Below are 57,671 nucleotides of genomic sequence, written 5' to 3' on the forward strand. Positions count from 1 at the left end.
AGCCATAACACGCTATATCCGTACCAGTGGTAACCAAGCCTACACGAATAGTTCAATTGGCTCTCTGACCTCATCCAGTGCGGCACAGACCCGGTCAGCACCGCAAGCCGCCAAACCTGAACCGATTCCGTACTTCACCGTGCCCGAGAATGCAACGCTGGTCGGCGCGGTTTCGATGACTAGCCTCATCGGTCGAGTGCCCATCGATGGTCGCGTCACGGACCCCATGCAATTCAAAGCAATTGTTGGGCGCGACAACCTGGCGGCCAATGGCTTTGAGTTACCGGCCGACATTGAAGGGATGATCGTGACGGGTGTGGCAATTGGCGATATGGCGCTGTCGTGCTCAGAAGGGAAAGTGCGCTCCGTCACCTTTGTCTTTAATGACGGCACGGTTCGCACCATCTCTGAACGCTCCAAAGGCGGGGGGAATGCCAACGTCAATGGCGGCGGCAGCACCCAGGACCTGGGCTACATCTCTGACGTACACGGCAACCCCTGCATTCCCGGCAAGTTCGTCACCAATGCCCCGGCCTATCTGGCCGACCTAGCCATGCTCAAGGGCCTGGATGTTGCCGCACAGGCCTACTCCGATGCCCAGCGCACCGTCTCCAACAATTTGGGCACAGGCAATACCACCTCTCAAATCACCGGCTCACGCAGTGGCTACGCCATGGGGCAAGCGGCCTCTGGCGCAACCAATGAGATCGTCGCCTGGATGACCTCCCGCCTCAAGAATAGTTTCGACGCCGTTGTAACCCCGGCTGGCAAGCAAATAGTCATTCACCTTGATAAAGAACTGCAAATTGACAAGATGCCCAACGCCCGCAAGCTGGTGTACCGCCAGCAAGGGACGCAGCAGCTTTCTCGTGGAGCACATTATGGTCTGGAATAACACTGCCCAACGCCTGGCGCTGGCTCTAATCACCACCGCCATGTTCAGCGGTTGCACCGTCATGATGGATCGCGAATCCCCGCTCAATGAGGTCACCAAGGACTCGCCAACGGTGCTGGACGTCTACCGAGGTACTGATTATCGAAACGAAGCGACTCGTCAGTCGCGTATTACCCCCCAGGAGCGGATGCGCGAGCGCACGCAAGCCAGACCGATCAATGCGGGCGATGAGTTGACACAGCGATATTGGTCAGCCATTGAACCCATGAATCAACGCTTTGCTCGTTTGCCCAACCCTGACCTGGTAATGGTGGTGTTCCCCCACCTAGCCAAGGGCCAGTATCCGGTTCCAGGTTACGTAACTGTCTTCCCGATGTACGACCAGACGCAGTATGCGCTACCTGGTGAAGTCACCCAAGATTTGCTGCAGTGGCGAAGTGACTACTTTGAAGCTAAATCCAGCGCCAAGAAAAAGGGAGGCGCAGATGATCGCTAATGTGGCCAGCTTGTTCGGATTCACGCGTCAACATGCAGCGCAACAAGGCAGCAAACGCACGCCTCGATCTCCTCAAGTCACTGCAAAGGCATCGTCTCCTGGCCAGACCGTCGCAGACCGTCGACGTATGGCCCTGCGGCCACCTTCGTTTACCGACATGCTGCCCTATATCAGCTATGCCCCTGATGAACGCATTTTCGTGTTGCGTGATGGCAATACGCTCGGTGCACTGTTTGAGCTCTCTCCGATTGCGACCGAGGCCATGCCTATCGAAATTCTGAATGAGCACGCCCAGAAGATTCAGGAGGCCTTGCAAGCCATGCCATCGGTCAACGGCGCACCGTGGATCGCACAGTTTTTTGTCAATGATGACCGTAACCTGGATCATCTTAATGACACCTTTACCGACTATATCCTGGAGCAACATAAGGACGATGGCCTGGGCCAGGAGATCCTGAACTCGCCGTTTACCCAGGCAGTATTGGATGAGGTGCGCTCGCACCTGTCGAATGTCTCGCAACCCAATGGCCTATTCACCGATACGCTTGTCACTGGTCAAGTCTGGCGCGGGCAAATCCGCCGTGTTCGTTGTTGCCTGTATCGTCGATTTGGCGGCGCAGCCGATGATCCACAAACGCCGGTGCAGCAAATCGAGTCTGTGGCCAACACCATCATGGCCACATTTTCCGAGGCCGGTGTGGCTGTTCGCCGCTGTACCGGCAAAGACCTCTATGAGTGGCTACTGCCGTTTTTTAACCGTGATCTGCCTTGGGCGCCAGGCACGCAAATGATGCGTGAATTACCCTACCCCGGCGACACCCCGTTGACCAACGACGAGGATACGCCCATTTTTGGATGGGACTTGTCAGAGCTATTGAGCATCAATGAGCCCCGTTCGGACCTGGAACAGGGATTGTTTGAGTTTGATGGCGTACCCGTCAAGGCGTTGACCCTGCAAAATATGCGCAAGCAGCCTGAGATTGGTCATTTCACGGCGGAGCTGGCCAACGGTAAAGAGCGATTTGCACGGTTTGACCGTCTACCTCCTGGCTCGATGCTCTCGGTCTCCATCACGATTGCACCGCAGCACATCGTCGAGTCACAGATTGAGCGGATCCGGGATGCCTCACGCGCTAAGACGGCGCAGGCCATTGAAACCTACCGGGAGTGCTCCAACGTTTTGAATGAGATAGTTCGGGGCAACCACCTATTTCCAATGATGGTGACCCTGTACGCGACCGCCACCAGCACGGATGAACTCGATAGCAACATCAACACAATTAATGCGCTGTTGATCCCATCGGGCCTGAAGTTCATCAGTAATCAGCATGACCTGGTCCCGCTGGACACCTTCATGCGGGCGCTGCCTTTTAACTATGACCCCGCCTTCGATAACCAGGTACTTCGTCGATCCCGCCTGACCTTCGCCTCCCATATTGCGCGTCTGTTGCCACTTTATGGCCGTGCCCGTGGCACACCTCACCCTGGCATGTGGTTCTGGAATCGCGGCGGGGAACCCTTATTTGTGGATCCGCTCAACAAACGAGACCGTAAAAAGAACGCCCATATGTTGGTGCTGGGGCCGACCGGGGCCGGTAAATCGGCCACCTTGAACTACATCGCCATGATGACGATGGCCATTCATCGGCCACGGCTGGTGATTGTCGATGCCGGAAACTCCTTCGGCCTTTTGGTGGATTTTTTTAAAGACAGAGGGCTGTCGACCTACAAAGTAGAACTGAACAGTAGTGCAAAAGTGTCCTTGCCACCGTTCGTCCATGCGTACCAGCTACTTGATGATAGTGAGGTCATGGAGAGTTTTGTGGCGGCCGAGCAGCAGGCACGAAGCAACGCAGGCCTGCCCGATGACGAGCTACTCAATGCCCTGCTTGGCCAAGATGATGAGCCATCGACTGACGGTGTGTCCTTTCATGAAGCGTTCCAGGCTAGGGAAGAGGACGAAGAGCAGGACGACGAACTGGATAAAAGGGACTTACTTGGCGAGATGCTGATTGCCGCGATCCTGATGATCACAGGCGGCGAAGCGGACGAAGTCGCACAGATGAGTCGAGCCGACCGGTACTTGGTATCACGCGCCATCATCATGGCCGCGATCAGTTGCAAAGAACGGGGAGCCAAGCACCCGTTGACACAAGATGTGGCCCTGCAACTGATGCACATGAATAAGGACCAGACCATGTCACCGGCGCGGCGTGCACGCGCCGAAGAAATGGGTCAGTCCATGATGACCTTCACCCAGGCGCTGCGAGGCAAATTATTCAATCGTGAGGGACAGGATTGGCCAGATGCAGACGTCACGCTGGTCGAGATGGGTACGCTCACTCAAGACGGCTATGAAGATGCCTTGGCAGTTGCGTATACAAGCCTCATCGACTCAGTACAGTCCCGTGCCGAGCTGAACCAACACTCTGGTCGCCCGATGGTCTTCCTCACTGACGAGGGCCACTTGATCACAACCAATGAGCTGCTTGGCCCCAAGATAGCCAAGGGCACAAAGATGTGGCGCAAATTCAATACTTGGTTCTGGCTCGCCACACAAAACCTGAAAGATTTCCCCGACTCTATGGAGCGCGTACTCTCGATGTGTGAGTACTGGATGCTGCTGACCATGGACAAAGCAGAGATTGAGGAAGTAACGCGGTTTCGTTCGCTCACCAACGAGCAACGAGCCATGATGGAATCAGCTCAAAAAGAACCACCGAAATACACGGAAGGGGTATTGATCTCAGCGACCGGACAGGTGCTCTTTCGAAACGTCCCCCCTGCTCTTCCCATTGCGCTGGCCATGACTGAGGGTCATGAGAAAGCACACCGCCGTCGCCTGATGGAAAAACATGGGATCAACGAAATGGGGGCTGCTCAAATGGTGGCACAAGAGCTGGCGGGGAGCCGCTCATGACTAAGACACGCTCATTTTTCATCGCCGCCTCTCGTCTTAGCACTCGCATGGTGTTGCTGTCTGCGCTTTGCGCCGTTGTCACACCCTCGTTCGCGCAACAGCCTAGCCAGGATCTGTATGCCGGCGTCATGACTGTGGAGGTGTTTGCGAACACTGCCATGCCGGTTACCCCGACTACGTCTCCTTACTATGCTCTGTCTATCTATCGCTTGGACGCGATGAGCAATCTCGAAGCTCAGATGAATGAAGGAATGCCACAAGACGAAGCAGAAGCGCGTCTATGGGTGGCAAACAATGAGGCGCGGTTACGGCAAATGATCCAGCCCATGGTGGCCAGTGCCGTTAACGGCCTGGCACGCGCACAGCGTTATCAGATTGACCGCTTACCGGCCGTGGTTATCAACCAGCGCTATGTGGTCTTTGGCTATATCGACGTTGACCAGGCGCTTATGGCCTGGCGTGACAGCCAGAATTAAGGGGCGCTCATGTCAATCACTACTTTGCGCTTTAGGCACATGCTGGCGATTAGTTTGCTGGTGCTGACCACCGCGCTGCGGCCTGTTCCAGCAACAGCCGCCACAACTACGGCGGGCGTCGTCACCAACACGGTCGCCGCACTACCCAGTTGCACGTCCTATCAGGTCAAAGGTATATGCGTCTGGCTGGTCTGCATTCCGCTCATTGGCTGCTTCATCCGAACTTCGGTTCGGGTTGCCCATTACGTGCCCGATGTCGTGATCAGCACTTATAACGATCCGCTGGCGCATCCATGGGCCGAGGTGGGTAAGCCGCTGGCCACAACGCTCTCTTCAGCGGGATCAGCCGTAGTCGGCGCCCCAATCGATGCCTCAGCAGGAACACAGCGTGAAGGCACCGAGGTGACGACCTATAAAAGTGCGGACGCCATCGGCAACCCGGCAGGCTTGATTGCCAGCATCGCCAGCGGCTACATCCCCAGTTTTGGCAGCTCATTCCAGTTTCCGGGCTATAGCGAATTATTGGCCTTCACTCGCACAGAGCTGCCTCGTATCGCGCAGTCCTGGAGGCAAGTGCCTCAGCAACTGGGCAACGAGTTTATCGAAGCAGCCCGTGCCATGGCCAATGCACCAGCAGACATCATTTCCTCCGTCTCTGCATTTCCGGCAAAACTGGGTGAGTTGAGCTCATCGATTGGCAATTTAGGCAATGTCTTTGGTGGAAGCGTCAGCACCCAAGCCATTGGCCTGCACGGCGTCGATATGATGGGTGCCGATCTTGGGCCAATCAGGGACATGGTGCAAATAGCTCAGAGCCTGGGAGCCTCAGGGGGGCTATCGAGTATGTTCTGCCCTGGATCAGCGTCGGTGTTCAATCTGCATTTTCAGTCTGACATGGATGCCATGAGCTGGCGCGGGTTCTGGCCACTGGAGATGCTCTACCCCCAATCATGGGTGCCTGGTACAGGAGAAGTAAGCACCTCGCCACTTTCCACCACCTGGGGTCCTATCTACCCACGCAATGGCGAGCTGGTGCAGTCACACCCAGTCAAGGCGTCCGCCGTCTTGGCTACACGCGTGGGCAGCATCATCTCGCAATCAGCGCAGCCCCACATTTACAAGCGTCTGCAACCAGGTAGGGGCTACAAGTACTTCCCCACCTCCAAGCCCACTACCTGGCAAATGATTTATCCGAGCGCCCAACGCTCCTGCATGACATTTGGGGCCGATGACTCACTGAGCCTGGCCAGCTTTGGTGATTACAAGACCGATGGTGCCGACGGCTACATGTGGAACATGTGGAACCACTATGACTGCTGCCGCATCCGTGGTGAGTTTCTGTACAGCATTCCTTAAGTGAAGGACGAGAATATCTATGCAACAACCACAACGCCCCTTCTCACTGCGCTTAAAACCAGCCGCCATGATGCTGGCTCTTGCGTTGACCTCCATGAGCGTGATGCCCGACGCCTACGCACAGCCTGTACGAGGCTCTTCGCTGTATTACCGAATGGGAGGTGGATCGCCAGGAGGCTCCGCCAACTATCGCGGTCAAGTCGCACACAATCTAGGCTTTGGTGCCAATGCCAGGCTGAATTATTCATGTGGCAAGTTTGATATCGGCCTATCTTGGGCCAACATCATGAACAACCTCAATAACCTGGGCCAGACGGTGACTGGGGCGATTCAATCTGGTATCGCTGCCCTCCCCTTGTACGTCCTGCAACGCGCACAGCCAGGCCTGTATCAGATTTTCCAAAACTACTCGCAGAAAGTGGACCTCCTGCTCGGAGCCAGCCTTAAATCCTGCGAAGAGATGGAGGCCATGGTCAAGGCGGGGCAAAACCCTTATGAAGATTGGATCAAAATGGCCAAAGGCGACGGCTGGAAAGTCAAAGCTTCTACCCAAGGGGATATCTATCAGGCCAAGATAGACATCGAAAAAAATGAAGAAGCCAACCGTGCGGGTGTGCCCTGGGTATTTGGCCAGCGGGCGGGGGGAGTCGGTGGCCGACCGATAGAGCCCGTCCGGGATCTGTCTATTGCAGGGTACAACGCCACGCTCAACAAACCGATCAGCGCATCCGAAACCACGGACTACAGCAATTCAACCGCCGAGAAAAACTCGCGTTTAGTACGCGCCTTCAAGTCGCCTGCCAACCTGGCCACTTGGACAACGGAAGTGCTAGGCGACCAGAAAGTCTACACCTGCGGTCAAAACCACTGCCCAGCCCCCACCACCGTCGTGACCGCAAGCGGTCTCGGGCCAAAATATGAGGCTGAGGTCGATATCGTTCGTCCCAAGCTAGAGGCGATGGCCTCCCCATCGAACTCGGCCACTTATGCCGACCTGGCCGAAATTTCAGCTCCTGGCTTTGCCGTCTCCCCGCAATTGCTCGACTCATTACGCGCCATGCCGCCTGACACCCGTAGCATTGCCGTGAACCGCATTGCTCAGGAAATGGCCATGCACCGGGTAATCAATAAAGCTTTGGTGGCCCGTAGCGTGTTGATGACAGGTCTGACCTTACCGGAGGTGACGGCCGCAGGTGACGCCATCCAAAACACCCAGGCTTCGGTTGACCGGTTGACGGGCTACATTGATGACTTGATGTACGAGGCTCGGATCCGCAAAGAGCTGACGTCCCAAACTGCTCTGTCGATCATCGATACGCAGTCGGCTATCGACACACAGTCCTTGAACGTGCCTCGTGGAAACCCAACAGATCCAGCCCCAGTTGTTGGTGGATGGGTGGCCGGACAATGACACAAGTCACCCTGACCAAAAAACGCAGCTGGCTGTGGCGAGCCTTGGTATGGCTCGCCATCGGTATGGCCGGATTTCTGCTGCTCATCGGACTGCTCGGCGCACTAGCACAGTCATTTATCGGCCAGGAACATAAACTCCTGAGCCTTCTTGAGGGGACATCGTCAGTACGAGATATCGGTGCGATCGCCCAATGTGGGGCTGCACTACTCATTATTTGGCGCTGGCCAGCCGTCGTGCGCTGGCTTCAAGTCAGACATATCGTTCAAGAATTCGAATATGACGCCGTGCTGGCCAGCCGCCGCAAGGTGGCCGCATTTATCACACTGTACTTAATCTTGATCCCGATTGGCCTCGACCGTATCTGGCGCTGGGTAACAGCGCTCATTACGGCTTAGGCGGGGGAATAAGCCATGCAACTAGACAGTTATCTTGAACTCTTTACCACTTTCTACGGGTGGGCTTTTGCCAATATCTTCGGCGAGATCGTGACCGGCACCGGCTTGGTCGTCATCCCCTTTCTGGTGGTCATCCTCAATGCCTGGCGCGAAGCTGGCCAGCGGGGAATGCAAGACATAGGCGTGATGGGGGTCATCAAAAGCGTACAGACGCAGCTCATCGTCATGCTGTTTGTGATGTCTGTTTGCTTTTTCACATCGCCCATCACAAGCCTAACGTATGCGCGTTTGTCGTACATGCCTCCTCCTTCGATTGACAACCCTAACCCTGTAGAGGCAACGCCTGGAGCCAGTGGCAGCACCTACGATACGGCATTACGCGATGCTATTGATGGAAGCATGAGCCAGGCCAGCGGGCTGAGTAACGTGCCCTTATGGTGGTATTCCATCATGTCCATCAGCTCTGGGATCAACAATGCCTTTCGAAATGGCATGAATAATTCCGGGTCTGATATGCGTGTTTTGGAAGACATGGCCAAAAATGCCACAATCGAAGACCCCGCCTTGCTCGGCGATGTGCAACGGTTTTACAGCGAATGCTTTATCCCGGCACGCAGTCAGTATTTGCGCAGCGATCGCAGCAGAATGAGTGCATCAGGTGCCTCGATCCTGGCAGAGTCCAATACTGACTATGGGCCTACTGATGTGGATTGGATGGGCAGCCAGTTTTTCAGAACTGAGCCTGGGTATTACGCCTCCATGCGCAGCCGTGCTCCGGTCACTGGTTTTGCGATCGATTACTCTCGTGATACAGAGTACTACGACCCATCGAGCGACGTGGACCCACAAGTCACCGGCGCAGTAAACCCTGAGTTCGGACGCCCGACCTGCAAGCAGTGGTGGGAAAATCAGCTACGAGACAAACTGATTGATGGAAGTCCTGGAGTACGGGCATTCGCATCACGAGCGGCAGACATCCTGACATTTACTTCGTGGGACAAACAAAAGGATGAAGTGGCTCGACTGGCGTCAACCGCAGCCAATCCAGTCTTTGTCGATTTTGATCAAATGATGGGCACCCCTTATGATGCTGCCACAATCGCGGGTCGAACGATAACGGGCGCTGGGAGTACGCTCGGTGTTGGAGGAGCAGCATTTATGGCCAGTATGGCCTGGATGCCATTGGTGACCTCATTACCCATGATTCAGGCTTTAGTCCTCATGGGTATCTACGCTTTTCTACCCTTGGCCACCTTGGTCAGCGGTTTCAGTCTCCGGGTATTGTTCTTAGGTGCCATGGCCATTCTTACTATCAAGATGTGGGCGTCGATGTGGTACATCGCCACTTGGATCGATGGCCACCTCATCAATGCCATGTACCCTGGCGCCCTAGGGAGTGCTTTTGTGCAAGAGGCCATGCAGATAGCGAAGGGCGCTATTCCAGCTGGCTACAAACGAATGGTTCTAAATACGATACTGCTGTCGCTGTATGTCGGCTTACCGATCATTTGGTCGTCGATGATGGCTTGGGCTGGGATTCGTATCACAGACGGTCTAGATCGTTTCGTAGGGGGAGAAGCAAATCAAGCTGCAAACTCTGGTAAAAGCAGCACCAAAATCGCAAGATTTGGGAAAAAATAAAACCTAATTATCGCCATCATAAAAATGATGGCGATAATCTTGATAACCATCGGGGTCATATTGGTAACGCTCAGTTCGAGTCATGTTCCAAGGACCGGGGCGATCATCACCGTGAATGTCATGTGATTCGTAATTCTGCTTACCACTTGAGCTTATTAACATCATGAAAAAATCAAGCGCGAGTGTTGCCCCTATCCACACCACTCTCGCAAGAAAAATACTGCCATGTCGGGCTAGTTTTAGAGCATATTTCATATGCCTCCTTACGCAGGTGATTAGCTATACTCGTTCTTTGTAAAAGCTCCAAATCAACGCAGCTACCCAGCCCAAAAACGTCCATCCGAGAAATATATTAAGCAAGAGGATCGGCACTTTATTATTATGATTTTTCTTATATGCAATATATGAGGGAATAAAGTAAATAACAAAGAAAACAATAATAACAAGCCAATGAAATATTGAAACACTACCCATTTCAAATTCCCTCACCAAGCAGAAGAATAGATACTACTCCACAATCCCCAAAACCACAGCCAGGGGACATGCAAGTTTCACCAGTGTACCAAAGGCCAAGCTATGAATCGGCCCTAATTAATACCTAGCGGTCGCGTTAGAAGGTCCTTTCCCTACAATATCCAAAACCGAAGATTGCGACAAGGATACTCCATTTTGTGTACTACGCAGCCCATCCAAACTAATGGAGCTGGGCGACTATCTACCATAAGCTGGGAAACTTAAGTGTAGTCCTGTTTCAGATAACCAATAATCGAGTGTTAGCCACCCAAAAGTCCAAAATAAAGCAAGCGTAGTAGGTCAACCATGATCACTTCTTTTGTTGGTACTCACACATTCGCCTTTTAGCTCACGTGTAGGCGAAATATCTTCATTCCATTCTAGGTCAGTCAGAGCCTTATTCATAAAATGCTCTGTATCCACATCGACCTTATCTGCCCTAGCGACCCGCTGCGCCTGACGATGGCATTCCGCCACAAAATCAGTTCGGTGTACCGTAGGCACCCAAAGCTGCACCGGGCGCAATCCTGCTTTCCGGAACGAATCACAGTACTTCTGAACTATTGCCTTTTCTTTTGCCATCACGACCTCCTTAACTATCCACTCGTAGTGGGGCGACCATGCATTAGATACAGCAGTTAGTTAGAGAAACTTATAGACACTCGTGTCAACTTGATCGTTTTGCAAATCTCTATGGCATCCGCTGTGCCACGTGTTTTAGACGTAATATTTCTACGACCCCTGCCAATTCACGCACACGGTAGAAAGCAATATAGTTCCGATGAATAACCAGCTCCCTCACATATCCGGGAAGACCTGGTCGCCCTACCCTCCCCATCTCTGGATATTTCGACAAAGAGTTGACTTTGTCTCGCAGCTCATGACCAAAGGTCTCCGCACGTACTGGGCTATCCAAAGCGATGTAGTCAATGATCTTAACCAGATCTTCCTCAGCCTTTGGCCTCCAAACTATTTGGTAGAAACTTGTCGCCTGAATCATTTATCACGCACTGCTGCCGTTTTAATCTGCTGAATCCGGGACTCCATTCTGGCCATCACCTCACCGTGTGGCACACTTGGTCGCTCATCCTCCAAAGAGTCGGCAATTTCAGCAGCAAGCCAACTGTTATAAGCGGCCGCTTCGTGCGCATCACGTAAGGCCTCCGCCCGACTTTGTCGGCTACGTGTCATATCCTTTTGCGAAGGATCCCAATTCGTCACGTCTAGCTTAGCTATAGCGAGCCCTAAATCACGCAGCATTACTAAAGCAGATGTCGGATTGCCAAAACGTCGTGGCTCCTTGCTTCTTGCCTTAGTCAATACAGCGTCCTGGCCGCTTCGAGTGGCAATCTCAACGAAGAAACCACCACCTTGGCCTTTAAGTGTTACGCCAGTTACGCCTCCCGCATCTGCGGTGGCTCGTAGCTGTTCAAGTGTGATAAAACGCATAGTAGGCCCTCCTATCAGTTAGAGCCTATTTTACATCAATCCTGAACGCATTTGATAGAATCCATGCGCATCCCCCTTCCCGTCCACAAAGGAACTTAAGGAATCGGTGTATGAGTCGAACTTTTTCCCTGGAGGATCTCATCCCTTCGCCTCCTCCTCCCCGTCGCGAATATGAAAGCTATCATCCCATTTCGGAACATGAGTCGTTACTGGCACTCACCATCGACATGAGTCTTCTCGCCGATGCACTGACTGGGGACAGGAGTTGGTGCACAAATCGGGTAGACCGACGACCAGGAGAATCCTATAAACCTTTCAAGTACGACCAGGCTGTCTCCTCCATCTCAAATAAAGAAACAATCTATATGCCTTGGTTGTATTTCGACGAAGGCCGCACAAGAATCATGGATGGTCGCCATCGACTTTACGCCCTGCTGGATGCTGGCTACACCCATGTGACCGTCCAGGTAAGGCCTGCTTGTGTCCCTATGATCTCCACTCTCATAAAGAAAAAAAACCTATATTCAGATTGATAAATTTATCCCAGACCTCCACAGTGCATCTGTGGATTCAGAGTATCTAAGACTCGCTAATCACAAAATAAATGGAGCTGATCAGGCTATGCCTGCATACGTGCATATAAATCTTCGAGTAATTGATTCTTCTAAGCAGGCGGCGCTTGCACCTCGCTTCCAGCAGGCTCTCCAAGAGGCGGGCGGTCGAATTCTGCACTTTGGACCCGTTGCGCAAGTTTTAGAAGGCGATGCCCCCCAATACCCATTAGCTGGCGTATTTGAGTTTCCAACCCTGGCCCAGGCATTGGAGTTTTACAACTCTGAGAAATATGCACCGATTAAAGCTGAACGAAGAGAGGCTCAACAAGCCCAAATGTTCATTGTGGAAACTGCATAAATCCAATTGCTTGCTCTCAACAAAGCGCACCACCTCTCACTGACTTCGTTGTGATGCTCTAACGCCACAACGAAGTCACAGCCTAGCAAAGTAATTTTAGTGTATTGTGCAATACAAATCTTTCTATTAAAGCTGCTATGAGCATCAGAAAAGTACCGACTCATCAAACTTATGCCGAGCTGCAACAGGCTTACGATCACTTCAATAGCGCCCTGTTCGACGGAAAGTTGCCTAACTGTCTGATTACCTTGCAACGCGAGAAACGCTCAATGGGCTATTTCTCAAGCCAGCGATTTGTGGATGCTCAAGGCACCTATACAGACGAAATAGCGATGAACCCGGCTTACTTTGCCGTCGTGCCTTTGATCGAAACCATGCAGACTTTGGTACATGAAATGTGCCATCTCTGGCAATTCCATTTCGGCAAGCCTGGCCGTGGCAGGTATCACAATGAAGAGTGGGCCTCGAAAATGGAGGCGATTGGACTGATGCCCTCTTCGACCGGCCAACCTGGTGGCGCACGCACCGGCCAACTCATGGCTGATTATGCGATTGAGGATGGGAAATTTGTGAAAGCGTGCGCCGATCTGCTCACCCAGTCATTCTGTCTGACCTGGTACGATCGCTTCTCCCACGCGGATGCACCACGAAGTGCCGGAGAGCGACTAGACAGCTCAGTGGGTGGCGGAGCACCGCCAATCATCGCACTACCAGCACTGACCCAAGCCTTGGCACCTAGACTTTCTTCAACAATCAGCACGACCCAAGGTGAAGTAGCGGTACCAGTAAAGCCCACAGGCAATTCAAACCGATGGAAGTACGTCTGCCCATGCGGCACCAGTGTCTGGGGCAAACCAAAGCTGAAGATTATTTGCGGCTCTTGTGAAGGGGTATTCACGTCAACGGATGCCGCTCGATTGAACAGCAGCGACGATATGTCCTAGAGTTGAATTCAATGTCTGTCAAGTCGAAACCCTAGGTTATGTGCCCCTGGGTTTGAACAGACACACTCAACACGGGGGCATACAGTGGCCCCATGGACCCAATTGACACCCTTCCCCAAGCCGCTGCTAGCCATGGACAGGCTCATGCATCTACGCGTGAGACCAAACTAATTTGGGCTGACACAGAAGGCCAGCTCGCCAATACGGGTTGGTTTATTGTCGCCATCCTATTCTGCTGGACAGTCATTCCTGTCCTATGGGCGATATATCGATATCTGAAGGTTGCCAACCATCGATATGAGCTGACAAACCAACGCTTACTGGAATACAGCGGAATTATCGTCAAGCATGTCGAAACCCTAGAGTTATATCGGGTCAAGGACATTGCCGTTTCAGGAACCCTCTTTCAAGCCCTATTTGGCCATGGCCGTGTCATTTTGCAAACCACTGACGCCTCTACGCCAACCGTGCACATCAGCGCGATCGCCAGCCCTCAACATGTCTCACAACTTATTCGTGACGCGGTCGAACACTGCCGTGTAGCCCGTGACGTGCGCGCCTTTGATTACTGAAAACCAGGAACCAGCCAAACAATGATTACCCCAACCTCTCCTTCTCCTCTGCTGAGACGCCTAGCAGCTAGCGCAAGCCTTAGTCTGGGACTGGCCACAGCATCGTGGGCTCAGAGCGTACCGCCTGACGTGAAAGCCGCCATCGAGCAGCACACGCAAGGGTCTGTACCGATCGATAGCATCTCCACCACACCTATTGCCGGCATGTACCAAGTCGTTAGTGGCAACGAGATTTTTTATAGCGATTCGACAGGACGGTACGCATTTGTCGGGGGTGCCCTCATGGATATGAAAGACCGCCGCGATGTAACCGCACCAGCCCTGGAAAAGCTCAACACAATTCCATGGGAATCACTACCGCTAAGCCAAGCTATCGTGCAAGTTCATGGCAACGGACAACGCAAGATGGCTGTTTTTGAAGACCCGCTCTGCCCCATCTGCCGCGTGTTCACAAAATTCGTCGATCAACTGGAAAACGTGACGGTCTACCGTTTTATCTTTCCCGTTATTGACCCGCAATCAGCCCCCATCGCCCGCAAAGCCTGGTGCTCTCCAGATCGAAACACTGCTTGGAACATGGTCATGAATGGACGAAACATAGACGGCCGTGAAGATTGCGACATTACTGGGCTTGTGGAAATTCTAAAGTTTGGAGAAGCAAACAATATTGCTAACACACCTACAGTTATATTGGGCAACGGAAAGCGGCTAGTTGGAGCAACACCTCCAGAGCAATTTATTGCAGAATTACATGCTTCTTCAAAATCACGCTAAGGGAATAGGAAATGAAAATAAGTACCGCGTCAGTCCTAGCAATTGCAATCACGTTGGCCAGTACAAATTCAACACTGGCTCAAACTAGCATGAACCTTAAAGATGAAACAACAGCACATCTGCAATGGCGGCCCATGGCTATAGCTTCATTTAATTACGGCAGAATAAATGTTCCTGATGTATCGCGTGCAGATATGAACCTAGCAAGAACCGTATGGAATAAAGAAATCAACTCTGCCCCCCTAGACGATGACGGAACAAAATTGCCTTCTTTCATCTTAGTTAGCTCAGTTACGAATCAAGGTGTGCAGTACACATTTTCAATCTTTAGTTCAGCTGGGACACCAGGATGCGTTGAACCTGGCAATGGCAGTGGGATTGAAGATATGTACGAGACATGCCCATTGCGAGTGACAGAATTTCAAGGTTCTCAGTCGCACACTCAAGAGTTTCAAAACTATTGTCATCTCTACCCCTTTCCACCTGACCACCCTGGTGATGTCAATCAAACAGAATTTGCATTTGACAAAAAAAATATGACGGCACATTTCCGAGTAATCCAGCACGGAAAACATGTACCGGCATGCGATCGAAAGTTAGCATTACGGTAGAAAACCATGACAAGAAAATTTAACCGCTTTAAAAATCTATTATGGTTTTTTCTTGGTTTTACCTTCTCAACCGTAACTATTGCCGCATTCCTTGTCACTGCTGAACAAGTTGCACAAGCGATAAAGAACTCTCCACATGCCAGTCCGTGGCTAAAAGCTAATGCAGATGCCGTTGGACGTTTGGCTATGTTCGAATCAGGTGGCGGACAACTAGATGTTTACAATGGCTCATGCTGCTCAGGAATTTTGCAAATGAATAAAACCAATATTCAAAAATATGCCAAGGTATCCCCCGAGGAGTTCAGGACATGGGGGTTACAGGAACAAGTAGACGCCTGGTCAAAACTCACCACTAAAGCCATGCAAGCACAAGCACCGAAGACACTTGCGGGGCTGGGAACGTTCGATAGCCGAGAAGTCGATGGTGATATGGTTCTAGCGTGCGTGCAACTCGGGATCGGAAACTGCCAGAAAATGATCAACTCAGGCAGTTGCAACGGCTTTGCGGATATCAATGGGACAACCATTTGCAAAATGGCTGACCGAATACGTAATGGTCCGCCTACGGGCAATAACGGCGATCAAGTTGACGACATCATTCGACCAAACCCTGATCAAGGTGGCACCTACCGGCCACCCGTCGATCCGTGTATCCGTGAAGGCGAAGGCTGCCTGCCTTTAACCGAAAGCCTGGAGCAAGGATTTGCCTCTGGATCTGGCGTCAGCATGGGCAATTTAAGAGCGATCATTTTTGCGATATCAACAGCTTTTGTTACCCTTATCTTGATGTCGTTTATTACGGCGCTTTTTCGCAACTACTCAACTGGTTCAATCGAAAAAGTCGAGCTTGTAAGTGGCGTACAGAAAACAATCATGATCGGAATGTCATTCATTGTTGTGATGTCGTTGTTCTAACCCAAGCAAACATAGATTAGCCAGTCCATTGGTACTTAGCCAATATCCTTATTAGAAAGGCCAACTCTCAGCTTCGCCGGTTGAGAGATAATCAAGAGGAATGCATGAGAAAAGAATTTAACTCCATCACCGAAATACAAAATGAAATTGCCCGACTACAACGTGATGCCGATAAATTGAAACAGAAAACAAGATCTAAAGTAATCAGCGATATTCTTCGCTCGATGAAGGAGCACGACCTGACGCCTGAAGATATTGCCCAGGCGTTTCACAAAAGCCCGTTAAAGACGAAAGCAGTATCGAAAATCAGGTATCAGCACCCAGATGGTCATACGTGGACTGGTAGAGGACGCACGCCGACATGGATCAAGCAAATTGAATCGGAAGGCCGTTCCCGTGAAGACTTTGCTGTTAGCAATAATTGAACTCAAACTACGGAGGCTGGCAACATGCTCAGCTCAAACCCACAAATAGCAGAAATCCAAGCTCTGGATGGACGCATCGCTTCAACGCTGTCCCCTATGGAGACGGCTGTACTGAACTTCTACCACGCCCGAGGCCGAAAGTACGGTGTATCCGTGACTGTCACCAATCGAGCCGCCCCGATAAAGGTGGCTAAGGATAATTTGGAAATAAGCTGACTAGAAATTCCTCGGGATCAAGCAGATGCTTACCTCGGGCATCACTGGGTAAAAAGCACAGAATTTTAAATTTGGAAAGTCAGTTTTTTGGCTCCGAAGGGAGTTGGCCATAAAAGTGGTTCATTTAAGTAGCCAAAAACCGCCTGGCTCAATAGGATCGGGAAGCAGTATTTTTGGCTACCCTTCCCCAGGGTGGACAAAATGGGTATACCCAAAATGACCATTAAAAAAAGTGACGGCGTGAATATGCAGAGAAGTATTACGGTGTTTATGGCATTGCTCTGTTTTGGCGGTGGCGTTGCCAACGCAGTATCGGCCATCCATCTTTTTATGGCTCGCACGGACTTCCAGCAATTTCTATGGCATGCAGCGACCGCATTGCTAGCGTTTGGCTTTGCGGTTGTTGCTCTGCTTACTAGGCAAAATACAAATAATGAGTGCGAGTGAACCCCATCTGGCACCGAGCGCTACCCTCAAGGTGGCATGCATCTACATGCGCGTGAGCACGAAAGGCCAAGACCTAAACCGGCAGGATCCTGGCGGTAAGAGCACAATTTTCGTTGTCTAGAGGGACCACGAAGACACAAGCCTGTTTTATAGTTAACCTTAAAAATCATAAGGTTATGTTCATCTCACCTCGAATCGGCTCATTTGAGCGCATGCATGAGTGGCCCCAAATCCGTACCACGGTACGTTTTTAGGTACAAGCGACTGCGAGGACGAAAAAATGGCTTCACATATCTTGACTGACCGACAGGTTGCCACAGCAAAACCACGCGCAATGGAATACTCCATCAACGACGGCGGTGGCCTTTATCTGCGGGTCATGCCCTCAGGCAACAAGACATGGTGCTACCGTTATACCGACCTTGCAGGCAAGCCAGCAAAACACTCCCTGGGCGCCTACCCTGTCCGCACACTGGCGAATGCACGGGAACAAGCTATCAAGTGCAATCGATCTTTGTTGGATGGTATTGGTCCTCGCTCCGAGCCGCGTGACAACCCCATGTACGATGCTCGGATGTTGGCCATACTTCAGCATCACGCAGGCGTTGCTTTGGATATCCGGGACTGCTTGAGCTTTAGCAGTATCCACGCTGCCAGCCATGAAGGCCCGCAGCGCCCCTCTCCTGATGATCCCTATGCCTCGCTGAGTTTCGATCCAGCCAGTGGGTGCCAGCATGAACCGCCGGGCGTGCTCTTCGTCTTCGACGATATGCTTACCTCGGTGCGCACTATGTCGCCGTAACCCGCAAACTCGCTGAGGCCTATCCTGGTGCGCAAATGGTGGGACATTCTTGCGCGATGGATCATCCCCAACCAATTTCCCCCCCCCCAGTGCCATCTAAACAGATTTCTTTTCCTTGAAAATCGATGCAAAAACACTACATATAGTGCCTCTAAATCAAATAAAGCGCTATATATAGTAGCATTCCCTTGTGCGCTCAGCTCCAGGGGCGTCACATTCCTTAACTGCTGGGGCATTAGGATCACCGATGGCTGTCAACAAAAAGCAAACGTCCCCCAGCGTCGCTTCGACCGCTGGAAAAGCACTGGGAAGCTCATCATCCAGCGCTCTCCAAAAATCATTGGCCGGATCTGCGTTACGCCAAGCTGGTACTCGTGCTCAAACGGGTGCGGGCACCGAAGCCAAGGCCAGTAAAGCTTTGGAGAATCCCCGCTCTGCTGGCCTCACACGAACCTTGGCTGGTTCCGTAGTATCGCAGTCGAACAAGAAACGCTAACCGCTGCAGCACTTAATCCCGTAAGGCGTCAGGACGCCTTACGGGATTCTTCATAATAAGGTTCTACATAAACCCGCTAACAAACACTGAAATAAGCCATAGTCCACGATCCAAAAAACCAGTGTCGTAAATTGCGTAACCGCCAATAGCTGCATTACGCACTCACCAAGGGCCGCTCAAATCTCACAGGGTGCCAAAGGCGATATCGAACGGCGCCTGACAGCAGCCTCAAAAGCGACTGGATGTCGTCATCTCGTTGACGCGCTTAAAAGGCGCTAAGCCAACACTCATGGTAACCGTTTGTGATGTACAGTTAAGTAGTCGTTACCCACAGGTGAAGGGGGAGAAGATCATGGCTTTGCGCTTTCGGCGATCCATCAAATTGGCGCCGGGCATACGCATGAATCTAAGCAAATCGGGTATGAGCTTGACGCTGGGTCCTCGCGGTGCGACGGTCGGCATTGGTAAGCGTGGCGCACGTCTCAACACCAGCTTCATGGGGTTCTCATCCAGCCAGAATCTGTATAAGCCTGCACCTCGTCAACGGCAAACAGCTACCCGACAGCCGGCATCAGCACCCCGCAACATTTCCCTCACTTGCGGCGTAACCGACGATGGCGTGCTGACCTTTCATGATGCAGATGGCAACCCGCTTGACGAATCCATGATTGAGCAGGCAAAGAAGCAGAATCGTGAAGCCATCCAGGGACTCATTCAGCGCAAATGCGATGAGATCAACGATGAACTGGACGCGCTGGCCAACATTCATCTGGATACCCCATCCCCACACGCGTCTCCTCGCTTCATACCGGAGCTGTACGCACCGTCAGCACCGACCTTACCAACGCAACCAACCCCACGTTGGTGGGAAAAGCTGTTCACAAAGAGGATGGCAAAACGGGAGGCAGCCCACCAGCAAGCCCTGGCGGAACATCAGCGTCAACTCAAAGCATGGGAGCAAGGTAAGGCCCTGTATGAACAAGAGCAAGAGCGCCTACGACATTTCATTGAACATGAAATTCATCATGACATTGGCGCCATGGAGCGTTGGCTGGAAGAAAACCTGCAAGACATCGCCTGGCCACGGGAGACGCTGGTTTCATTGGATATCTCAGAACGAGGACAACATGTTCGATTGGATGTTGACCTGCCCGAAATCGAAGATATGCCATCCAAGACCGCGGCCGTACCCGCCCGAGGCCTAAGACTCTCTATCAAGGAACTCCCAACCGTTCAAGTACGCAAACGCTATATGGCGCATGTTCATGGGGTGGCGTTCCGCATTATCGGTGAAACTTTTTCTGCACTGCCCTGCGCCCGTCGCGTGACGCTATCAGGATTCTCGCAGCGCAACGATCCTGCTACTGGGCAAGTTCGCGACGACTATCTGTATTCGGTCAGCGTGGAGCGCAGCGATTGGGAACGCATCAACTTTAAGCTGCTTGCCATGGTTGACGTCGGGGAGTCGCTTGCTCAATTCGAGCTGCGGCGGCAGATGACGAAAACGGGGATTTTCAAGCCGATAACACCACTCTAACTATGCATTGAAAGGTCTGCCACGACAGGAAAACGCTGTGACCTTCCTTTGCCCATAACAATGATTTCAGATGATTCGCGTAACGGCAAGCTACGTTAATAAACGCACAGCCCATGAGGAAATGACTGCGCCATCATCAAAAAGCAGCCTAACAAAACTATAGCAAGGAGGGGCAATGGCCCGAATTCGGCTGATTGAGATAAACCATTTTCGGTCTATCAAGTCTTTGAATTGGAGTCCGGAAAACGGAGTGAACTGTCTCATTGGACCGGGCGACAGTGGCAAATCGACAATCCTGGATGCGATAGACCTATGCCTTGGAGCACGCCGAGGACTTACCCTTTCAGACACTGATTTTTATGGTTTGGATGTTTCTCAGCCTATCGTCATCTCTCTGACTCTCGGAGATCTGTCTGACCGCCTCAAAAACCTTGAGTATTACGGCGATTGCCTTCGCGGATATCATGACCTTCTAGGCGAGGTCGAGGACGAACCGAGACAGAATTTAGAAACAGTTCTCACCGTTCGGCTGACAGTAACTGCAGATCTTGAGCCTGTCTGGAGTCTTTATTCGGACCGTACGGCGCTGTTCGATCCTCCTAAAATGCTGCAGTGGAAGGATCGGACCGCCATAGCCCCGGTACGCTTGGGCCACCATCCAAACTCCCATCTATCGTGGACTCGTGGCTCGGTCTTAAACCGTTTGAGTGAAAATCGCACCGAAATCGGATTGGCACTCGTCGATGCAGCCCGAGAGGCTCGTGTTGGATTTGGTGCCAAGGCCGCACCTCAACTCGCAGCTACCCTGACGAAGGTGACAGAGGAGGCTCATAACCTCGGAATTCCGGTGGGCTCTTCTGTGACCGCCCTTCTCGACGCCCATGCTGTTTCATTCGGGGATGGTGCTATCTCGTTGCACTCTGAGGCCGGGGTGCCACTGAGAAACCTGGGAACAGGCTCAACGCGTTTGCTGATTGCAGGCTTGCATCGTGTCGTAGCCGAGACCGCAAACATCGTACTGATCGACGAAGTGGAGCATGGACTAGAGCCGCATCGCATAAACCGGCTACTCGACTCGCTAGGTGCGAAGGACAAAACAGAGCCTTTACAGGTGTTTATGACGACACACTCGCCGGTTGTTCTTCGCGAGCTCAATGGAGATCAACTGCGTATCGTGCGCTCCGCGCCTGATAAGCATGACGCCCGCTGGGTAGGCACAACGAACGAAATACAAGCTGCGATTCGCATTTTTCCAGAGGCTTTTCTCGCCAAAACCGTACTGGTGTGCGAGGGCGCAAGTGAAATCGGACTTATTCGTGGGATAGACCGGTTCATGACAGCGAGCGGAAACCCATCACTCCAGGCCCATGGAGTGGCATATGTGGATGCTGCTGGCGGTGACGCTGACCGTGCTTTTATCCGTGCCAACGTTTTCCAGCGTTTGGGATATCGTGTGGCTGTGCTGCAAGACAATGACAAGACACCAAGTGCCGATATCGTGAAAAAATTCGTCGACGCGGGCGGATTCCACTTAGCATGGCGTAACGGTCGCGCCCTCGAAGATGAGTTATTCGCGAGCCTACCTGCGGTTGCTATTCTCGCTCTTCTCACCCGAGCTCAGGAGCTTACAGAAGAGGGTTTGGTAAACAGCCATATAGTGACCACCTCACAAGGTAAATCAAACTTGGCTTTAGTCCTTCAGGAGGGAGACACTGGCGATTACTCTGGTGAGACGAGAGAACTTTTAGGTCGTTCCTCCCGCATCCGAAAAGCCGGATGGTTCAAATCCATCAGCAAGATGGAGGCCGTCTCCCATGAAATCCTTTGTGCGCATTGGAACACGACGGACACGGACTTCACTGAGTCTATTAGACGACTCCTGCGGTGGTCTTATGGCCAAGCTTGAACTGGATCTGTTCGGTCCAACAAGGGCTTCTGTCATGGCACCTGCTGGCTGCGGCAAGACGCAACTTATCGCTGATACATTGAAGGTTTACGGTGGCCTGAAGCCGGTTCTGGTTCTCACACACACTAATGCAGGACGGGGTGCACTGGAAGCCCGATTGGAGCGCGCGGGTGTGACTAGAAGCAATTATCGCGTTTTCACTATCGACGGCTGGGCTGGCCAGCTTATATCAAAATTCCCAGTTCGCAGCAGGTGCAATCCGCAAATTCTGCGCCACGAGAATCCCAAAGTTGACTATCCCGCTATTCGGGTGGCCGCTTGGCAGCTCCTTGAGTCGGGCGATATCTTAGATGTGCTAGCCGCAACCTATAGCCGACTAATCGTTGACGAGTACCAAGACTGCTCGCTACCTCAGCACAACATCGTTAACGCAATTGCGCATACGTTGCCGACGTGCGTGCTTGGAGACCCGCTGCAGGCTATCTTTGGCTTCCGTGAGCCGACTGTCGATTGGGATACTCATGTTCGAGCGGCATTCCCTCAGCTAGGCGTCATGGGCACACCCTGGCGCTGGAAAAAGGTCGAGGCAGAGGCGCTAGGACGATGGCTTCTAGATATCCGACAGCCTTTGTTCGAAGGGCAGTCACTTGATCTTGGCAGCGCTCCAGCGGAGGTTCAGCATGTATTATTGGTGGGCACCCCGGCCATGATGCACCTGAAACGAATGGAGGCCGCCCGCACCAAAGCGCCCAACAAGGATGGGACGGTACTAGTAATCGGCGACAGCAAGAATCCGAAGAGCCAGCGCAAGATCGCCAGCGTAGTACACGGGGCATCAACAGTGGAAGCGCTGGATCTTAGAGATCTTACGGACTTCGCGCGCACATTCGACCCAGCCCTTACCGATTCGACGAGACACTTGGTGGAGTTCGCCGCTGAAATGATGACGAATCTTGGTGGGGCCGAACTTCAACGGCGTCTCATGTCTTTGCGCGGTGGTACAGCGAAGAAAGAGGCCAATGCTATCGAGACGGCTTGCTTGGTTTACGGTGGGGCACCTTCCTATAGCGCTGCTGTGACGCTTCTGGAAAAATTGGAAGCAAACCCTGAAGTACGCGTATACCGACATGAAGTTCTCCATGTACTCAAGTCTTCGCTGCGCATAGCAAGCAGGGGCAATTGCTCCTTCTATGAGGCGACAGTTCAGGCTCGAGAAATCAACCGCCACCTGAGTCGACGTACAGGAAGAGTTGCGGTTGGCAGCACGCTTTTACTGAAAGGGCTGGAGGCTGACGTTGCGGTCGTACTGGATCCTAGCGAGATGGATGCCAAGCATCTTTACGTCGCATTAACCAGAGGAGCACGGAAGCTTGTAGTGTGCTCGCCTACTTCCGTAATTACCCCCCGTGCCAAATCTTAGCGGGAACGGTTTGAAATCCTTCGATGGAAAATGACTTCTCATACCAGACTAGCCCGGAACAGCAGTGAGACTACCCGGCGATCTGGCCGAATTCCAACCAACGCAGAAGATGCCCCAGTTTGTGTACCATTAGCCCAGAAAAAGAAATAACTACCATATAAATCAAACAGTTAAATGCTTTGCAAATGCTATCGTAGTGAGCCCGAACGCGGCCGGGTTTTACAACGCCGGCATTTTCCGCGAGAAAGCCAGCGGCGCACGGGCCGATTGCGCCGAGCTACTGCGCCTGATTGTCAACCTGCAACCTGGTCAACTCGTAGTTGTGGAAAAGATCGACCGAATCAGCCACCTACCACTAGTTTTAGCACTCAGCATTGGCCTGACCGCCTCATCCATCGACATTATGGGCTCAGTTGACGCCAGTAAGGGCGGCGCAGCAGGCTCGCTGGAAGCAACTCGCTATAAGCTGAGCATAGGACTCGGGTTCACTCTCTTTTGTGGGTGCCCACACGAAACTTGGCTTGACACACTCTGTTGGCTCAAATCAAAACTCTTACACCTAAGAACAAGCCAGCACCTATATCAGATGCTGGCACAAGGAACTACTCGCTGAGTTGGTTCTGTTTATCTTTCAATCAATTTACGCAGATCAGCGATACTTGGATGGGTCCCGTCCCTAACCTGAGACCTGAACTCATTCAAGCGCGTGTTTCTTGTAATTGAATTTTGAATTCTGGCGGCGATACTCTGCCACCCATCCCAATAACCCTTACGTGACACTTCGGCCTCATCCCAAATATCTTCCCACCAGGGGCATTGATATTCCCCCTGCTTTTCAACAGATAAAGGATGAATTTCACCACCAATGATGGCTAAGAAATCATGATCTGGAATAACCCAGCTCTGGATGCTCACGTCTCCTCGGCCAAAAACCTTATAAAGCAGTTCCAGAGTGACAAAGAGCGCCCTAAGTTGCGCCTCACCTCCCGCACCAATTGAGTCGCTAACATTTGTTGGCGTGTTATAGGTGATGCAACGATGAGTCGCTCTCTGCTTAACGATAATCAATCCCCCCGTTGCGGCAGCAGATCGTACAAAAATTATCCTTTTCGAGTCCTCTTTGTACCGACTAAATCGCACGCTTGGCTGCTGCGGAAGCTCGGAAAAATCGAGTAACCAACGAGCAGCTTCGGCTGGATCTTCACTTAAGCGATGTGATTCAACTGGGAATGGATCTCCGTCCCCATGCAACAGCCAACTGCTATTTACGCCCAATATTTCTGCGATTTTTTCTAATTGACCAAAACTGGGCTCTTCGCGCCCCAAGAACCAATTTTCTGCTGGCTCAGCATAGGCCTCACCAATTGCTTTAGCCAGATGGGATGGACGAATTCCACTTCCACGAACGATTCCGTTCACCTCCGCAAGCGCGGTGGTCAACCGAATAGATAGCTGCTCGCGGCGCACACTTTGCTCTTTTTCGACGAACGCAGGCTGGACCCACGACCTCAAGGCATATCGAGCCTCGGCCTCCAAGGACCGCTCATTGCTTTTGGCCATCGCGTCCAACTGGGCTAGAACCTCAGGGGCAATGCCTCTAACCAAAATCTTCCCTAGCTTTTCACCGATCATATCAATTTGACCTCTTTATGCAATCATAATTAAGTTTTAGATTTCATATAGAAATAAAAAAGCAGAACGATTATCTTAAGATCAACCCGCTTTAAGTTCAACCCTTGATAACAGCTATGACTGTTCGCTTCTCGTCACCACCGCGAATCAATACGTCACAAACTGGCAGAAAAATGCCCCTCATGCGAGGGGCAAAGTAGGAGCTATGGCAAGGTTAAGCGTTGGCCAACAACTGCTTGGCCAACTGGACTTCAATGCTGTCACCAGCATCATTCAAAACATCCAAGCCACAATCAGGCATATCACCTGATGTTGACTGCGTAACAGCGATCTTCTTGGCCATCAGCCTTAAACACTCCACCTGGCTGGAACCTGAGTAGCCCAAGAACACGACCTTGACTGGATGCTTCTGGCCAATCCGCCATGACCGCCTGGCCGCCTGCATTAACGTATAGACGTTAAAACCAGACTGCATAAACACAATCGTAGGAAACTCCAGCAGATCCAGGCCAGTCTTGACCAGCTCAGGATTGGTGACAAGGACGTCAATACCCCGCTCCACCTGGTCAGCAACCCAGTCTTCGCGTCGAGCCGCATCGACCGAAGCGCGTAACACAGCCACCTTGAAGCCATTCATCTCAAGGTGGCTTTTGAGCCGAGCGGTGGTGTCACGTGTACCCGAGTAAATCGAGTACACCAGCACCTTTCTTCCTTGGGCCTTCTCCTGTTTGCACAGATCCAAGAGCTGTTGCTCTTTGGGGGTAAGCTCTGACTCCTGAAAAACAGGCACTTGTGAAAACAAGACTGCCTTACTTCGAGGGTGCCGGACGGTTTCTGGGCGAAAGCAGCACTCTGGCCAAGCCAGTAGCGTGTTCATCACGACCCCAAGCAAGCTATTGTCCTTTTGGGCCAACGCCTTCTTGAGCTCGTACACCAGGTGCTTTGCCATGCGCTGATAGGCTTCATCCTGCGCCTGGCTCATTGGTACATTAATGAAGTGCTCGTCATAGTCAGGCAAGACGTTCTGGCCAATGTCGCGCAACTTCAAGAAAACGGTGATCGGCACTACATACCGCATAATGCCAACCGGACCGAAGCCAGGAGCTTTACTGGTCCGTACCGTCATCTGCTTACCTTTAGCAGTGCGATGCGATGGGCCAGTGCTTTCCTTGTACACGTCTTTGAGCACGCCATGCTCACGCATGAACGCCATAGCTGCGCCTCCCATTGACCCATTACGAGCAGGTTTGAAACCATCTTGAATCATCTGTGTCGGATTTATTCTCCACAAAAGATGAAACAAGTCATCGGCATAGCCCCCCATCAGTGTCCCAGTGAGCAGCAGTGTTTTTTGACATTGGCTGGCCAGCACGCCCATGGCCTGGCCTTGGGCTGAGCCCTCATTTTTGTATTCATGGCCTTCATCTACAACCAAAAGACCGAAATACCCACGAGGCAAGTAGCGTTTGATGAACTCAGTGGCTTGATAGCCCCCCTCCCCTATACTGAACTCAAAGGACGCGAGGGATCGCTCCATACGCATGGCCTGCCGATCGGAGAAAACAAGCTCGCCAGACTCATCCATGAGGTTGAGAAACTCATAGACGTTATCGTCGAGCATTCCCCCAAGCAGATCCTCTCCAAAGGTCGAGAGCAATTTGCGAGCGGTTTTATCTCCGATCGTCGGCATTTGCTTTAAGGCACCCAACACCAGATCGTGCATGGAGTCGATACGCTTACCTGCACGAATCAACGTCCAAAGCGTGCTATCGCAGTGGCTGCATTTGCAGCGTCTGTCAGCAAGCATGAGTGCGGCCGCCTCAGCGGAGAGCGGCATCATTTCACCATCCGCATTCTCACGTTCGATGGGTTCCATGCAATCAGGGCAGCAAGCAAACCTAAACCGTTCACCATCTTGCAATACCTGGCGAGTCAAAAATGCCGGTTTCCAGTGAAACCCCATGCGCATACGCACACGCCCAAGCACAAAGAACTCTGGCTTGCTGGTTTTCAGACCCAGGGCATTTCGTAGCGCCAACAGTTTGCGTAGCGTATCTGGCCCATTCAGAATCCAAACCTTAGCACCAGGGACGGTGGCCAGGATCTCACGTCGCCACTTGTAGACTAGATGAGGCGGCGAAACGATCAGGGTACGTGGATGCGTACTCTGCATCAAAGCCGCAACACATATGGCCATCATGGTTTTGCCCGTGCCCATATCCGCATTGAGTACCGCTGCCGGTTCATTGTGATCCAACAACAGCTTCACAACGGCGTGTACAGCATGGGCCTGGGCTTCAAATGGCTTACGGGTCAGATTTTCCAGAACGTGTTGCCGCGCACACCAAACGGGAGTTTGAGTGTCCAGGTCCGGATCGTAAATAGGCGGGTTCTGGCGACGGACTTGCTCCAACAAGCCCTCACCAAACTGATCAATAAAATTGGCCAGAGGCATATGCAGATCATCGGCATCTTGCTCTGGGGTATCTAGCTGGGGATGTATAGCGCCCATACTGGCTCTCCAGAAAAGAAATACGGGGAGCCAGCGGGGCTGCTCCCCGCATGGGTTAGAAGAAAATGTAGAAAAGGCTGGATCCGGAAATCAGCCAATCAGCTTAGAAAATTACAACTGCAAACGTAGGCACCCTTTCCTGACCCCATCAGAGATGAAATCAAGAAAATGCTCACTTAGGCTCACCCGAACTGCCTTGACAGGGCCAAGCGTGGGATACAGATCGCTGCCCATTATCTGCACAGCTTGCTTATCACGGCACCACGCCAAAACCTCTGCACGCCAATGCTCTAGAAGAGCCACCGGCGACAAGCTTTTAATCAGTTGCCAGGCACGATCATCGAGATCATGCTCCTGAGCCTCGTTAAGGCTGGCCAGGTCGCTCTCTGCCGAGTAGTGAAGAGCCCAACCGATTCGATTGGCACGGTCTGGCTCCTGTAGATTCTTGTCAAATACCCACAGTTGCCCCAGAGGACCAAACAGGTTTTGTTTAGGCAGCCTGCCGGTGTGTTTGCCTAAGCGATCCACACCGCCGACCTCCGCCAAGTGGCGCTGGCCATCATCGCCGAGCAAGTGAAAGCGTTGTACACCGCCCTCCTTTCCACCCAACTGCATCGCAGCCATGAATTGCATCAGCGATCCATCACGCCCATACAGTGAAATGAATAAAAAGCGGCCGTCCGACTCTCGGATGCAGGCATCTGCCCAGACTTCGGGAAACTCCTCTACTTGGTACATCACCGAGCTCCATAGTTATGCGACTGGCCCCTTCCTCGCAAAAAGGAGGAAGAGGCCAGGCCGCGTCGTTTAGAGAGATGGTCAAGCCGAGCGCACGGCAAATGAGCCGTCAGCTTGATGGGTGATGTCTCGATTCCCCACGTTGTTCCAGGAGTCGCGTTGGACCTCAGTGAACATATTTGCTGGCACAGTGATTTTGAGCCGGTGCAACACCGCTTTAAAATGCTCCAGGCTCAAACCAAATGGGTTGGACTCATAAAGATTGCTATACAGATACTGATCATCGAACCCGGTCACATCCGGATCCACAAAATCCACCTGCTTTTCGATGACCAAAAAATAATGCCCCAAAGCCCTATCCCAACCTAACAGCACGGTAACGGGATGATCTTTATAGGTGGTTTCAAAGTAATGACGACTCATGACAAACTCCAGAAAATGAGTCGCAACGCCCCATAAGGGCCGCAGCGACCCCATGGGTACAGGTTAAAAACGCCCAAATGCGGGCTAAACAAACAAGAAATGACTCAAGTTACAGGTCGCCGTGCTCAGCGAACGAATAGCTAGTGGTATCGGCTGAAGGCCCGACGATCAAATGGTCCAGAACCCTTACATCGATCAGCTCCAATGCTTTTTTCAGCCGCTCAGTGACTTGGCGGTCTACCTGGCTAGGCTCTAACTTTCCGCTTGGATGGTTGTGAGCCAAAATGACTGCGCCAGCATTGCTCCTGAGCACCTCTTTAACGACCTCACGAGGATAGACAGCCGTTTGATTCAGGGTGCCTCGGAACAATTCCCGATACTGGATCAGGCGAAGCTGGTTGTCTAAAAAGAAGACAGCAAAAACCTCGTGTTCTAGGCCAGCCAAACGAGCGACGGCATAGCGTTCCGCAATGCTCGGCGTTGACATGGGAGTTCCCGAAGGCACTAAAGACACAATCGCCTCACGTGCGGCCTCCAATATCTGCCCTGGAGTCGCCAACACGTAGTGCCCATGCGCATCAGCAACATGCAGTTGCGCGGGTTCAGGCGCAGCCTGAGCGTATACAGGCGGCGCAATGGGTAAAATCGACATATCAAAAGAAGACATGGGTATCTCCAAAAAGTGGAGACAGCCGGCCCCTTGAGGACGGATGTCCCCAAGGGATAAGACGGGCTGCTGACATGCCATGCATGACTGCAGCAGATAAGAAAAACTACCCAGGCAGTAAAAGACCACCTTGATGCGTTTTCAGGGTTGAACGCACCTGCTTGAACCCCCTTTTAGGCTTGATGAGAAGGTTTCCCCAAATGGCCTGGACCAGGCTCCTTGAGGAACCCTTCTAATGAAGGGTGAATAGCGCCAACTATTGGCACCGAGGAATAAAGCATCAGCTGATCTTTACTATCTGACCAAGCCGATGATCGGCAGTAAATTCAATTGCATTGATCGTAGGCACAAACTTATCCAGCATCGTGATGGTCTCTGAAACATTCCCCTTCTCATCCACCTCCAGGTTCTGGATGCGTTCTTTCTTCTTAAAGGTATCCCCTTTAATCAGAAAAATTCGCCCGTCTTTGGATTCAATGCAGCCAGTCACCTGTCCGGCTGCCAGCGCAAGCGCCAGGTGCCATTGAGTCATCGTACGAAGCGGCCTTCTGTGACCGGTCCGCACCTGAGAGAAATGAACATCAAAGCCTTGCCACAACAGACTCGCCTTCCATGTATTGAGCTCGTCTTTCAATTGAGCGGCATCGATTCGCACCGCATGAAAGTCAAGCTCCGCATCAGCTGCTGGCACCTGGTAGGGCTCATCATCCCAGACCTCTGGCAATACTTGATCTACGAACTCTCCGGCCTGAGCCTGCGCAAGCCAATCAAGAACGCTTTTACGTGGATGTGTGCTTCGGATTTTGGTCCCGAAGATCACACATTGTTTGAATTGCTGCTCGGGGGCCATAAAGAACCGTAAATTGTCGAAATTACGGGCCAAAAATGTCCGAATCTCAACATCTAAGGCGTAATACGGAATGATGTAGATAAGCACCCCACCCTCAACCAGGAATGATGCCGTTTTCTTTAAGAACGTGCGCTCCAGACGCTCGGCTTTGTCAGAATCAGCGTTGGCCAGGTTCGCCGCATCACTGATCCCAAACCCGTAAGGAGGATTCAGAAACAGTAGGCCAATACTGCGAGCCTTAACCACGACGTCATGAAGGTCCGCGTGAATAACCCTATCTAAAAGGGTTTTCGCGTGCCAGGCCCGTTCCTTATCAAACTCAACACCCAGAGCCTCAATGCTTACTGAATCTTCACCAGCACGCTCCTGCAGGCCAAGACGAATGTCAGCCAGTGCTGCCCCTTCCCCGCAACATGGGTCAAGCAAGCGCATAGGTCTTGATGCTGGCATGAGGAAGTGTTGAATCCGCTGCAAAGTCTCATCATCGGTCGGGTAGTATCCAGCTTTGACGAAGTTACGTGCCAAGCGAGTGAACAAAAGAGCCATGTCACGCCTCCTGAGCATCAACGAGTGAGATTTCACGACCGAACACCAGACCTGCAGTTTCGGGCGATGGCTCACCATTTTGAGAAACCCACCAACTGGGTGGTTGAAGGGGGTATACAAGCAGCCCAAGGTACGGACCTTGTGAGGCAAAGCACACGACTTTGCATTGGCCAATGCTGTTGAACCTGACCATCACAGTGTCGCCAATGGCTGGAATAGGTTCCGGCCCGGTCCAAATCAGTCGATCATCGGTACGGTTTCTATCAGTGGTGTACAGCGGTAAGGTGAAATAGCGGACAACGATCATTGGATCTCCGAAAAAAGACGACGAGAGACCCAGACGGATCGTCCCGCCGGGAAAGTTGAAAGAGAAAAATGCAAACCCACCAGGATGGGTTTGCATGAATTAGAGGATCAGTACTCCGACGGCAATGTCAGCGTGGTGCTGGATCGATCCCATTCTGTAATGATCCAGATCTTGATCTGGTCATTGACGCGATACGACGACATCAGTCGCCCTCCACACGCTAGGGACCGTTGGTTAAATCGCCAATCTTCGTGGCACAGATCCCCCCAATCACCAACAGCATGACGGGCCAAGTATTCGCAAGCGTTGAGTGTGCCTGCTTGATCCAGCCGGGTAACGCCTTGCGTCGCCACAATCACGCCAAGAGGAAAGCGCGGCAACACGCCGGCAAGTTGTGAAAGGTCGAAAGATTCTCTGCCCAAAGGTTGAGTCTGCTCAGTCATAGTTGGCCTTATAGAGAATACGCAGGCCAAACCCATGCGGGCCTATGCCCGCATGGGTAGATAAAGATGAAAGGTGAAGTCAGAGCAGCATTCGCCGTTCTGTTGTGCTTTCAGAATTGAAAAGAAAAGCGAATGTCACCAGGCCTATGAAAGACCTGGCGTACATTCGCTAATTTGGAGGAGCGCACTCCTCATAAGGACACACCGAGGTGTGCGGAAATGACCGCGTGCTAACGCTAGTGCATGAACAGCTTCATGCCGCTTAAGATCAAACCGGCAAACCCAGCCAACATCAAGCCAAGACGGATGGTCATATCCCGCTTAGTCACCTCGATGTCTTTTCTGGTCACCTCAATGTCGTGCTTCAGCTCAGTGCGAAGCGCGGCAATGTCGTGTTCAACCTTGGCTGTCCACTTCTCCAGCACCTGATCAAGTGTGAGTGCCATAGCACCCTCCATTGCGATGGCCACCTTTTCGGCAACCTCTTGCTTCATACCGGCATCAACTAGGCCCTGCCGCAGCAGGAACAAGTCAGATGAGCTCATTGACATATAGTACCCCTTAAAAAATCAGGGGGGCTATCACCCTCAGAGGGTCAAAGCCCCCAAGGGTTCGTTAAAGAATCAAGCGGCTACTTCTGTAGCCCCAAATCGCAGCCAATGAAGTGCTTGCAGACGCTGCTTAAGATCACCTGGCAAGCGCTGGGCCAAATCTTGTCGAACAGAGCAACCTTGAACCAAGCGTACGAACGAGCACACCTGCGCGGGTGCCAACTCATGCCGAACCGCCAAAAACTGTTCAAAGCCCTCTTCATTCGCCTGGGAAAGCCAGTCATTAAAGATGGAATGCAGACTCTTACGCTGAGCCGTCGTGATAGGAAAAAAAATCAGTTGAGCCATGATCGTCTTCCAAAAAAGGGGACGACCAGGCCCCAAGGGACACGGTGTCCCCCATGGGGTAAGGTAAAAAATACTAACGGTTCAAAGCCAGAGAAGTCTCGCTTTCATCGTCAGTGCGCCAAGAGCAAAGCTCAGTACGGCTAATTGGAGAGCAGAGAACTTCCGACTTTTCTGAGCCAAAGAAAATCTACATTGTTCGACCATCAGATCGATCATCAGACGGGTATTAACAATTTTTAAATCGAGGATTTCTAACCTTAGGTTTCGATATACATGATGATAAACATCAGGCCTGGGCGATCGCGGAACGGCGGCCTCAGTGGTGGCGACTTGAACAGGGCTAGGAAGCTCTATGTCGGACATCCTCGAGACTGGTTGCGGCATAGGATTCATACTTACGGTCTCACATAAAAATATGCAGGCCAGCCCCATGTGGGCCTAGACCCGCACGGGTTACAAAAGTATTGGTAAAAATAATATCCAAGCGGCCATAACCGCTTTGGCACGTTTGCAGGATTGAACGTACCTCGAAACCTTTTTTGGTTTAGATCAAAAGGTTTCCCTAGTAGTCCGCATCTACGGCTCACCAGGGAACCCTTCTGGGCTCCATACGGGCTTTAATGACGTTTAAAAATGCTACCTCCTCGCCACCTCCTCTCGATCAAAGGTGCGCGTCACCGACATGGAGGTCCAGGTGACGAATGAAACGGCGCGCAAGGTACGTGGCTGATTTTGCTATCACCAGCTCCGGCTTAGCGCAAAAGCTGCGGGCGCATAAGGACGCCGCCTCCCAGATTCAACGATGCACCAATGCACAGTGCGGTCTGACTCATGGTCTCGATAGCATCAAGAGCATGAGTCAAACCGCCACCTTTGGGCGGTTTAAAAATGAAGGTTTACTGGGCAAACCAGAGTTGTTGTTTCGCATCGAAACGGTAGCCATGTCGTTGGCCAAGTTCAGCTGCTTGCCGTCGTAGCAGCGCACGTTCTACAGTCGCATCAAGTTTGATGGGGTCTCGGTTGGCAATGGTTCGGAGCATTTCTGCGTCAAGCAACCCATCGTGCTCTCCCTGCGTAGACTCTTGTGGTCCAGAACCCAAAGACCCTGACTGGGACTTCCCACCTTTATTAAAGTGGCTAAAGTCTTTTGCGGTAGATGGCGGGGGGACTGACTTTTTAGATGCTGCAACCCGTACAGGTCGTTGCTCGTCAATCGGGTCCGGTTCAGGTTGCTCCTGGGCAGTCGATAATTCGGCCTGGCTCTCAACTTGCAAATCGTGCAAACGCGCACGAATTTCCGTCACACCTTTACCAAACGCGATGTATTGCGCCAGATAGATTTCACTAATCCACACGGTTGCCTGGTATTCACCTTCCTCAAACTGATCCAGGAGTGGGTCTTTGACCTTGAACTCACCAAAAGCAGTTGAGAGGTCTGCAACGCAGAACGCACCATTTCGACTTTGTCGAATCCGCTTTACACGCAGTTGCGCTCCATCTATACGGATCATCGTGATCTCCTTCATAAAGACAGGGAGACCACGTCCAACCGGAAGAGATCTCCCGGTGGGGTGTGAAATGAAAGTACCCGTGCAGCTTACGCCGGACGGGTACAGGGGGGCTTAAATGGTGGCTATCCAACTTGCGATCAGATAGTACTTTAGAGCACGTGAGGTTCCTGTTTGAACGTGCAATTCAACAGACGTACTCGTGTGAGATGTACCCCAACTCTATACAGAGCGTTCACGTTTCAGGGGTTGACGTGTCGTGCCCGAAGGCGACCAGGTTATTCAAGTGACACCTGAAAACACTCGCAAAACAGAAGTAGTTTAGTCGCTAATTTTTCCAGCATCAAGGAAAAGAAAACCCTCGCGCAGCCCCGAATGGAGACAAAAACGAGGGTTTTGATGAAGCGTGAAGCGGTTAAGCAACGCTCTGATGGGCATAGCTTGCGGCATATTGAAGCGCACTACTTGCTCCATACCCTGCTTGATATGCAGCGGCACCTTGGTTCACGGGCACTGGAGTGCTGTTGAACTTCGGAGCCACTTTATCTTGAGCGTTTTCCTGTGGTGCTTTATTTTCAAACCGTTCCTGCTCTGGCACAGCCGGAGAGAACTCGTCATCGGTCGAGAAGCCCTGCAAAGGAGTGTCGTCCTGAAAAGGAACGTCATCCATGCTGCGCTCTTCTTGCGATGCACGCCGGAAAATATTAACGCCATCAACAGTGACGCTGTTAATCAATAACAGACGTCCTTTGATAAGTGCGGCAGGCTCTTGCTCGCCGGTTGCACGACCTTTTTCATCTCGCAGATTCCGCATGTAGGAATGGGCGTAGATATCACCCACACGGAACGAGACAAAAACCTTGCGTTTAGCCTCGACATCTCCCATGAGCTTTTCCACCATTTCGATGGCTTCGCTCCCCGAGACCCGGAGGTCAAAGTAGGTGTAGTCAGGCTCATCTGCATTTCCACGCATGGCAGAAATCGAGCAAGAGAGAAAAGGCTTTGCTTTGCGGCCAGAACCCTTGGTTTCAACCCAACGAATACGGTTCAGATAACCGACACCGTTAACGTGAAGATTGAAGTGGTTGGAAGTTTGAGTGGAAGCGGTAGTCATGATGGTGAACTCCAGAAAAATGGACTGGAGGAACACGCACCCACCCAAAAGCCGAATGGCCTGGACAGGGAAAGCGGGTTCCCTGTCCGGGTAGCAAAGAAAAAATGTACTCTGGTACTGCCTGAGAGGATCAGTACGTGCGTCTTTCAAGAGTTGAGACGCCGCTGTGGGGTGCCTTATGGCGATTCACGGAGTTAAGTTATCAATGAGTAACGATAAAGTCAAGAATGCAATTTATATACGCTAACTCAAGCCTGATCTGACAGACACTGATTGCTCAAGTTTCAGAAACTTCAAACCATCTGCCGTCTACTATAAGCCCCGACTCAAGGTACGTCTGAGGTCCGGATTTTTTTAAACCTGCGGAGCCTCAATCGCATCGTCAAGTTTAATGACAGTCTCGAGCATACGTCGAACGATCCCAGCGTCGAACTCTTCCATCCGGTCCTCATCATGAGTCCCCTTGTTAAGGTAACTCCACTCGAGTTTGTGTTTCTCACCATACCCAAGCATCTCACTCAGGTACGGAACGACTTCCTGAAACACAATCACGTCCGGTTTACCGAGAAACTGATGAAGTCCCGTCGCCAAGCTCATGAGGTCAGGCTGCCCCGGCCCCCTCATCCCGACACTTATCGGAGCCGAAAGCTTCCTAGCTGCAATTTTCTTCCAGAGACGGTTGAGTTCCTCTTCAAAAGCCTTTCGAACATAACTCAGGGCGTCGCGCGTACGCCCTTCTTCGTAGCTTCGGGTAGCCACCGTGAGGTAATGGCGAGGCGACTCAAGCTTGACCGTAATTTTCTTGTCGGCGAACGGGACCAGAAAGTCGATTCGAGTCACCGTTTCCTTATATTTCCTCATCGGTACGGCGTTCTCAAGACGCTTTACGAAATCCTCACCGTGAGTCGTGACAATGAGTTGTCTTTTACCCACCTCCTCCGGATTTAAGATGAGGTCTATAATTGCGCCTCGGTGCTCGTCATCGATCGAGTTCACGACATCATCGAATATTAGGAAAGGGACTCGTTCCGTAGTGACCTTCGCCAGCAAGATTGCCAGTCCGAGACATCGAATGTGACCTTCGCTGAGAACCTGGAGCGCGTCGCAACTTTCCCCATTTTCGAACGCAATCTCTATTCTGTCCCCTGCCGCCGTCGGCAATCTCAGGGACTTGAGCCTATCGGAAGGATGGTCGTTCTTGTTAATCTCATTGTAGAACTTAAGAGTCTTCTCGTTGAGATCCGCGGCCAAGGATAAGGACAGTCCAGCGTTATAGGCCAAGAGCTTCTCACGAAGCGAGGCATAAGCGATGCTATAGCTAAAGTTTCTCGCGACCCCCGGCTTCTCTGCTTCCGCCGCCTTGATAAGCTCCTGGTTATCCAGCTTGAACTTTTCGATAGCATGGGCTGCCTCCGCCTGGCTCTTCGCGTTATCAGCGATCAGGGTTGAGATGGCCACGATTTCCTCGACGTCTTTGGAAATCGAAAGATTGTCATCCTCAAGCCTCTTGATCGCGATTTTAGATTGTTCGACGCTTCCGTTATACGTAACGGTCACGTCCTTAAGCGCCTGAAGAAGTTCGCATTTTATTTGCACAGATCGGAGGAAAGTCTCAATGCTGGCTGCATCCTTGGCCTCGGAAGCTTCAGCACTAAGTGAGCTAACCTCGGCTGCCCTGGCGAATCCGACAATAGCGGCGGACGCCGGAAGCTTAGCAATTTTCGAAAGAAGGTCCCGCCAGCCGCCGTTAAGAGCTTCACGGATTTCTTTGATCCGCTTTTCAGCCATTAACGCAGCATCGAACTCCTTCAGTCGCTGCTCCGCGTTGTTGTATGGATCGACTGGAACTGCAAGTCGACCGTCTCGATATAGTTCGGAGGCGCACGCCGGACACTCCTGCCCGAACCTTTCGCGGTTACTCAGAATCGCACTATAAAGGTCTCGAAGGGAAAGCTGATCCTTGTATTTGTGGAGAAACTCTACCAATTTCGCCTTCTCTTTAATGAGCCGCAAAAGCCCGTCAGCTTCAGCTAAGACCTCATCCGTCCCGGGATCGTCGGCCATTTTAAGGTTCTGTAGACGACCAATTTCGATGTTGTTCGTCTTTAGCTTTCCACCGTTGCCTTCGAAACCAATTAGAGTAGCCTTAATTTCCTCGAGGTCCTCGCATTCCGAATATTTTTCGAGCAACACAGAACCCCGCATTTCAGCAGCTTGGGCTTTCAACGGAAGGCCGTTGAGGACCGCCTGGTGTCCAGCGATGCTCTTGGCCCGGTCCGCAAGATCCTTTCCTCTTTCCCCAACACAGTCAAGATATGAGTAGAGGCTTTCGTTGAACTGCGTTGCAAACGCATTGAATTCTTCCAAGCCGAATAGCGCAGCCAATCGCGCCTGTTGAGCCGCTGGAGTGTTCGCCGCTACCCGTGCGAATCCATCGATCCGATTTTTTTCAATGAAGCAGAACTCGAAACTGTGGGGGTCTGCTTTTACTTCGATCCCTTTCTCGCTCGCCGTATCCCCGAATAAAACAGGTTTCGCCGACCTCTTCGATATAGCGTTTCTGATGTAGTCCGAAGTAGAAATTCGCTTAGATTCAGCCTCATGAATCGAGCCAAGCAATCCAAATTCGAGAGCCTCACAGAGACTCGACTTTCCTGTCCCATTCGGTCCATAAATGAATGTATAAGGTTTATTGAATTCGAAAGTGTGCTTATCAGAAAACCCACGAAAATGCTCGATCTCCATTTTGGTAAGGCGGACGATCTCCTTGTCATTGGCATTTGCTTCATCATCTGCGACTTCAAGTACCGGAGATGCTGCCTCACCTTTGTCGACAATTAATTTTGCAAGGACTCTTCCTCGCCGGCCTCCAGCAGTACCAACCGCTGACACTTCTTCAAACGCTCCCAAAATCAAGTTAGCAAGTTTTTTCTCATGCTCGGACAGAGTCTGAGCAGATTTGACCAGGAATCGTTTAAATTCGTTCTGAGACTTAGACATTTAATTTAGCGAACATTCATTGGTTAGCGGATCGGACCGAGACTGTCAATATTATTCTGGGATTTTATGCTAAAGAGTATTTTTATTGCCAGGTTCAAATAGTTCATAATTCAACGATCTTTCTCCCAACCTATTGATTTATCGTTAATTAAAACCCAATCCAAACTGATATCTACAACCCAGACTAGAAAAGGGACTCCAATAGACTTTGAATGTTACCGAGGTTTGAACTTGGGCTAACTTTGAATCGAAAAAAACCAATATCGGCGAAAGACTCAAGTCAGAAAACGGCTTGAAGTGAATTTTTCATATTTCACGTATGGACGGCCCCTTGGTTTGATTATCCATCTCTGAAGAAAATTAGCTATGATACCTTCTTTCAACCAAAGGCAGCTACGGAGTCCAGAGCCCAAAATCATCAACTTTCGAATTCGCTCTTTCCAATCAGTTAGGTTTGATAAAAGTAACTCACACCCAAGCAGGAGCTATGCAATGGCAAGAAATGTTTTCTTCAGTTTCCACTTCAAGAATGATTTTTGGCGTACACAGCAAGTTCGAAACATAGGAGCATTGGACGGACAGAAACTGTACACCCCGAACGAGTGGGAGGAAGTCAAGAAAAAGGGTAATGCAGCAATTGAAAAGTGGATTGATGACAGCCTAATAGGGAAGTCTTGCGTAGTCGTATTAGTGGGCTCCGAGACGGCAAACCGTCCATGGGTGATCAACGAAATCATCAAGGGTTGGAACGCGGGTAAAGGCGTCGTGGGTATTCGAGTAAACAAGCTTCTAGATACCAATGGAGAATCTTCGATGGCGGGCCCCAACCCTTTCGATCTGCTCACTCTGAAGAACGATACTGTGAGCTTTTCTAACTATGCCAAGCTGATCACCCCCGGAGGATCAGACAGCAAAGCAGTCTACGCGTCGATCCAGGAAAACATTGAGCAATGGATCGAGGATGCTATTGCGGTCCGGAAGAACTATAAGCCATGAGATCCAGAGCAACCTCCGTACCTTTGATGAGCGTTGATCATGACTAAAGCAGGTTTGAACCGATTCCTCAAAGAGTACCCTGATGCACTGAACGATGGCGTAGGCGCGATTTTCGTTGGTGCTGGCGTCTCGATGGCAGCGGGTTACCCTTCTTGGTCAGAGCTGCTTAGTGACATTGCTGTGGAGCTTGAGGTTGACTCAAAGAACGTCCACGACCTGGCGGCGCTAGCTCAATGGAGCATCCAGGAAAACGGCGGTGCTACACGAGTCCGTAATGTCATCAAGAACGAGATAGGCCCTGACAAGCCTATCCCCGAGACTGTTGAGATTATCTCTCGGCTACCAGTCAGACATATCTGGACTACTAACTACGACCGCTTGATCGAGCGCGCATTCGAGTCTATTAGTCGACCACTCAATCCCATATCCGGCCCCAAAGATCTCGCCCTCAGGGTCACTCCTGGCGCAGCGCTACTCTACAAAATGCACGGTTCCGTCGACCGTCTTGACGACATCGTCATCTCTACTGACGACTACGAGTTGTTTCGTTCAAAACGAGGCCAGTACTTGCCTCTGTTTCAAGCGCACTTAACTAGCATGTCCATGCTGTTCATTGGTATTAGTTTCACCGATCCCAATGTTCGACATGTCCTATCATTAATTCGGGAAAGCTTTACCGATGCACCGCCCGAGCACTTCGCTATCGTTCGTGCACCGCAAAAAGCTGACTTCGCAACCGAAGGGGAATTCGCGGCGCGCAGCGCACAGCACAAACTGTGGGCGAAAGATCTCAAACGTTATGGCTTGTTGGCGGTGGAGGTCAGTAACTATGCCGAAATTCCCGCACTACTACGTCAGATTGAAAAACGAGTGGCTGCACGTAGAATCTGGGTGAGTGGTAGCTGGCCTCTTGAATGGGGAGGTTTCGAGTCAGCCAACATCCACGCGCTGGCTGAGGATATTGGCCGGAAAATTGGGGAAACAGGACGGCATTTGGTGACTGGCGCAGGCCTACTTGTTGGCTCAGCCTCTTTATCGGGGTTCTTGGGAGCACTGCGACAAGGCGGCGGGTGGGATCTTGAGCGACGGCTAATCGCCAGACCCTTTCCTCAGCCCTTGACGGGAGTCCAACCCAACGAAGAGGAGTGGGCTGCGCTACGGCTGGAGCTTGCACGACAAGCTGGTATAGCTATTTTCATCGGTGGTGCAAAACTGGCTGGCAATAAGTTGGAGATCGCTCTGGGAGTTATAAGAGAGTTTGACGTTGCCAAAACAGAAGGAGTATTTCTGCTTCCTGTAGGGGCATCTGGTGGTGCTGCACAGAAAATTAGTGACTTACTGTTAAGATCAAAGCTCTCATCATCCGGTCAGGACGCTGTAAGGCCTACGAATAAAGAATTGGAAGTGCTTTCTGACGCAGAGTTACTGGCTAGCAAAGAAGGGCGGCACAAGCTCGTTTCCCTGCTGTTTGAAATCATTAACCGGATAACTCCTGCCAAGTGATTACCCTAAAGGAGGAAAGATTCGATGGAAAAGAACGTTACCAAGGCCGAACTTCGAGCTTTTACAGCAAAAAAATCGCAAAATAGCCTCGGGCTGCTTCAAAGATCCGATACATCAAACAGAGGCACAAGCACATTCCTGTCGCATTCCAGCAAAGATCAAGACCTATTGGGGGGGTGAGCGATGGGGGTGCTTCACAATTACGGCGCACGGGTCTACATCGATACAGTTGCCCCCTGAAATGCCACCCTACACCTCAGCAGAAACTGCTTGCATTACTTAAGCAGCGCATCAGTCAAGCAAGACATTTTGTTCTGTTAACGACTGAGAACAGCAAAGAGAGTCGGTGGGTACCCTGGGAGTTGGGTATTGCGGATGGGGAAAAAGGTTTGGTCGACATCACTCTGTTTCCATCATCTGAAAGCACCTATCTTGACACTTTGACGAGTTGGGAGTATCTCGGCTTGCACCATCGAATCGTCTGGGGAAAGCTTTCAGGGTACGAGAAAGTGCTGTGAAAGGTTCTTAATCCGAAATAAAAAACAGCCGTAACGTTGAAAAATTGGCTTTCTGGTTACTGAATCATTAGCGGCCGGCACCAGAAGGCCAACAAAAAAATTTATAATTTCTAGTTATATTTTGCCTGAGCGACACTTTATTATTCAATGCGTTTACGTATACAAAGCCAGATTAACAAGCAATTTAAATATCAAAAAACAGAAAAATCAATATAACTAAGCACCGAATATTTTTAGGTGTTTTTTTGATAGAGACCCATAGCCTCTTTACGAACATTGGAATTGAAATAGTGAGTGTCGATTTATTTATCTCTTATGCATGGACATCAAAATCCCATCGAAAGTGGGTTCGCTTGCTCGCCAGTCAACTTCATCTGCTCGGCTACGTCGTAAAAATTGATGAGGCAGTGGATTACGGATCAAGTCTGCATGGTTTCATGCGAGAAATTAGTGAATCCACTCATGTTCTTTTAATTGTCGACGAGAATTATGTTGATCGAGCTAATAACCTTCCTGAATCCGGAGTTGGCATTGAGACAAAATGGTTAAGTAGAACTTTCATGGATAAACCAGCCAAATGGCTGTCTGTTATCTTTGTTGAAAATCCCAATCGTATATTACCTAACTGGCTAAATGTGCATAATCCTAAGGGTTTTGATTTTAATGCCAATCCTGAAAATAACGAATTTCCAGGATCGATTCAGATAGACGAACTTTGGCGATGGGTTGAAGGACTGCCAGCTGGCAAGGCGCATGCAGTTCCATTATCATTGGTTCGTAAACGCGCAGCACGCCTTGAGCGTGTCGATGCTCTTCGTGACCCTGGTCTTTATGCTAACCCCGCCCTTAAAGGACGTGAAACCTTTCGCTATAGAGACTATCCTCACTACACTGTTGGCCAAGGGATATATGAATTCAAAATAAAGTTCAGTGGGCATTCCAACAACAGTGTCACCGTGTACATAGGTGATGGCTTGAAAGCGTGTGGCCTCATTGCTGGAGCAGATTATGATCCGCTCACTGTCGAGCGTTTCATAACGCCGGGTCGCACTGCTAAGCCAGTTCTGGGGCAAAAAGTAGTTCTATTAAACTCATTCGGAGTGCAGTGTATTATCACGATCGATGAGATACAGCGTGAGGTCAACGCAAAAAAATATATTCCAGAGCATGTTACGTTCACTTATGAAATTTTAGTTAAAATTTAGAAGGTACAGATAAAAATAAAGTAATGAACATTGCCGCTGCAAGGTCTACATGGCTATCACTGCATTATTTGTGCGAGTCCGCGGCAATCGACAGATAGGAAAAATATACTTCTTCGCACCTACTAAACAGCAGCTTGATGAAGCCATAACCGGCCTGTTAATCTATGCATGTGGTAGTTACGGGAAACTAATGGCCCTTCAGGTCAGGGAACATTCAGCCTAAAAACGACTCAAATTGATCTACTTCTCAGCCTGCAAAACGAGATTTTCAACACAATAAGCCAACACCAGACCTGGATTGCCTCACTCCTCCACCTATAAGCGAACATCGGGCCACACTTCAAAAAACGATTATTGATTCCTAGCTTAACTCGATCGAAGGTTAAAAAGTGGCATTGGATAGTCAAAAACCTCCAACTTGCAAGTGAAGGTTTACTTCGTAGAAGTTGGCGGGATTTTATGAACTGTTCTATTTGAGCTTCTAATCGACGCTACACTCACGAACTTAGGTCCCAGTTGTGCCTAGAAGGACTAGGTACTCAAAATTTCCCACACCGTCATTTTTAGCTTGCAGATTTCGCGACTTAAATGAAACTAGATTGATTAATCATGGACATTGTTGCAATCTTACGTAAGAAAGTCTCTATACTCGACTTGGGAGAGCACTCTGCCGGGCTTAAGGCGATGCTCTCTCATATCGAGACAGCATTTCGTCATTTAACACGCGGAAAAAAAGATGAAGACCAAACGGCTTTCACCGATGCCATTTACAGAACTAATCAAGCTTTCGAAGGTGCCATAAAAGAAGCTTATCGCGTTCTCACAAATAAAAACCCAGATAATATCAGACCATATGACATTGAATTGCACTTCTCCAAGTCTGGAACATTCAGACAACGCGTTCTAGACCAATTTACCAACTACAGAAAAGAGTGGAGAAATCCGTCAACACACGACTACAAACTTGATTTTAATGAAAGCGAAGCATTCCTCGCAATAGTTTCAGTTACTGCGTTCTCCTGTTTGCTTTTGGATGAAATTGCACAAAAAATCGCATACGACAAAGAAGTGATTTCAGCCCAGAGGATTGCAGAGCAATTTAGGAGTGAAATTAATGTTGTTAACGGCGATCTTCTAACAAAGACTAAAGAAGCTCTAAAGGTCTATTTTGTGCAACACACCACTAGGCAAGTCGGGAAAGGCACTGCTGCTCAATGGCTTGGGTCTGTTAGTGGTTTCTTGGCTGCGACCATGCCGGAAGCACAAATTAGGACTGATGCGCCATTAGATGTGGAGAAGCTCCACAAAACTGCTGACTTATTGATTGAGTGCGGTAATGAAAAAGTCATTGTTGAAATAAAGAACAGGCTAAACATCCTGACTTACCAAAATATCATTGACCAAATAGAGCACTTAATAATTTCATCTGCAATTGATGGTGGAGTAATTTTTTTCTTGCCAACAATGATTAATGAAATGAAGATTCACGAAACTGAGCGTGTGCTACCTGATGGAAAGAGAGTACTGCACATAATTAGCCCCATACCAATTAAAAATGGCCGGTCTCTTTTATCTCCAGACGTAACAAGATAAAGCCATGAAGCCCTCCTTGGCATTAGGGCCAACGTCCGCATTAGTTGGCGGCCACCGGCTAATCTCGGCCAAAAATCAGCCGTTCTGAGAGATATGAGATTTGATCAGACACTGTTTTTCAGATCAGGGCTGAGTTAATACCTTTATAGAAAGTCAAATCCACCAAGACAGTTTAATTTAAGCGTGTTCCAGCGAGGCTGACTCACCATGCACCCACTGCTGCAAGGCAGCACTCATAATCGCCGCTGCGTCATTGGCCTGCGTCATCGTGACAGCTTCAACTACGTCGTTCTCTGTCTCACGTTTGCCCTCCAGGATCTTCCACACGGCTTCATCAATCGTGTCAGGTATAAGCGGGACGATAACGATCACATCACGCTGCTGGCCCAGTCTGTACGCCCTATCCTCAGCTTGGCGCATAAGTGCGGGGGTCCAAGGCATTGATGCAAAGGCCACGTAGTTAGCAGCGGTCAGAGTAATCCCAACACCCGCTGCCATCGTAGTGCCGATAAACACCCGGACCTCGGGATCATCCTGGAACGTGTCGATGGCCTTTTGCCGCTTGATTGCAGAGTCAGCCCCAACCAGACGCACGGCCTTAATGCCGGCCGCCGTAAAGGCATCATGCATGGCATTGACCGTGCTCATGTACTCGCAAAAGATAATGATCTTGTCTTCAGCCTGCAGACCTTCCACTGTTTCGATCAAGAAGGGCGTCTTGAGCGTTTCCAGGCATTGGCGTAGCTTGGTGATCTTTGGCATGGCCATTAGGCTCATGTCATCGTAAATCTCTTTGTAAGCCGCCAAGCCTTCGCTGGGCGAGATGTAACGGACTGAATGGGTCTTGGCGCCTAGGTCAAGCACGTCCTTTCGCCTGCGTAGCATCCAACCGCCCAATGCACGGGCTAATGCGGCTCGACGTTCTCGCGAACCCGTAAAGGTCTTGCGGAACTCCTTCAGTTCCATACGGCCAAGTGGGTGGCCGGTAAGTCGCAAGAGCGTGTGCAACTCAATTTCTCGATTTAGAAGCGGCGTGCCAGTTATAACGTATCGCTTCGGAATGCGCGTAGCCATAACAAAGGCATTGCGCGTACGTCCGGATTTATGCTCCTTAAGGTAATGCGCTTCATCAATAGCCATCGCCCCAAACTCAAGCCCAACCTCTCGCACCAGGCCGCCTAACCGCTCATAGTTTGCAATGACCCACTGACAACCGTACAAGGTCGAGATCCGATCATCCCCAGCAAAGCCGACGATAGCATCGGGGTACACGGCGTGGATTTCGCGTTCCCAGTTGATACGCAAAGAGGCGGGACAGACAATAAGCACTCTACCCTGCCCTGCAGCTAGACGAGCACCCACAACAGTCTGGCGGGTCTTGCCTAGGCCCATATCATCGCCCAAGCACGCACCAGTTTGACCGGCTAGGTGACGGACACCATCGACTTGATAGTCCCGTAATCCTGCGCCCACAGCGATCGCAGCCAGCACTGCTTCATCGATGTCGACTGCGTTGCTCTGCTCCAGGTCGGCAGACAAAAAACCCGCTCCATCCACATCTTGGGCGGGGCCGCTTTCCCCTTGCTCTGGGGTCGCGGCAGGCACCTGGATAGGCGATTCGTCCGCGCTTGCGGATACCAACTCTTCGAGTACGACAGGCTGCTCATGTACGAATGAGAAATCAGGCGCAACGCCTGCCAGGTCACGAAGCACGTGCTGGATGTGTGCCACACCACCGCGTACTTGCCAGGCACCGGCAGGCTTATGAAATCGTCCCTGTAGCGCCCGCATTGCACGTACGCAAAACCCATCATAGGAAAAGCTAACTGCATGTTGTCCATGGTTGAGCTCGCCCCTGGCCAGTTCAAAAATTTGAACATCGAGTAGTTGGGTAAAGTAATCAGGCGCTGGTGCGCTTATAGCCGCTTTTAAAAGTGCAGACGTTCCCTCAAAGTCAACGTGCTCACGCTGATAGAGCACCTGCAACCACGCCAGGGCATGGTCTGCACTGCCCTGCTCCAGTACCCACATCCGTCGTCCAGGACACCACCATGCCCCAGCTTTAGATAACCGGGCAGCCATTCCTGAAATATTGAATAACTGTAGCCCAAGCCTACGACCATCAAAGACAGCTTGAATCAGTAACTCAGGAGGCTTAAGCGAGATTGGGGCAATATTCAACGGCAGCACCTCACTTTCATAAACCCTCCATATCCATGAACATTGCCCCTATCTTGTTGATCAAGCTGGCACATCCTCATCCGACGGCTCATCTTGATCACGAGCTGCCGCAGGCCGGTTTGCTTGTTTGTAGGTGATCGACTCAATGCGAGTGAGCTGCAGGGCTACATCCTCAGCGACGATCTTGATCACTTGTACCTCAGCATTCGTGGTCTCATCTTTGGCAAAGAAGTCGCGCTCCTCGCCAATAACCAGCACGCGTGCACCCTTGCGCAAGAACTGTGCGCACGCCTCGGCCTTGCTGCCGTAGATCTCGACTTCGCGCCAGAACCCCCCGATCTGCCCCACTTCGCCGGTAGCCTGATCCACCCCATAACGCCCAAAATACACACGCATACTGCACACACTAAACTCTTCCCCTGAATTGTTCTTACGAGGGATACGTTTCAAGGTGGGTGAGTCGCCCAGGTTGCCCTTACCAATAAACAAGTTCTGCATATCAACTCCTTTCGGTGAAAAACAAACGACTTGACCATATGGTCGGATTGCCCTGCATTAACTGGATCACGTCCCACTTCGGCTCGGAATTGGCCTGGCAAAAGTGGGCACGTTGCGTTGCTGGCTCAGTAACTTCAGTTCACGTACGAGTCCGCGCAATTTGAGGTGTTGCGAATTGAATTCTTGTGCCTGGGCATTAGCGTGTTCGTACCACTGCCGCAGCACGGTCGGTAAGACCGAATATCTTGCGTGCGCCTCTTCCCATGACAGATGCTTTCTTGTGCCAATCTCTCGCCAACGCAGAGCCATATAGCCATCCGCTTTACGACGGTGCTCAGCCAGATACATGGAATAGCCAGCCACTTTCTTTGTGGCAGAACAGAGCGCGACCATGTCTGCTTCAACCTGGTCAACTTGCATGAGATGGTGGCGCAGCGACTGGGCGGTGCCCCTACCCGTAAAGGGCTTTGTGTCAATCACGCTCTGACACGTTTCGTTCTCCAAGGTCCTCCTTGCCCACTCAACCACATTGACACGTAGACTTCGAGTTCGCTTCGTCATCCTTTCGCCCTTTCCTCACAAAACCCTTTCTTCACACCAAGCCTGAATCGGCATCCTGAAACTCGCCGGCTTCGCGCTGTGCTTCAGCTTCAGCCAGTTGCACACCGACCGACTGCAACAGGCTCCTTTCCTTCTCAGTCAATGTGTACCGGCGTCGAGAATGGCGTGGTTGCAGCTTGGCGGTAAACACATCGGCAGGCACCATGCCGAATACTTCACGCACGAACTCCACCCGCTGCTTGCCCTCTTCTGAAGCATGTTCCGTAATAAAGTCCAGCCGGGACAGCGCATTGATGTCTGGCTGCATGAGCCAACGTGAGAACCTGGCGACCTCATTGAACACGCGACGAATAAAGCGGGTCATTTCCGTGATTGAGCGGCGCATCTGCTGATCGCTTAAGAGCGTCTTGCGACCCAGGGTCTTTTGCAAGCGGATGAAGTAGTCGTAATCAACAATCAAGCGGCTTATGCTGTATCCGTAGGGGGATCGGAACCCCAGTTGCAAAGACTGCGGTTGGGCAGACTTCAGCACGGAATAACTCAACCCTCGTTGCTGCTGGCTAGACAGCAAAGTCTCAGCAGCCTTGATCTCCTCTTGCAGCCGCTCATTCACTTCTTCCATGGATTGCTCATGACGCAGCAAAGACCAATCGGCATAGGGATTGTCATTGCCCGTCAACAGCCATAAGCTGCGCAACGAACTGGCGACACGGCGACCACCCACAATAGGCGCCACATCCGATCCAGGCTCACGAGCACGCCCCATAAACAGCCTGAACGCTTCTTTGGTATGCAAGGTCATCAGATCGTCTTCTGAATCGACCAGAGAGCCCAAATCATCCATGGCAAAGAACTCGGCTGGTTTGACGTCAGGATCAGACCCCTTGCGTGTGTGGAACTTGGCCTGCATACGAGCCAATTGATCTTTGCGATCTTCCAGTTCGATATACCGCTCATAAAGAGGATCATCCTCACGCATCGGCCCTGCCATATACGCGGCCAGCAAGGCTTCTTCGCCGGTGATCGAATACCCATCGGTGAAGGGGGAGTTCTCCTCCGTAGAGAACCCAATAAGAGACTTGGGTGCGGGGACGGCAGCGGGCTTGTCGCTGGATTTGAGTTGTGGCTGCTTATCAGTCGAAGTAGGCATAGGTAGTCACTGAGAAGAGAAAAATGAATGGGGGGTGATGGACATCATCAGACCGTCGACCCCTTGAAATCTGCCAGCGGTGTTGCATTGACAGCATCCAGAAACGGGAACGTATTGGCACGGAACCCAGGCAACATGTCGCTCAAAGGATCTTGGTTGAGGAATTCCAACAAGGCGTCACTGTTGACTGTGACCAAGGTGCGGTAATTGGGTTGAGGCATGACATTGATTAGCCCCATAGACTCCAATCGTTCAAAGGCCCGTTGAACTTGACGACGGTTGATCCGACCTCGCAATGAGTCCAAAGCCATCTTGGTAGCGGACGTCCGAACTCGACGCACGTCTCCGTGGTCTTGTAGCAGTACATGCAGAACCAGCGCATCGCTGTATTTCTGCAGCCTATGCAAAAGGTGGATAAATAATTGTTCGTTAGTCATAAATACGATCTCCTAAGTCTGTTCTCTTGAGTGGCCCAAATCGGGCTACCACCCAACCGTTGGGTGGTGACCCAAAACGGGCTACTTCCCAACCGTTGGGTGGTGACCCAAAACGGGCTACTTCCCAACCGTTGGGGATTGACGCAAAACGGGCTACCTCCCACCCGGTGGGTGGTGACCCAAAACGGGCTACTTCCCAACCGTTGGGGATTGACGCAAAACGCGTTACCGAAGGAAGCGCGGGCCAGCCAAGCTGTCATGGCAGCTTCCTTATGGTCTGCACTTGCTGACGCAACTGAGCAAGGGCCTCCTCTTTCGTCATTGGAGGCAGATTTGTCGTCAGGTTTGCATTGAGAGCCTTGATGTGCTCTTGGACGGCGTCTTGAGCATGTCGATTTTGTTCACGATGGCTTGCAATGCTTTGCGCATATGCCAGTTGCACACGACCGGATTCCAAACCGACTCGTAGCGAATGCAAATAACCAGGAGGATTTGCGATGTGCTTGCCTGGATTGCGCAACTGGCCTTCCAACTCATCAAGCAAACTCTGACGATGCTCTGGCTTGGCAATGGACAACACCTTGCGCACAGCCTCATGCCATTGCTTGCCAAGCACGCTGGGTAAGCTGATATCAACCTCGTCGTTTTGAAAATTCAAATCATCACGACGACACCCCGCCATCTCGACCCCTGCATCGGACTTATCCCCTGCAGACACTGGGACGATGGCAGGTCTTGTAGTTGTTTGAAGAAGTATTGTTGTATTGTTGTTTCGCGGTTTGGGCAGCTTAGTTTCGCGGTTTGGGCAAGTTAGTTTTGCGGTTTGGGCATCAAGTTTCGCGTTTTGGGCAACCGGGCGAGTTGTGAGGCTGCCTGTTTTTGTGAGTTGTCCACAAGCTGCCCCAGGACTCACTGAGGTCTGAGCAAAGAGGCGTCCAGGATTCATGCTGGCAGGGTCACGCAGCGCGTGCTGGACAGTCGCTTTCGCTCGAGCTGCGCCAGCACTTTCCAAATCGAATAGCGGCCTTTGTGACTGCGTGCCTGGTCCAAACAATTTGCTTGATCGTGATGGCGCAGACTTCGGCTTACTCTCCGCTACAGGTTTGAATATCGGTGTCAGCTTCGGTGCTTCAGCAACAGGCGGAAGATTTGATGAATCAGCGTTAAGTGGGAACTGTTCCTGCCCGTGCAACAAAGGACATAAGGCCAACAAATTAATCCGTATGCGATTACCTGACTCCTGGACTAGGCCCATTTGTTTCAGGCGATCTCGGGCATTGCGTTGTGTTTTGCTGGTTAAGCATAGGGCGTTGCGAATCGCCTGTTGAGACAGCGTAAACTCACCCTGGATGCTTCGGCTGTATTTGAGAACATGCCGTTGCTGAATCAGCAGATACGAGAGGTACAAGCCAGAGGCCACATTGCCCGCAATATCTGCCAAAGGTCGATAAAAGCTCACATATCGTTTAAGCAATGGCGCAAGCTGTGCCCAGTTTGCTTTCTGATCAACGACCGAGATCCCCAGGCAAGAAGCGAGACGATCCAGGTTGATACGGTAATGGAGCTTGGCCGGTTTACCAGCCAGCTTTTCCTGGATTAACGAATGTTGGACAAGTAAGAGTCGGGCACTCTCTTGCTCTCGCGTACTCAATCCTGTTGCCTGCGTACATTGTTTTGCCGTCAGAAAGAACCAGCCGTCACGATTTTTATAGTGGACGGCAGTATGTCTGGCCCAATAAAGCGCGTGCCCCAAAAACAAAGCGGCTTTGAAATTGCCCAGTGTTTCAGCCAGGTTCGGGTAATACTGCACAAACCCCTGGCTGGTAAGCAACTGCATAGCCTCATCGATTAGAGACGCCGTCGTTATATCGGTATTTAATGCGGCACCCATAGCCATCTCATCCGTATCGCTTGGACAGAACGGGTTGTGATGACGATAAGCCTTGTTGTTGATGAACCTCTTTGAGCGAGTTGGCCAATGAAGCGGATGCTTGGAGAATGGCATCTGCCACAACATTCAGATGCAGACGATATTCCGGTACACGTCCAGGCCCCGATTGCTCACTCAACATGCCCAATGCGATCAAGTCACGTCGGCATGTCCGCTGTTGAGAGGCGGTAATCCCTGTGACCTGGTGACATTGCGTGGCCGACAAGCGGAACACATAATCATCATCCTGAAAGTCCTCGGGCTTGGCTTGGGCAACACGTTCCAGCACAGAAGAAAGCCATAAACCAGTGATGACATTGCCCGTAATGTCGACATAGAGACGATGAAAACTGATTGGCGTTTGCCCCATCAAATTCAACAGCGCCGCCTGCGCCAAAAAATCCTCCCTTTGGGCGTCTTTATTGTTCTGGGAACCGTCAATTTGCGAGGACGGTAAGGCCCACTCGCGCTGTGCCTGGCCACCACCCTCACGCTCTGCCAGTGGCAGGGGCGCGGGATGCAGCGCAGGTGTGGAAATGGTTGGCGTAGTGATAATTTCGTCCATGTGGCGTTATCCTTGCAGTGGTGGCGTCGTCGGTTTGATTTCCAAACCAAGCTCATCATCTTCCGCAAACTCGACAATGGTTTGCTGGAGAACACTGATTCGCAGCTCAGGAAACTGTTGGTGTAAGGCATAGATTCGATCCCGGCAGGGTTGCTCAGACATTGATTGCTGAATATCGAACCAGGCTCGATGGATGGCATCACGCACGGTGACTGGAGGCAGGGCCGTACGGCCACCAGGCTCCCCGCCGGGTCTGAGTTGTGCGCGCAAGTCCCGATACTCTTCGTGCGACAGCTTGAAATACGCACACACCATGCGACGCGAAGCGCCATGAATCACGAAGTATTCGCGTAACTTGGCGTGCTCACGACGCATATCAAGCAGGTGCAGCCCCTTGCTGATGACCTGCTCAGACAGTGAAAACCACATTTCCTGTGGTGAGTTGGCCAGATTCGTAATGTCCCGAGTGGTTCGGTAACGCAAATCATCAAGAAACTCGGGTGAATAGCCCGCCCGCAGTAGAGAGTCCATGTGCCCACCATCGATTTGCTCAATAATGTGGGCCAGCAACATACGCCGTAACACAGGGCATTGAATGGGAATCTTATTCATGAAATTTCCTCCGTCACATCCGGCATGAACAAGGGCATAAACCCGTCCAGTTGGCGCTCTGGGTAACGAGTCCGAACCCGTTCCATATCTGTGAGCAGACGTGTGACCAACGGCCCCAATTGCTCATGCTGTAATACCAGGCTCACGCTTTGGAGCGAGAGGCTGTCAAATGCCTCGCCCAGTAACTCCTGCGCTCCTGCCTGAAACTGCTCTTCACCCTGCTCCCAGAGCTGTCTCCAGGTAATGGTGAAACCATCAGCTTCATGCGGAATGAGTTGTGTAAATCGACGATCAAGCTGACCGGTGAGACTGACCAGGATTTTCCAGAGAGCTCTGCGGTAAATGACCAACTCTGGTTCCAGCTCAACCCCATCGACATACCCAATACCTTGTTCAGGGAAGTCCAGATAAAAGCCAAAGAGATGATGTGGCTGATTACTTTTAAAAAGCACATCCGACATATCGATCAGGTTTTGAAACTCGCCTAAGACTGTAAATATCGGCTGCGGATCGAACCGTTCCCCCTCCCCGCTCAAAACCACGTTCTGCGAGACCGATGGCGAAGCAGGCAAAAAGGCACCGCCAGCACTGTCTGGCTTACTCTTGGGCGCGGGCACACTGGCCAACATTCGGCCTAGTGGGGGCTGAGTCGGTGCTTGAGTGATTAACGGCTTGGGATCCACTGGCACCGTAGGAGTGGCTTCGATCAGCCTCAGGGTCTCAACCTCCAGGCGCGGGTTCGCCTCCAGAGCCTGGGCCATGGCCAGTAATTTCTCAGGGGCTACACCCAAGGCTTCAGCAATGGCTGCGTTGACCTCATCAAGCAACCGCGAGACCTCTAAAACCTGCTGAGCACTCTGATCTGCAGTGACAGATTGTTGGCTCATCACAGCGGCGTACTTGTGCAGGATGGTCTGTAGCGCAGTTTCAGCGACTGCTTGTTGGCCAAATTTGTCAGCCAGTTTCAGCCACTGCGAGATCTGCGGCTTAATGGTTTGATTCACATCGCGTGCTTGCAGCCAACGCCCGATCGGGGTCAGATACTCAACCGCAAAATGGAAGTTTTGCAACATGCTCATGCCGAAATTCAAGCCACTGGCCTGACGCAACTCCCGATTCAACTCCGTGGTTGACAGTGCTTTGCCCGATTCCTTCTCGAAATGCTCCTTAAACGACTGCACTCCCTGGGCTTTCTCCCAGAACGAGATCTCGCCACGCTGCTCGTTTTCAGCCAGGTGGGCCGCAATAGTCGGCGCATCCCCTTTCCAGACCTTGACGATGACCGTCAGGCGTGCAAAGCGTTGATCGCCCTCTTCGTACAGCTCTTTCGCAATACGCAGCCGCGTGTTCCCGCCACCGTAGACCATATAACGCAGTTGACCAGGACGCCTGGTAACGCTGATATGGTTCAGGATGCCGTTGGCCCGGATCGACGCCTTGATCTCGTCATAGAGTGGGTTTATTTCGGTACGCGGGTCAAATTCATACCGATCAATGTCGGTAACGGCCAAATTTGAAATACTGCCATCGACCACATCCATGGGCGTCATGGCCCCCATGGCGTTCAGCGGTGGTGGCGTGCCCATGAGGGAACGTTTGGCGATGTCTTCATAGTTCGATTTTTTTGAGGACACAGGGCGGGTCTCTCTTGATGTTGAGCTCAACTCAGCGTTTATGCGCAACTGCGCGGCACGCTGACTGGCGGTCAGCAATTCCGGAGTTTTAGACATGGCACGCTCTACGAGTTAGTCGTGAGCGGGCTGTCTGGCTCGTCTGACGCGGAAATAGGGACATGCAATGCCGCTAGCGCGGGGGCTAACTCATTGCGATGATTCGGAGTGAACTTATTGCTCAGGTTGGGGATCAATTCCCACAGCAAACTGTGCATGTGATCGCCCGCTCTGACCGGATCAATCCAGTGAGCAGGGACTTGAGCGGTAGCGGCTTTTTTGTACGCGACCGCTTGGGGAATCTGGGTGGCCAGCACGGTCACACGCCCGCTCATTTCAATGAACTGATTGCGGATGAGGCTGGACATGGTGCGGCTATCAACGGTGTTTTCAGTGCGATTGATCACACACTGAATGGCGGGCACCTTGTAGCCAAGATTGGAGGCAGATTCGTGGCGGGCTACGAGTTTGATCGTACCGTCAACAAACTCACGGGCCGACAGAACATCGGGGGCTACAGGTGCGAGAAGCACATCCGCTGCATTGACGGCGGCGTCTTGTAAGTGGCCCACTGCCCCTTGGGTATCGATGATGCAAACGTCGTACTGAGCACGGATATCCGGGTTACTCAGGGCCATCCGAATACGCACCAGGCGATCAAGCTGATTAGACAACCAGATTTGAAGGGGGCTGTCGTCACGCTGAGTGTCAGAGCACACAATATGCAAAAAACCGCCCTGCACGTTCAAACTTGAACGGTCGCCCTCGAATTCAGCAGGTGGAAATTCGACGTGACTAATGCAGTCCGTGGTGAGTGCTCCCGACATCACCATTTGCGTTAAGCCATAAGGGGCTTGATGAGCCAGTTTGTAATAGCGAGTCAGAGATGGCTGAATATCCGCATCAATTAAAAGAACGCGATATCCGAAATCAGCAAGCAATCCGCCCAAATTGGCAGTTAATGTGGTTTTGCCAACACCACCTTTAGTGGCGACAGTTGTGAACGTAAGCATTTTAAAAACCTCGTTGAAAAAGCAACGAGTTTTCTGCTTAAATTACTGTATAAAAAATACTTATAAACAGGCCCACTTAACATAAATCGACATTATGCGTTAATTATTAGCGAAATAAACAAGAGGTCTTTTTTGTCCCACACAGCAATCTCGCAGGACGTTCAACCAGCTTATCTTCAAGCAAAAAGGCACTCAATACAGTCGGAATCCCGCCACCTGCACCCACAAGGCCTACACCCAATCCTGGGCGATGCTCGCTTTCAGTTCCCTTATATCGGATTGATTGCCCCTAGGGCTGGGCTCGATGTGTTCTGTTGCATGAGTGTAGCCACCACAAGCACGCCAAGCACAGCCGCTCAAGATCAACCCGCCACAGATACAGAGCGGTGTAGGACGACGGAACGAACGCAAGCCCTATCCCTGATCGCCCGAGCCCGCAGCCAGCACACTGGTTCTGGTCATCGTTGCTGGCGCCTGAGATGGCTTTACTGCACTACCAGCTCAACTCGTCTATTGCGCGCGCGCCCTTTTTCGTCTGCATTGCTTGCTACCGGAGAAAAAGATGCGACACCTTTAGCCAGCAAGTTTTCCGCCTTAACACCATATGAAGTATGTAAAGCCTGAACAACTGCCTGAGCTCTACTCTGCGACAAGGTCAGATTGGCATCAAGCGAACCTTGATTATCCGTATGGCCCACCACATATACTTTTAGGTCTGGATGGCTAGAGAGCAATTTAGCCATTTCTGATAAGGCCGTATCCGATTCTGGTTTTATCTCTGCTTTAGCGCTATCGAAGTAAATTCCTGGAACCGTGACATACCCTTGGCGTTCGAGTGATTGTTGCAACTCGTCCGCTTGTAGCACTTTAATTTGATCCAGTTCCAATTGGGCACCTTCTACGATTTCCTGATAGAGATAGGTCCTGTGATTGGACGTATCATCCACCACATGCAGAAAAACGTGGACCTCTCCTGCCTCATCACTACGACGGGTGAGCAAAACACGCTCACTTGAACTACCAAAGACCGCATCGCCAAATGCAGTAGGTCGAACGCGTCCTTCAAGGGAAATAAAGGGCATCATATCCGGACCACACGTCTTTGGGCCATGGCAGGCAAACAGCGTTTCAAACCCGCCTTGCTGCAGCGCTTTCTCGTAATTTCGCAGAACCTCCAATGCTGAATGCTCACCCGGAATCCGGTAAGCGATGCGAGTGACCTTACCCTCCAATTCAAGCAATTGCCCCGGTGCTTTCTTGTCCTTAATGATTCCCGCAGGCAACACGGCGGCATCGTAGTTTTTTCTCAAATAGTTGCGAATCTCTGCCCCTGGGAATCGACTCAAAAGCGGATGATCGCTAGAACCTTTGACGTCAGCGGCAAAAACAGCTGGCGTATCCACTATCAGCAACACCAGAAACACGAAATATAAAATTGTCTTTAACATATATTTTAATTATAAAAATAAACCGCTATTTATTACTATTTACATTCTGATTTTTTTATTCTTGGTTTTTATTATCATTAATATTTTTTGTTGTTATAGGTTCCGCAATGCACGACGGACTTCTCCACATTTTGCGGGATTGGTGAGTTCAAAATCCGTCACCAAACGCGTCTTTGGATCGTAGGACATCGTTAGCTGACAGGGACGGAGTATGTCTCTGTCCTCATAAATAATACCTGTCGTCATTCCTGGTCGATCCAAGTTATGGTATGCGTAAGTATCTGCCTCCACGGTGACTCGTTGGTAGTAGGAAAGATTCCACTTATAGGCAGGCTCTCCATTCAAAACGGTTTCAACTTCCCCGCTACGACCGAAAGCATCACGATATTTTTCTATGCTCTCCCCCCTTACCATCGGTTTTTCTATGAGCTGAATACCTAACGCGGAGCCTATTTCAGCAGCACAGCCACCAAGACTTATCAGGGTTAAAAACGAAATAATTAATTTTATGATGTGTGTCATTTTATATAAAAAGATACAAATTTTATTAAACGATCCGCTCGGAATAATTCCAAAAGCCACGCGTTTTTAACACACATTCTGCAAGCTCAGGCTTAAAATTTTTCTCTTTTCCAGAGCACGCTCGATAAAAACAATTCAAAGAGAATTCGCACTCTTTTTCACTCATAGCCATGTTGCAAGACTATGACGGAACGCCTGGCTAAGCACTCAACGACTCAGCCCATATCCATTAAGCCTCCACATCGCCATAGTCGTTTTAATACGCAACTGTGTACGGCAAGCCCCTTCTTTTAAACGCAAGGTCAAAAGTATCTGGGTTGTTTGCCTTCTATTGGGAAGCGGACACCCACTGCATACGGCGTGTAGTGATTTGCTCGTAACTAGCAACGAACAATCCCACATGGAGGGAACGGTCTGCGCCCAGTACAGAGAGAAACAATGACTTCCGGTGCCCCAGCCGTTCTGAGTACACGTCAAATCCCGACAAGGAAAGCACCATAAGATTGAGGCGCAGACCCAAGCCGACAAGGGCAACCGCCCTGAGCCTTGCGTGCAAAGCGCAAGACCAGCCATGCGCGACATTTCTGGCGAATCTGAGCACGGCCGGAGCAGCGCCATTCTATCGGGACCTGTACCCTGCTCCCGTCGATCCTGCTACGCAGACCGGCCCGCCAATAGTCGTTTTTTCAGCGCTATGTGATGTCGCGTTTGAGCCGCCGTAATCCTCACAAAGCCACTAACAGCCAATTATCGCCCCCCATGTGATCTGTGTTTTGCCACAGCCGCGTAACAAATCAGAGGCCTAATTAGTTTTGTTACAAGCCGATGCCACCCGCTCAATGCCCTGTGTTCGCGGGTCCAAGCTTGACACGTTCCTCATACCAGGATTGGGGATCAGGTTTCCTTCCCAGTTAAACCAAAAATAAACGCCTGCAAACCAGAATGAAGCCTTTTGTTGCATCACTCGTACATTTACTAACGCAGAGTGCAGTCGGCAGGGATGGAAAACAAGATGGGAATGCAGACGGGGATCTCGAGACAGGGTCCCAACCGAATTGAACTCTATTGTTTGGGAACCTTTCGTTTGTTGATCGACGG

General features: G+C 51.2%; 56 protein-coding genes (2 of these 56 only partly in view). 26 read left to right on the top strand and 30 right to left on the bottom strand.

The window, feature by feature from the left end; translation table 11 throughout:
* The 8 genes in view from OKX01_RS09485 to OKX01_RS09520 are tightly spaced (at most 19 nt apart) and all read left to right on the top strand, a layout consistent with a single transcriptional unit that may run on beyond the window.
* On the top strand, positions 1-895 hold the 3' portion of the coding sequence (locus OKX01_RS09485; protein ID WP_094196727.1) for a TIGR03752 family integrating conjugative element protein. 686 nt of this gene lie to the left of the window's left edge; 895 of the gene's 1,581 nt are visible here — the last part of the coding sequence; its start codon lies beyond the left edge, outside the window; it ends in the stop codon at positions 893-895.
* Positions 882-1,391 (top strand): TIGR03751 family conjugal transfer lipoprotein, encoded by a 510-nt coding sequence (locus OKX01_RS09490; RefSeq protein ID WP_094196728.1) that lies wholly within the window; start codon positions 882-884, stop codon positions 1,389-1,391. The genes OKX01_RS09485 and OKX01_RS09490 overlap by 14 nt, the downstream gene beginning before the upstream one ends.
* The gene (locus OKX01_RS09495; protein ID WP_264671659.1) at positions 1,381-4,311 is read left to right on the top strand and encodes a conjugative transfer ATPase; all 2,931 of its coding nucleotides are present in this window, start codon (positions 1,381-1,383) and stop codon (positions 4,309-4,311) included. Before OKX01_RS09490 ends, OKX01_RS09495 begins: the two co-directional genes overlap by 11 nt.
* A complete protein-coding gene (locus OKX01_RS09500) occupies positions 4,308-4,787 on the top strand; it encodes a TIGR03757 family integrating conjugative element protein (RefSeq protein ID WP_264671660.1) in 480 nt (159 codons plus the stop codon). The genes OKX01_RS09495 and OKX01_RS09500 overlap by 4 nt, the downstream gene beginning before the upstream one ends.
* 9 nt (positions 4,788-4,796) lie before the next feature.
* Positions 4,797-6,143, top strand: coding sequence for a TraU family protein (locus tag OKX01_RS09505; protein ID WP_264671661.1), 1,347 nt, complete (start codon positions 4,797-4,799; stop codon positions 6,141-6,143).
* 19 nt (positions 6,144-6,162) lie between these two features.
* Positions 6,163-7,554, top strand: a complete 1,392-nt coding sequence (locus OKX01_RS09510) for an integrating conjugative element protein (RefSeq protein WP_094196732.1) — start codon at positions 6,163-6,165, stop codon at positions 7,552-7,554.
* On the top strand, positions 7,551-7,952 hold the full coding sequence (locus OKX01_RS09515; RefSeq protein WP_125276807.1) for a hypothetical protein: 402 nt from the start codon (positions 7,551-7,553) through the stop codon (positions 7,950-7,952). The genes OKX01_RS09510 and OKX01_RS09515 overlap by 4 nt, the downstream gene beginning before the upstream one ends.
* Before the next feature lie 15 nt (positions 7,953-7,967).
* The gene (locus OKX01_RS09520; protein ID WP_264671662.1) at positions 7,968-9,593 is read left to right on the top strand and encodes a conjugal transfer protein TraG N-terminal domain-containing protein; all 1,626 of its coding nucleotides are present in this window, start codon (positions 7,968-7,970) and stop codon (positions 9,591-9,593) included.
* 3 nt (positions 9,594-9,596) lie between these two features.
* Here OKX01_RS09520 and OKX01_RS09525 read toward each other — a convergent pair whose 3' ends face one another.
* From OKX01_RS09525 to OKX01_RS09545, 5 genes are all read right to left on the bottom strand, one after another.
* Positions 9,597-9,848, bottom strand: a complete 252-nt coding sequence (locus OKX01_RS09525; RefSeq protein ID WP_264671663.1) for a hypothetical protein — start codon at positions 9,846-9,848, stop codon at positions 9,597-9,599.
* A 24-nt stretch (positions 9,849-9,872) separates the two neighbouring features.
* A complete protein-coding gene (locus tag OKX01_RS09530; RefSeq protein ID WP_264671664.1) occupies positions 9,873-10,067 on the bottom strand; it encodes a superinfection immunity protein in 195 nt (64 codons plus the stop codon).
* A 339-nt stretch (positions 10,068-10,406) separates the two neighbouring features.
* Positions 10,407-10,688 carry an antitoxin MazE family protein gene (locus OKX01_RS09535; protein WP_264671665.1) on the bottom strand — a complete coding sequence of 94 codons (282 nt, stop codon included), beginning with the start codon at positions 10,686-10,688 and terminating at the stop codon, positions 10,407-10,409.
* Between the two features lie 109 nt (positions 10,689-10,797).
* Positions 10,798-11,106, bottom strand: a complete 309-nt coding sequence (locus OKX01_RS09540) for a type II toxin-antitoxin system RelE/ParE family toxin (protein ID WP_264671666.1) — start codon at positions 11,104-11,106, stop codon at positions 10,798-10,800.
* Positions 11,103-11,555 carry a hypothetical protein gene (locus OKX01_RS09545; RefSeq protein ID WP_264671667.1) on the bottom strand — a complete coding sequence of 151 codons (453 nt, stop codon included), beginning with the start codon at positions 11,553-11,555 and terminating at the stop codon, positions 11,103-11,105. Before OKX01_RS09545 ends, OKX01_RS09540 begins: the two co-directional genes overlap by 4 nt.
* A gap of 110 nt (positions 11,556-11,665) precedes the next feature.
* Between OKX01_RS09545 and OKX01_RS09550 the strand changes: the two genes are divergently transcribed.
* The 13 genes from OKX01_RS09550 (at position 11,666) to OKX01_RS09610 (ending at position 23,532) form a co-directional block, all read left to right on the top strand.
* Positions 11,666-12,088 (top strand): hypothetical protein, encoded by a 423-nt coding sequence (locus OKX01_RS09550; protein WP_123049365.1) that lies wholly within the window; start codon positions 11,666-11,668, stop codon positions 12,086-12,088.
* An 88-nt stretch (positions 12,089-12,176) separates the two neighbouring features.
* Positions 12,177-12,467 (top strand): DUF1330 domain-containing protein, encoded by a 291-nt coding sequence (locus OKX01_RS09555; protein WP_123049366.1) that lies wholly within the window; start codon positions 12,177-12,179, stop codon positions 12,465-12,467.
* Between the two features lie 137 nt (positions 12,468-12,604).
* On the top strand, positions 12,605-13,411 hold the full coding sequence (locus OKX01_RS09560) for a SprT-like domain-containing protein (protein ID WP_123049367.1): 807 nt from the start codon (positions 12,605-12,607) through the stop codon (positions 13,409-13,411).
* Positions 13,412-13,503: 92 nt separating this feature from the next.
* Positions 13,504-13,983: a PH domain-containing protein gene (locus OKX01_RS09565; protein ID WP_264671668.1), complete on the top strand. Its 480-nt coding sequence runs from the start codon at positions 13,504-13,506 to the stop codon at positions 13,981-13,983.
* Between the two features lie 21 nt (positions 13,984-14,004).
* Positions 14,005-14,757 (top strand): DsbC family protein, encoded by a 753-nt coding sequence (locus tag OKX01_RS09570; RefSeq protein WP_264671669.1) that lies wholly within the window; start codon positions 14,005-14,007, stop codon positions 14,755-14,757.
* 11 nt (positions 14,758-14,768) lie between these two features.
* Positions 14,769-15,368, top strand: a complete 600-nt coding sequence (locus OKX01_RS09575; protein WP_164461345.1) for a hypothetical protein — start codon at positions 14,769-14,771, stop codon at positions 15,366-15,368.
* 6 nt (positions 15,369-15,374) lie between these two features.
* The gene (locus OKX01_RS09580) at positions 15,375-16,283 is read left to right on the top strand and encodes a hypothetical protein (RefSeq protein ID WP_264671670.1); all 909 of its coding nucleotides are present in this window, start codon (positions 15,375-15,377) and stop codon (positions 16,281-16,283) included.
* A gap of 104 nt (positions 16,284-16,387) precedes the next feature.
* Positions 16,388-16,708: an H-NS family nucleoid-associated regulatory protein gene (locus OKX01_RS09585; RefSeq protein ID WP_221079539.1), complete on the top strand. Its 321-nt coding sequence runs from the start codon at positions 16,388-16,390 to the stop codon at positions 16,706-16,708.
* A gap of 432 nt (positions 16,709-17,140) precedes the next feature.
* Positions 17,141-17,371 carry a hypothetical protein gene (locus tag OKX01_RS09590; protein WP_264671671.1) on the top strand — a complete coding sequence of 77 codons (231 nt, stop codon included), beginning with the start codon at positions 17,141-17,143 and terminating at the stop codon, positions 17,369-17,371.
* Between the two features lie 280 nt (positions 17,372-17,651).
* The gene (locus tag OKX01_RS09595; protein WP_264671672.1) at positions 17,652-18,173 is read left to right on the top strand and encodes an Arm DNA-binding domain-containing protein; all 522 of its coding nucleotides are present in this window, start codon (positions 17,652-17,654) and stop codon (positions 18,171-18,173) included.
* 848 nt (positions 18,174-19,021) lie between these two features.
* Positions 19,022-20,206, top strand: coding sequence for a DUF4236 domain-containing protein (locus OKX01_RS09600; protein WP_264671673.1), 1,185 nt, complete (start codon positions 19,022-19,024; stop codon positions 20,204-20,206).
* Between the two features lie 175 nt (positions 20,207-20,381).
* Positions 20,382-22,112, top strand: a complete 1,731-nt coding sequence (locus tag OKX01_RS09605; RefSeq protein WP_264671674.1) for an ATP-dependent nuclease — start codon at positions 20,382-20,384, stop codon at positions 22,110-22,112.
* Positions 22,099-23,532 (top strand): ATP-dependent helicase, encoded by a 1,434-nt coding sequence (locus OKX01_RS09610; RefSeq protein ID WP_264671675.1) that lies wholly within the window; start codon positions 22,099-22,101, stop codon positions 23,530-23,532. Before OKX01_RS09605 ends, OKX01_RS09610 begins: the two co-directional genes overlap by 14 nt.
* A 624-nt stretch (positions 23,533-24,156) precedes the next feature.
* Here the strand turns inward: OKX01_RS09610 and OKX01_RS09620 are convergent.
* The 13 genes from OKX01_RS09620 to OKX01_RS09680 all read right to left on the bottom strand — a co-directional run bounded on the left by OKX01_RS09620 (position 24,157) and on the right by OKX01_RS09680 (position 38,171).
* Positions 24,157-25,164, bottom strand: a complete 1,008-nt coding sequence (locus OKX01_RS09620; protein WP_264671676.1) for a FitA-like ribbon-helix-helix domain-containing protein — start codon at positions 25,162-25,164, stop codon at positions 24,157-24,159.
* Positions 25,165-25,378: 214 nt separating this feature from the next.
* Entirely contained in the window at positions 25,379-27,676 is a 2,298-nt protein-coding gene (locus tag OKX01_RS09625) for a DEAD/DEAH box helicase (RefSeq protein WP_264671677.1), read from the bottom strand.
* Positions 27,677-27,787: 111 nt separating this feature from the next.
* The gene (locus OKX01_RS09630) at positions 27,788-28,414 is read right to left on the bottom strand and encodes a hypothetical protein (RefSeq protein WP_123049385.1); all 627 of its coding nucleotides are present in this window, start codon (positions 28,412-28,414) and stop codon (positions 27,788-27,790) included.
* A gap of 81 nt (positions 28,415-28,495) precedes the next feature.
* Entirely contained in the window at positions 28,496-28,837 is a 342-nt protein-coding gene (locus OKX01_RS09635) for a hypothetical protein (protein ID WP_264671678.1), read from the bottom strand.
* Between the two features lie 109 nt (positions 28,838-28,946).
* Positions 28,947-29,489, bottom strand: coding sequence for a RadC family protein (radC, locus tag OKX01_RS09640; RefSeq protein WP_413544474.1), 543 nt, complete (start codon positions 29,487-29,489; stop codon positions 28,947-28,949).
* Between the two features lie 295 nt (positions 29,490-29,784).
* Positions 29,785-30,900, bottom strand: coding sequence for a DUF6094 domain-containing protein (locus OKX01_RS09645; protein WP_264671680.1), 1,116 nt, complete (start codon positions 30,898-30,900; stop codon positions 29,785-29,787).
* A gap of 1 nt (position 30,901) precedes the next feature.
* A complete protein-coding gene (locus OKX01_RS09650) occupies positions 30,902-31,303 on the bottom strand; it encodes a hypothetical protein (protein WP_264671681.1) in 402 nt (133 codons plus the stop codon).
* Positions 31,304-31,314: 11 nt separating this feature from the next.
* Positions 31,315-31,650 carry a hypothetical protein gene (locus OKX01_RS09655; protein WP_264671682.1) on the bottom strand — a complete coding sequence of 112 codons (336 nt, stop codon included), beginning with the start codon at positions 31,648-31,650 and terminating at the stop codon, positions 31,315-31,317.
* Between the two features lie 236 nt (positions 31,651-31,886).
* Positions 31,887-32,201, bottom strand: coding sequence for a hypothetical protein (locus tag OKX01_RS09660; protein WP_264671683.1), 315 nt, complete (start codon positions 32,199-32,201; stop codon positions 31,887-31,889).
* 72 nt (positions 32,202-32,273) lie between these two features.
* Entirely contained in the window at positions 32,274-32,549 is a 276-nt protein-coding gene (locus tag OKX01_RS09665; RefSeq protein WP_123049390.1) for a hypothetical protein, read from the bottom strand.
* Positions 32,550-33,445: 896 nt separating this feature from the next.
* Positions 33,446-34,060, bottom strand: coding sequence for a DUF3275 family protein (locus tag OKX01_RS09670; protein WP_264671684.1), 615 nt, complete (start codon positions 34,058-34,060; stop codon positions 33,446-33,448).
* A gap of 412 nt (positions 34,061-34,472) precedes the next feature.
* Positions 34,473-35,171, bottom strand: a complete 699-nt coding sequence (locus OKX01_RS09675; RefSeq protein WP_230018081.1) for a DUF3577 domain-containing protein — start codon at positions 35,169-35,171, stop codon at positions 34,473-34,475.
* A 354-nt stretch (positions 35,172-35,525) separates the two neighbouring features.
* On the bottom strand, positions 35,526-38,171 hold the full coding sequence (locus OKX01_RS09680; RefSeq protein ID WP_264671685.1) for an AAA family ATPase: 2,646 nt from the start codon (positions 38,169-38,171) through the stop codon (positions 35,526-35,528).
* 492 nt (positions 38,172-38,663) lie between these two features.
* On the opposite strand from OKX01_RS09680, the gene OKX01_RS09685 reads away from it, so the two are divergent.
* From OKX01_RS09685 to OKX01_RS09700, 4 genes are all read left to right on the top strand, one after another.
* Positions 38,664-39,167: a TIR domain-containing protein gene (locus OKX01_RS09685; RefSeq protein WP_264671686.1), complete on the top strand. Its 504-nt coding sequence runs from the start codon at positions 38,664-38,666 to the stop codon at positions 39,165-39,167.
* A gap of 39 nt (positions 39,168-39,206) precedes the next feature.
* On the top strand, positions 39,207-40,670 hold the full coding sequence (locus OKX01_RS09690) for an SIR2 family protein (RefSeq protein WP_264671687.1): 1,464 nt from the start codon (positions 39,207-39,209) through the stop codon (positions 40,668-40,670).
* An 808-nt stretch (positions 40,671-41,478) separates the two neighbouring features.
* The gene (locus tag OKX01_RS09695; protein WP_264671688.1) at positions 41,479-42,393 is read left to right on the top strand and encodes a toll/interleukin-1 receptor domain-containing protein; all 915 of its coding nucleotides are present in this window, start codon (positions 41,479-41,481) and stop codon (positions 42,391-42,393) included.
* 609 nt (positions 42,394-43,002) lie between these two features.
* Entirely contained in the window at positions 43,003-43,986 is a 984-nt protein-coding gene (locus OKX01_RS09700) for a hypothetical protein (protein WP_264671689.1), read from the top strand.
* Between the two features lie 177 nt (positions 43,987-44,163).
* Here the strand turns inward: OKX01_RS09700 and OKX01_RS09705 are convergent, their stop codons facing one another.
* The 12 genes from OKX01_RS09705 to OKX01_RS09760 form a co-directional block, all read right to left on the bottom strand.
* Entirely contained in the window at positions 44,164-46,017 is a 1,854-nt protein-coding gene (locus OKX01_RS09705; RefSeq protein WP_264671690.1) for a DEAD/DEAH box helicase, read from the bottom strand.
* Positions 46,018-46,227: 210 nt separating this feature from the next.
* Entirely contained in the window at positions 46,228-46,665 is a 438-nt protein-coding gene (locus OKX01_RS09710; protein ID WP_264671691.1) for a single-stranded DNA-binding protein, read from the bottom strand.
* 66 nt (positions 46,666-46,731) lie between these two features.
* Positions 46,732-47,169 (bottom strand): hypothetical protein, encoded by a 438-nt coding sequence (locus OKX01_RS09715; protein WP_022983155.1) that lies wholly within the window; start codon positions 47,167-47,169, stop codon positions 46,732-46,734.
* An 88-nt stretch (positions 47,170-47,257) separates the two neighbouring features.
* Complete coding sequence (locus OKX01_RS09720; protein ID WP_125276781.1) at positions 47,258-48,376, bottom strand: PFL_4669 family integrating conjugative element protein; 1,119 nt, start codon at positions 48,374-48,376, stop codon at positions 47,258-47,260.
* A gap of 47 nt (positions 48,377-48,423) precedes the next feature.
* Positions 48,424-48,813, bottom strand: a complete 390-nt coding sequence (locus OKX01_RS09725; protein ID WP_264671692.1) for a hypothetical protein — start codon at positions 48,811-48,813, stop codon at positions 48,424-48,426.
* Positions 48,814-49,069: 256 nt separating this feature from the next.
* A complete protein-coding gene (locus OKX01_RS09730) occupies positions 49,070-50,704 on the bottom strand; it encodes a hypothetical protein (protein WP_264671693.1) in 1,635 nt (544 codons plus the stop codon).
* Positions 50,705-50,711: 7 nt separating this feature from the next.
* Positions 50,712-51,308, bottom strand: coding sequence for a hypothetical protein (locus OKX01_RS09735; RefSeq protein WP_264671694.1), 597 nt, complete (start codon positions 51,306-51,308; stop codon positions 50,712-50,714).
* Between the two features lie 6 nt (positions 51,309-51,314).
* The gene (locus OKX01_RS09740; protein ID WP_123049402.1) at positions 51,315-51,920 is read right to left on the bottom strand and encodes an STY4526/YPO1902 family pathogenicity island replication protein; all 606 of its coding nucleotides are present in this window, start codon (positions 51,918-51,920) and stop codon (positions 51,315-51,317) included.
* Positions 51,917-53,650 carry a ParB family protein gene (locus OKX01_RS09745; RefSeq protein ID WP_264671695.1) on the bottom strand — a complete coding sequence of 578 codons (1,734 nt, stop codon included), beginning with the start codon at positions 53,648-53,650 and terminating at the stop codon, positions 51,917-51,919. Before OKX01_RS09745 ends, OKX01_RS09740 begins: the two co-directional genes overlap by 4 nt.
* Positions 53,651-53,658: 8 nt before the next feature.
* Positions 53,659-54,603 (bottom strand): ParA family protein, encoded by a 945-nt coding sequence (locus tag OKX01_RS09750; RefSeq protein WP_125276775.1) that lies wholly within the window; start codon positions 54,601-54,603, stop codon positions 53,659-53,661.
* Between the two features lie 485 nt (positions 54,604-55,088).
* Positions 55,089-56,051 carry an OmpA family protein gene (locus tag OKX01_RS09755; RefSeq protein ID WP_264671696.1) on the bottom strand — a complete coding sequence of 321 codons (963 nt, stop codon included), beginning with the start codon at positions 56,049-56,051 and terminating at the stop codon, positions 55,089-55,091.
* A 93-nt stretch (positions 56,052-56,144) separates the two neighbouring features.
* A complete protein-coding gene (locus OKX01_RS09760; protein ID WP_264671697.1) occupies positions 56,145-56,633 on the bottom strand; it encodes a hypothetical protein in 489 nt (162 codons plus the stop codon).
* Between the two features lie 1,009 nt (positions 56,634-57,642).
* On the opposite strand from OKX01_RS09760, the gene OKX01_RS09765 reads away from it, so the two are divergent.
* Positions 57,643-57,671 carry the beginning of an AAA family ATPase gene (locus OKX01_RS09765; protein ID WP_264671698.1) on the top strand. 3,538 nt of this gene lie beyond the right edge of the window, so only the first 29 of its 3,567 coding nucleotides appear in the window; the start codon lies at positions 57,643-57,645; the stop codon falls past the right edge of the window.

It is taken from the genome of Alcaligenes sp. SMD-FA, from assembly GCF_025960365.1.
GTDB classification, from domain to species: domain Bacteria; phylum Pseudomonadota; class Gammaproteobacteria; order Burkholderiales; family Burkholderiaceae_B; genus Alcaligenes; species Alcaligenes aquatilis.

Coding starts and splice junctions, on each gene's coding strand:
- OKX01_RS09650 (WP_264671681.1), bottom strand. CDS start 31,303: ATGCAAACCCATCCTGGTGGGTTTGCATTTTTCTCTTTCAACTTTCCC.
- OKX01_RS09530 (WP_264671664.1), bottom strand. CDS start 10,067: ATGGGTAGTGTTTCAATATTTCATTGGCTTGTTATTATTGTTTTCTTT.
- OKX01_RS09740 (WP_123049402.1), bottom strand. CDS start 51,920: ATGAATAAGATTCCCATTCAATGCCCTGTGTTACGGCGTATGTTGCTG.
- OKX01_RS09520 (WP_264671662.1), top strand. CDS start 7,968: ATGCAACTAGACAGTTATCTTGAACTCTTTACCACTTTCTACGGGTGG.
- OKX01_RS09595 (WP_264671672.1), top strand. CDS start 17,652: ATGGCTTCACATATCTTGACTGACCGACAGGTTGCCACAGCAAAACCA.
- OKX01_RS09545 (WP_264671667.1), bottom strand. CDS start 11,555: ATGCGTTTTATCACACTTGAACAGCTACGAGCCACCGCAGATGCGGGA.
- OKX01_RS09585 (WP_221079539.1), top strand. CDS start 16,388: ATGAGAAAAGAATTTAACTCCATCACCGAAATACAAAATGAAATTGCC.
- OKX01_RS09660 (WP_264671683.1), bottom strand. CDS start 32,201: ATGTCAATGAGCTCATCTGACTTGTTCCTGCTGCGGCAGGGCCTAGTT.
- OKX01_RS09550 (WP_123049365.1), top strand. CDS start 11,666: ATGAGTCGAACTTTTTCCCTGGAGGATCTCATCCCTTCGCCTCCTCCT.
- OKX01_RS09600 (WP_264671673.1), top strand. CDS start 19,022: ATGGCTTTGCGCTTTCGGCGATCCATCAAATTGGCGCCGGGCATACGC.
- radC (WP_413544474.1), bottom strand. CDS start 29,489: ATGTCGATTTTACCCATTGCGCCGCCTGTATACGCTCAGGCTGCGCCT.
- OKX01_RS09630 (WP_123049385.1), bottom strand. CDS start 28,414: ATGTACCAAGTAGAGGAGTTTCCCGAAGTCTGGGCAGATGCCTGCATC.
- OKX01_RS09705 (WP_264671690.1), bottom strand. CDS start 46,017: ATGTGGGTACTGGAGCAGGGCAGTGCAGACCATGCCCTGGCGTGGTTG.
- OKX01_RS09565 (WP_264671668.1), top strand. CDS start 13,504: ATGGACCCAATTGACACCCTTCCCCAAGCCGCTGCTAGCCATGGACAG.
- OKX01_RS09570 (WP_264671669.1), top strand. CDS start 14,005: ATGATTACCCCAACCTCTCCTTCTCCTCTGCTGAGACGCCTAGCAGCT.
- OKX01_RS09635 (WP_264671678.1), bottom strand. CDS start 28,837: ATGAGTCGTCATTACTTTGAAACCACCTATAAAGATCATCCCGTTACC.
- OKX01_RS09590 (WP_264671671.1), top strand. CDS start 17,141: ATGACCATTAAAAAAAGTGACGGCGTGAATATGCAGAGAAGTATTACG.
- OKX01_RS09670 (WP_264671684.1), bottom strand. CDS start 34,060: ATGATCCGTATAGATGGAGCGCAACTGCGTGTAAAGCGGATTCGACAA.
- OKX01_RS09675 (WP_230018081.1), bottom strand. CDS start 35,171: ATGACTACCGCTTCCACTCAAACTTCCAACCACTTCAATCTTCACGTT.
- OKX01_RS09685 (WP_264671686.1), top strand. CDS start 38,664: ATGGCAAGAAATGTTTTCTTCAGTTTCCACTTCAAGAATGATTTTTGG.
- OKX01_RS09610 (WP_264671675.1), top strand. CDS start 22,099: ATGGCCAAGCTTGAACTGGATCTGTTCGGTCCAACAAGGGCTTCTGTC.
- OKX01_RS09575 (WP_164461345.1), top strand. CDS start 14,769: ATGAAAATAAGTACCGCGTCAGTCCTAGCAATTGCAATCACGTTGGCC.
- OKX01_RS09725 (WP_264671692.1), bottom strand. CDS start 48,813: ATGACTAACGAACAATTATTTATCCACCTTTTGCATAGGCTGCAGAAA.
- OKX01_RS09535 (WP_264671665.1), bottom strand. CDS start 10,688: ATGGCAAAAGAAAAGGCAATAGTTCAGAAGTACTGTGATTCGTTCCGG.
- OKX01_RS09645 (WP_264671680.1), bottom strand. CDS start 30,900: ATGGCTCTTTTGTTCACTCGCTTGGCACGTAACTTCGTCAAAGCTGGA.
- OKX01_RS09490 (WP_094196728.1), top strand. CDS start 882: ATGGTCTGGAATAACACTGCCCAACGCCTGGCGCTGGCTCTAATCACC.
- OKX01_RS09525 (WP_264671663.1), bottom strand. CDS start 9,848: ATGAAATATGCTCTAAAACTAGCCCGACATGGCAGTATTTTTCTTGCG.
- OKX01_RS09700 (WP_264671689.1), top strand. CDS start 43,003: ATGGACATTGTTGCAATCTTACGTAAGAAAGTCTCTATACTCGACTTG.
- OKX01_RS09560 (WP_123049367.1), top strand. CDS start 12,605: ATGAGCATCAGAAAAGTACCGACTCATCAAACTTATGCCGAGCTGCAA.
- OKX01_RS09510 (WP_094196732.1), top strand. CDS start 6,163: ATGCAACAACCACAACGCCCCTTCTCACTGCGCTTAAAACCAGCCGCC.
- OKX01_RS09495 (WP_264671659.1), top strand. CDS start 1,381: ATGATCGCTAATGTGGCCAGCTTGTTCGGATTCACGCGTCAACATGCA.
- OKX01_RS09735 (WP_264671694.1), bottom strand. CDS start 51,308: ATGGACGAAATTATCACTACGCCAACCATTTCCACACCTGCGCTGCAT.
- OKX01_RS09540 (WP_264671666.1), bottom strand. CDS start 11,106: ATGATTCAGGCGACAAGTTTCTACCAAATAGTTTGGAGGCCAAAGGCT.
- OKX01_RS09580 (WP_264671670.1), top strand. CDS start 15,375: ATGACAAGAAAATTTAACCGCTTTAAAAATCTATTATGGTTTTTTCTT.
- OKX01_RS09500 (WP_264671660.1), top strand. CDS start 4,308: ATGACTAAGACACGCTCATTTTTCATCGCCGCCTCTCGTCTTAGCACT.
- OKX01_RS09625 (WP_264671677.1), bottom strand. CDS start 27,676: ATGGGCGCTATACATCCCCAGCTAGATACCCCAGAGCAAGATGCCGAT.
- OKX01_RS09655 (WP_264671682.1), bottom strand. CDS start 31,650: ATGACTGAGCAGACTCAACCTTTGGGCAGAGAATCTTTCGACCTTTCA.
- OKX01_RS09750 (WP_125276775.1), bottom strand. CDS start 54,603: ATGCTTACGTTCACAACTGTCGCCACTAAAGGTGGTGTTGGCAAAACC.
- OKX01_RS09710 (WP_264671691.1), bottom strand. CDS start 46,665: ATGCAGAACTTGTTTATTGGTAAGGGCAACCTGGGCGACTCACCCACC.
- OKX01_RS09755 (WP_264671696.1), bottom strand. CDS start 56,051: ATGTTAAAGACAATTTTATATTTCGTGTTTCTGGTGTTGCTGATAGTG.
- OKX01_RS09690 (WP_264671687.1), top strand. CDS start 39,207: ATGACTAAAGCAGGTTTGAACCGATTCCTCAAAGAGTACCCTGATGCA.
- OKX01_RS09505 (WP_264671661.1), top strand. CDS start 4,797: ATGTCAATCACTACTTTGCGCTTTAGGCACATGCTGGCGATTAGTTTG.
- OKX01_RS09605 (WP_264671674.1), top strand. CDS start 20,382: ATGGCCCGAATTCGGCTGATTGAGATAAACCATTTTCGGTCTATCAAG.
- OKX01_RS09730 (WP_264671693.1), bottom strand. CDS start 50,704: ATGGGTGCCGCATTAAATACCGATATAACGACGGCGTCTCTAATCGAT.
- OKX01_RS09745 (WP_264671695.1), bottom strand. CDS start 53,650: ATGTCTAAAACTCCGGAATTGCTGACCGCCAGTCAGCGTGCCGCGCAG.
- OKX01_RS09665 (WP_123049390.1), bottom strand. CDS start 32,549: ATGGCTCAACTGATTTTTTTTCCTATCACGACGGCTCAGCGTAAGAGT.
- OKX01_RS09620 (WP_264671676.1), bottom strand. CDS start 25,164: ATGATCGGTGAAAAGCTAGGGAAGATTTTGGTTAGAGGCATTGCCCCT.
- OKX01_RS09680 (WP_264671685.1), bottom strand. CDS start 38,171: ATGTCTAAGTCTCAGAACGAATTTAAACGATTCCTGGTCAAATCTGCT.
- OKX01_RS09720 (WP_125276781.1), bottom strand. CDS start 48,376: ATGCCTACTTCGACTGATAAGCAGCCACAACTCAAATCCAGCGACAAG.
- OKX01_RS09555 (WP_123049366.1), top strand. CDS start 12,177: ATGCCTGCATACGTGCATATAAATCTTCGAGTAATTGATTCTTCTAAG.
- OKX01_RS09515 (WP_125276807.1), top strand. CDS start 7,551: ATGACACAAGTCACCCTGACCAAAAAACGCAGCTGGCTGTGGCGAGCC.